Annotated in this window: 50 protein-coding genes, 2 tRNA genes and 1 pseudogene (1 of these 53 only partly in view); 25 read left to right on the top strand and 28 right to left on the bottom strand. The window is 67.3% G+C overall.

Annotated elements, in window-relative coordinates; all coding sequences use genetic code 11:
* The first annotated feature begins 34 nt into the window (after positions 1-34).
* From G154_RS09090 to G154_RS09120, 7 genes and pseudogenes are all read left to right on the top strand, one after another.
* Complete coding sequence (locus G154_RS09090; RefSeq protein ID WP_019512310.1) at positions 35-502, top strand: FHA domain-containing protein; 468 nt, start codon at positions 35-37, stop codon at positions 500-502.
* Positions 499-2,103, top strand: a complete 1,605-nt coding sequence (locus G154_RS09095) for a PP2C family serine/threonine-protein phosphatase (protein WP_023985090.1) — start codon at positions 499-501, stop codon at positions 2,101-2,103. Before G154_RS09090 ends, G154_RS09095 begins: the two co-directional genes overlap by 4 nt.
* Complete coding sequence (locus G154_RS09100; RefSeq protein ID WP_019512312.1) at positions 2,100-3,515, top strand: FtsW/RodA/SpoVE family cell cycle protein; 1,416 nt, start codon at positions 2,100-2,102, stop codon at positions 3,513-3,515. Before G154_RS09095 ends, G154_RS09100 begins: the two co-directional genes overlap by 4 nt.
* Positions 3,512-4,987, top strand: a complete 1,476-nt coding sequence (pbpA, locus tag G154_RS09105; protein WP_019512313.1) for a D,D-transpeptidase PbpA — start codon at positions 3,512-3,514, stop codon at positions 4,985-4,987. Before G154_RS09100 ends, pbpA begins: the two co-directional genes overlap by 4 nt.
* Positions 4,984-6,081 (top strand): annotated as a pseudogene (locus tag G154_RS09110) (protein kinase); the annotation flags it as partial. The gene pbpA and the pseudogene G154_RS09110, both read left to right, overlap by 4 nt.
* Positions 6,082-6,173: 92 nt before the next feature.
* Positions 6,174-8,048, top strand: coding sequence for a Stk1 family PASTA domain-containing Ser/Thr kinase (gene pknB, locus G154_RS09115; RefSeq protein WP_019512792.1), 1,875 nt, complete (start codon positions 6,174-6,176; stop codon positions 8,046-8,048).
* Between the two features lie 25 nt (positions 8,049-8,073).
* Complete coding sequence (locus G154_RS09120) at positions 8,074-9,393, top strand: carboxylesterase family protein (RefSeq protein WP_023985092.1); 1,320 nt, start codon at positions 8,074-8,076, stop codon at positions 9,391-9,393.
* A 34-nt stretch (positions 9,394-9,427) separates the two neighbouring features.
* Here G154_RS09120 and G154_RS09125 read toward each other — a convergent pair whose 3' ends face one another.
* The gene (locus G154_RS09125) at positions 9,428-10,087 is read right to left on the bottom strand and encodes an aminodeoxychorismate/anthranilate synthase component II (RefSeq protein WP_019512794.1); all 660 of its coding nucleotides are present in this window, start codon (positions 10,085-10,087) and stop codon (positions 9,428-9,430) included.
* 31 nt (positions 10,088-10,118) lie between these two features.
* On the bottom strand, positions 10,119-10,901 hold the full coding sequence (locus G154_RS09130; RefSeq protein WP_019512795.1) for a DUF881 domain-containing protein: 783 nt from the start codon (positions 10,899-10,901) through the stop codon (positions 10,119-10,121).
* 18 nt (positions 10,902-10,919) lie between these two features.
* On the opposite strand from G154_RS09130, the gene crgA reads away from it, so the two are divergent.
* Positions 10,920-11,201, top strand: a complete 282-nt coding sequence (gene crgA / locus G154_RS09135) for a cell division protein CrgA (RefSeq protein ID WP_019512796.1) — start codon at positions 10,920-10,922, stop codon at positions 11,199-11,201.
* Between the two features lie 156 nt (positions 11,202-11,357).
* The gene (locus tag G154_RS09140; RefSeq protein ID WP_023985094.1) at positions 11,358-11,771 is read left to right on the top strand and encodes a PH domain-containing protein; all 414 of its coding nucleotides are present in this window, start codon (positions 11,358-11,360) and stop codon (positions 11,769-11,771) included.
* A gap of 117 nt (positions 11,772-11,888) precedes the next feature.
* On the opposite strand, the gene G154_RS09145 is transcribed toward G154_RS09140, so the two are convergent.
* The gene (locus tag G154_RS09145) at positions 11,889-12,425 is read right to left on the bottom strand and encodes a peptidylprolyl isomerase (RefSeq protein ID WP_174241837.1); all 537 of its coding nucleotides are present in this window, start codon (positions 12,423-12,425) and stop codon (positions 11,889-11,891) included.
* 88 nt (positions 12,426-12,513) lie between these two features.
* On the opposite strand from G154_RS09145, the gene cwsA reads away from it, so the two are divergent.
* Entirely contained in the window at positions 12,514-12,834 is a 321-nt protein-coding gene (cwsA, locus tag G154_RS09150) for a cell wall synthesis protein CwsA (protein WP_019512799.1), read from the top strand.
* Between the two features lie 60 nt (positions 12,835-12,894).
* Complete coding sequence (locus tag G154_RS09155) at positions 12,895-15,225, top strand: arylsulfatase (RefSeq protein WP_019512800.1); 2,331 nt, start codon at positions 12,895-12,897, stop codon at positions 15,223-15,225.
* Here G154_RS09155 and G154_RS26370 read toward each other — a convergent pair.
* The 11 genes from G154_RS26370 to dnaA all read right to left on the bottom strand — a co-directional run bounded on the left by G154_RS26370 (position 15,222) and on the right by dnaA (position 27,867).
* Positions 15,222-15,656 (bottom strand): hypothetical protein, encoded by a 435-nt coding sequence (locus tag G154_RS26370; protein ID WP_019512801.1) that lies wholly within the window; start codon positions 15,654-15,656, stop codon positions 15,222-15,224. The two genes, G154_RS09155 and G154_RS26370, sit on opposite strands and share 4 nt — an antisense overlap.
* Positions 15,657-15,732: 76 nt before the next feature.
* A tRNA-Ala gene (locus tag G154_RS09165) sits at positions 15,733-15,805 on the bottom strand.
* Between the two features lie 129 nt (positions 15,806-15,934).
* Positions 15,935-16,008 (bottom strand) — tRNA-Ile (locus tag G154_RS09170).
* A 102-nt stretch (positions 16,009-16,110) separates the two neighbouring features.
* Positions 16,111-17,034: a DUF3566 domain-containing protein gene (locus G154_RS09175; RefSeq protein ID WP_023985095.1), complete on the bottom strand. Its 924-nt coding sequence runs from the start codon at positions 17,032-17,034 to the stop codon at positions 16,111-16,113.
* 41 nt (positions 17,035-17,075) lie between these two features.
* Positions 17,076-19,628, bottom strand: a complete 2,553-nt coding sequence (gene gyrA, locus G154_RS09180; protein WP_019511950.1) for a DNA gyrase subunit A — start codon at positions 19,626-19,628, stop codon at positions 17,076-17,078.
* Positions 19,629-19,656: 28 nt separating this feature from the next.
* Entirely contained in the window at positions 19,657-21,684 is a 2,028-nt protein-coding gene (gene gyrB, locus G154_RS09185) for a DNA topoisomerase (ATP-hydrolyzing) subunit B (protein WP_019511951.1), read from the bottom strand.
* Positions 21,685-21,967: 283 nt separating this feature from the next.
* Positions 21,968-22,528 (bottom strand): DUF721 family protein, encoded by a 561-nt coding sequence (locus tag G154_RS09190; RefSeq protein WP_019511952.1) that lies wholly within the window; start codon positions 22,526-22,528, stop codon positions 21,968-21,970.
* Positions 22,525-23,685: a DNA replication/repair protein RecF gene (gene recF / locus G154_RS09195; protein WP_023985096.1), complete on the bottom strand. Its 1,161-nt coding sequence runs from the start codon at positions 23,683-23,685 to the stop codon at positions 22,525-22,527. The genes G154_RS09190 and recF overlap by 4 nt, the downstream gene beginning before the upstream one ends.
* Before the next feature lie 2 nt (positions 23,686-23,687).
* Positions 23,688-24,611: a phosphogluconate dehydrogenase (NAD(+)-dependent, decarboxylating) gene (gnd, locus tag G154_RS09200; RefSeq protein ID WP_267885089.1), complete on the bottom strand. Its 924-nt coding sequence runs from the start codon at positions 24,609-24,611 to the stop codon at positions 23,688-23,690.
* Positions 24,604-25,803 (bottom strand): DNA polymerase III subunit beta, encoded by a 1,200-nt coding sequence (dnaN, locus tag G154_RS09205; RefSeq protein WP_019511955.1) that lies wholly within the window; start codon positions 25,801-25,803, stop codon positions 24,604-24,606. The genes gnd and dnaN overlap by 8 nt, the downstream gene beginning before the upstream one ends.
* Positions 25,804-26,379: 576 nt before the next feature.
* Positions 26,380-27,867 (bottom strand): chromosomal replication initiator protein DnaA, encoded by a 1,488-nt coding sequence (gene dnaA / locus G154_RS09210; protein WP_023985097.1) that lies wholly within the window; start codon positions 27,865-27,867, stop codon positions 26,380-26,382.
* 594 nt (positions 27,868-28,461) lie between these two features.
* Here dnaA and rpmH point away from each other — a divergent pair.
* The 9 genes from rpmH to G154_RS09245 all read left to right on the top strand — a co-directional run bounded on the left by rpmH (position 28,462) and on the right by G154_RS09245 (position 34,706).
* Positions 28,462-28,605 carry a 50S ribosomal protein L34 gene (gene rpmH, locus G154_RS25915; RefSeq protein WP_073695092.1) on the top strand — a complete coding sequence of 48 codons (144 nt, stop codon included), beginning with the start codon at positions 28,462-28,464 and terminating at the stop codon, positions 28,603-28,605.
* 21 nt (positions 28,606-28,626) lie between these two features.
* Entirely contained in the window at positions 28,627-29,004 is a 378-nt protein-coding gene (rnpA, locus tag G154_RS09215; protein WP_019511957.1) for a ribonuclease P protein component, read from the top strand.
* Positions 29,005-29,054: 50 nt separating this feature from the next.
* Entirely contained in the window at positions 29,055-29,285 is a 231-nt protein-coding gene (gene yidD / locus G154_RS25920) for a membrane protein insertion efficiency factor YidD (protein ID WP_234713155.1), read from the top strand.
* Positions 29,275-30,399: a membrane protein insertase YidC gene (gene yidC / locus G154_RS09220; RefSeq protein WP_023985098.1), complete on the top strand. Its 1,125-nt coding sequence runs from the start codon at positions 29,275-29,277 to the stop codon at positions 30,397-30,399. Before yidD ends, yidC begins: the two co-directional genes overlap by 11 nt.
* 74 nt (positions 30,400-30,473) lie before the next feature.
* The gene (locus tag G154_RS09225; protein WP_019511959.1) at positions 30,474-31,025 is read left to right on the top strand and encodes a R3H domain-containing nucleic acid-binding protein; all 552 of its coding nucleotides are present in this window, start codon (positions 30,474-30,476) and stop codon (positions 31,023-31,025) included.
* Between the two features lie 66 nt (positions 31,026-31,091).
* A complete protein-coding gene (gene rsmG, locus G154_RS09230; protein WP_019511960.1) occupies positions 31,092-31,784 on the top strand; it encodes a 16S rRNA (guanine(527)-N(7))-methyltransferase RsmG in 693 nt (230 codons plus the stop codon).
* Positions 31,781-32,704, top strand: coding sequence for a ParA family protein (locus G154_RS09235; RefSeq protein ID WP_019511961.1), 924 nt, complete (start codon positions 31,781-31,783; stop codon positions 32,702-32,704). Before rsmG ends, G154_RS09235 begins: the two co-directional genes overlap by 4 nt.
* 40 nt (positions 32,705-32,744) lie before the next feature.
* On the top strand, positions 32,745-33,749 hold the full coding sequence (locus G154_RS09240; RefSeq protein WP_019511962.1) for a ParB/RepB/Spo0J family partition protein: 1,005 nt from the start codon (positions 32,745-32,747) through the stop codon (positions 33,747-33,749).
* 213 nt (positions 33,750-33,962) lie between these two features.
* Positions 33,963-34,706, top strand: coding sequence for a hypothetical protein (locus G154_RS09245; RefSeq protein WP_019511963.1), 744 nt, complete (start codon positions 33,963-33,965; stop codon positions 34,704-34,706).
* A 35-nt stretch (positions 34,707-34,741) separates the two neighbouring features.
* On the opposite strand, the gene G154_RS09250 is transcribed toward G154_RS09245, so the two are convergent.
* The 8 genes from G154_RS09250 to G154_RS09285 form a co-directional block, all read right to left on the bottom strand.
* Positions 34,742-35,935, bottom strand: coding sequence for an N-acetylmuramoyl-L-alanine amidase (locus G154_RS09250; RefSeq protein WP_019511964.1), 1,194 nt, complete (start codon positions 35,933-35,935; stop codon positions 34,742-34,744).
* A gap of 124 nt (positions 35,936-36,059) precedes the next feature.
* Positions 36,060-36,401: a thioredoxin gene (gene trxA, locus G154_RS09255; RefSeq protein ID WP_192817331.1), complete on the bottom strand. Its 342-nt coding sequence runs from the start codon at positions 36,399-36,401 to the stop codon at positions 36,060-36,062.
* Between the two features lie 3 nt (positions 36,402-36,404).
* Positions 36,405-37,367 carry a thioredoxin-disulfide reductase gene (trxB, locus tag G154_RS09260; RefSeq protein WP_031601253.1) on the bottom strand — a complete coding sequence of 321 codons (963 nt, stop codon included), beginning with the start codon at positions 37,365-37,367 and terminating at the stop codon, positions 36,405-36,407.
* Positions 37,368-37,415: 48 nt separating this feature from the next.
* Entirely contained in the window at positions 37,416-38,054 is a 639-nt protein-coding gene (locus G154_RS09265) for a hypothetical protein (protein WP_019511967.1), read from the bottom strand.
* 7 nt (positions 38,055-38,061) lie between these two features.
* Positions 38,062-38,622, bottom strand: coding sequence for an RNA polymerase sigma factor SigM (gene sigM / locus G154_RS09270; RefSeq protein ID WP_019511968.1), 561 nt, complete (start codon positions 38,620-38,622; stop codon positions 38,062-38,064).
* Positions 38,623-38,721: 99 nt separating this feature from the next.
* Positions 38,722-42,237, bottom strand: a complete 3,516-nt coding sequence (murJ, locus tag G154_RS09275; protein ID WP_019511969.1) for a murein biosynthesis integral membrane protein MurJ — start codon at positions 42,235-42,237, stop codon at positions 38,722-38,724.
* Positions 42,234-44,609, bottom strand: coding sequence for a hypothetical protein (locus tag G154_RS09280; protein WP_031601254.1), 2,376 nt, complete (start codon positions 44,607-44,609; stop codon positions 42,234-42,236). The genes murJ and G154_RS09280 overlap by 4 nt, the downstream gene beginning before the upstream one ends.
* Positions 44,606-45,388, bottom strand: coding sequence for an NUDIX hydrolase (locus G154_RS09285; RefSeq protein WP_019511971.1), 783 nt, complete (start codon positions 45,386-45,388; stop codon positions 44,606-44,608). The genes G154_RS09280 and G154_RS09285 overlap by 4 nt, the downstream gene beginning before the upstream one ends.
* Before the next feature lie 109 nt (positions 45,389-45,497).
* On the opposite strand from G154_RS09285, the gene G154_RS09290 reads away from it, so the two are divergent.
* Positions 45,498-46,958 (top strand): CCA tRNA nucleotidyltransferase, encoded by a 1,461-nt coding sequence (locus G154_RS09290; protein WP_019511972.1) that lies wholly within the window; start codon positions 45,498-45,500, stop codon positions 46,956-46,958.
* A gap of 15 nt (positions 46,959-46,973) precedes the next feature.
* Positions 46,974-47,477, top strand: a complete 504-nt coding sequence (locus tag G154_RS09295; RefSeq protein ID WP_019511973.1) for a hypothetical protein — start codon at positions 46,974-46,976, stop codon at positions 47,475-47,477.
* On the opposite strand, the gene G154_RS09300 is transcribed toward G154_RS09295, so the two are convergent.
* From G154_RS09300 to G154_RS09310, 3 genes are all read right to left on the bottom strand, one after another.
* Positions 47,461-48,528 carry an ankyrin repeat domain-containing protein gene (locus tag G154_RS09300; protein ID WP_234713156.1) on the bottom strand — a complete coding sequence of 356 codons (1,068 nt, stop codon included), beginning with the start codon at positions 48,526-48,528 and terminating at the stop codon, positions 47,461-47,463. The two genes, G154_RS09295 and G154_RS09300, sit on opposite strands and share 17 nt — an antisense overlap.
* Before the next feature lie 125 nt (positions 48,529-48,653).
* On the bottom strand, positions 48,654-49,430 hold the full coding sequence (locus G154_RS09305; protein WP_019511975.1) for a TIGR03084 family metal-binding protein: 777 nt from the start codon (positions 49,428-49,430) through the stop codon (positions 48,654-48,656).
* A gap of 22 nt (positions 49,431-49,452) precedes the next feature.
* Positions 49,453-50,739 (bottom strand): MFS transporter, encoded by a 1,287-nt coding sequence (locus G154_RS09310; RefSeq protein ID WP_019511976.1) that lies wholly within the window; start codon positions 50,737-50,739, stop codon positions 49,453-49,455.
* Positions 50,740-50,843: 104 nt separating this feature from the next.
* Between G154_RS09310 and G154_RS09315 the strand changes: the two genes are divergently transcribed.
* Positions 50,844-51,449, top strand: a complete 606-nt coding sequence (locus G154_RS09315; protein WP_019511977.1) for a YqgE/AlgH family protein — start codon at positions 50,844-50,846, stop codon at positions 51,447-51,449.
* Between the two features lie 11 nt (positions 51,450-51,460).
* Here G154_RS09315 and G154_RS09320 read toward each other — a convergent pair whose 3' ends face one another.
* Both G154_RS09320 and G154_RS09325 read right to left on the bottom strand, forming a co-directional pair.
* Positions 51,461-51,817 (bottom strand): hypothetical protein, encoded by a 357-nt coding sequence (locus G154_RS09320; RefSeq protein WP_019511978.1) that lies wholly within the window; start codon positions 51,815-51,817, stop codon positions 51,461-51,463.
* Between the two features lie 33 nt (positions 51,818-51,850).
* The gene (locus G154_RS09325) at positions 51,851-52,849 is read right to left on the bottom strand and encodes an LpqN/LpqT family lipoprotein (protein ID WP_019511979.1); all 999 of its coding nucleotides are present in this window, start codon (positions 52,847-52,849) and stop codon (positions 51,851-51,853) included.
* Between the two features lie 191 nt (positions 52,850-53,040).
* Between G154_RS09325 and leuS the strand changes: the two genes are divergently transcribed.
* Both leuS and fdhA read left to right on the top strand, forming a co-directional pair.
* On the top strand, positions 53,041-55,896 hold the full coding sequence (gene leuS, locus G154_RS09330; protein ID WP_237742501.1) for a leucine--tRNA ligase: 2,856 nt from the start codon (positions 53,041-53,043) through the stop codon (positions 55,894-55,896).
* A gap of 183 nt (positions 55,897-56,079) precedes the next feature.
* Positions 56,080-57,294 carry a formaldehyde dehydrogenase, glutathione-independent gene (fdhA, locus tag G154_RS09335; RefSeq protein WP_019511981.1) on the top strand — a complete coding sequence of 405 codons (1,215 nt, stop codon included), beginning with the start codon at positions 56,080-56,082 and terminating at the stop codon, positions 57,292-57,294.
* 55 nt (positions 57,295-57,349) lie between these two features.
* On the opposite strand, the gene G154_RS09340 is transcribed toward fdhA, so the two are convergent.
* On the bottom strand, positions 57,350-57,671 hold the 3' end of the coding sequence (locus G154_RS09340; protein WP_023985104.1) for an SDR family oxidoreductase. It continues 347 nt past the right edge of the window; 322 of the gene's 669 nt are visible here — the last part of the coding sequence; the start codon falls outside the window, past its right edge; it ends in the stop codon at positions 57,350-57,352.

The raw sequence follows: 57,671 nt of genomic DNA on the forward strand, positions 1-57,671 counted from the left end.
CCGCGACAGCGCACCGCGATGGAGAGGACGTCAGATGCAGGGGCTAGTTCTGCAGCTGACCCGCGTCGGATTCCTGCTGCTGCTGTGGCTGTTCATCTGGTCGGTGCTGCGCATCCTGCGCACCGACATCTACGCGCCGACCGGCGCGGTGATGGTGCGTCGCGGCCTGGCCCTGCGCGGGCCGTTGCTGCCCCGCGGCGAACGGCGACACATCGCCAAACACATGGTCGTCACCGAGGGGGCCCTTGCCGGCACCCGCATCACGCTGGGCAGCCAGCCGGTGCTGATCGGTCGCGCCGACGATTCCACGCTGGTACTCACCGACGATTACGCGTCGACACGGCACGCCAGGCTGTCGCCTCGGGGCTCGGAATGGTACGTCGAGGACCTAGGATCGACCAACGGTACATACCTTGACAGGGCGAAGGTGACTACGGCGGTAAGGGTTCCGATGGGAACGCCGGTAAGGATCGGCAAGACGGTAATCGAGCTGCGCCCGTGACACTCGTATTGCGTTATGCAGCGCGTAGTGATCGCGGGTTGGTGCGCGCCAACAACGAGGACTCGGTGTACGCCGGTGCCCGCCTGCTGGCCCTCGCCGACGGGATGGGTGGCCACGCCGCCGGTGAGGTCGCCTCGCAGCTGGTGATCGCCGCGCTGGCCCACCTCGACGATGACGAACCCGGTGGCGACCTGCTGAACAAGCTCAATGTCGCCGTCCACGAGGGCAACTCGGCCATCGCCGCGCATGTCGAGGCCGATCCCGAGCTCGAGGGCATGGGCACCACGTTGACGGCCATCCTGTTCGCCGGCGGCCGCCTCGGCCTGGTGCACATCGGCGACTCGCGCGGCTATCTCATGCGCGACGGTGAGTTGACCCAGATCACCAAGGACGACACCTTCGTCCAGACCCTGGTCGACGAGGGGCGCATCACCGCCGAGGAGGCGCACAGCCATCCCCAGCGCTCGCTGATCATGCGGGCGCTCACCGGCCATGAGGTCGAACCGACCCTGATCATGCGGGAAGCCCGCGTCGGTGATCGTTACCTGCTGTGTTCGGACGGCCTGTCCGACCCGGTCAGCCAGGAGACCATCGCCGAGGCGCTGCAGATACCCGACGTCACCGATGCCGCCGACCGGCTCATCGAACTCGCGCTGCGCGGCGGCGGTCCGGACAACGTGACCGTGGTGGTCGCCGACGTCGTCGACTACGACTACGGCCAGACCCAGCCCATCCTGGCCGGCGCGGTCTCGGGCGAGGACAACGACACCGCACCGCCGAACACCGCGGCGGGCCGGGCGTCGGCGTTCAACCCCAAACGCAATCAGCCGAAGAGGGTTGTCACCCAACCCGAGGAGCAACGCCCGCCCCGCTCCAAGCGCCGGATATGGATCGCCGCCGTGGTGGTCCTGCTGGTAGTGGTGGCGGGGCTGGCCATCGCCCGCGAGATCATTCGCAACAACTATTACGTCAGTGAAGAGGACGGCACCGTCGCGATCATGCGCGGTGTGCAGGGCTCCTTTCTGGGCCTTTCCCTGCAGGAACCGTTCCTGGTCGGGTGTCTGAACTCCCGAAACGAACTGTCCTTGATCAGCTTCGGCCAATCCAAGGACGCCCTGGACTGCCAGTTGCTCGGCGTCGACGACATCCGGGAATCCGAACGCGCCCAGGTGGCCGCGGGTCTGCCGTCAGGCACCCTGGATGACGCGATCCGCCAGATAAACGAACTGTCGCGCACCTCGTTGCTGCCCATCTGCACGGTGCCGACCAAGACGGCCACCCCGTCACCGACCCCCACCCCGCGGCCCACCCCGACGCCCGCGTCCAGGCCGGCTGCCCCGACAGGCACCGCGGCGGCACCCAGCTCCGGCGCGCCGCGACCGGCCACCTCGGCCCCGTCGACCACGACCCGGGCCGGTCAGCCCGCCCCCGCCGACCAGGACGACCCGGACGCCCCGGATCCTGCGATCGCACCTCGCGCCGGCGGATCCACGCCGCCCGCCGCGCCCGCGACCACTCCCCCGCCGGCCCCCTCCCCGACCGTCACGGCTCTGCCGCCCTCACCGCCGGAGCCGGGCACCAATTGCCGGACCGCGTCATGAGCACTGAGCCTCAGTCACCGGTCTCGCTCACCCCTCCCCTGCCGAATCGGCGCAACGCCGAACTGGGCCTGCTGATCTTCGCCGCGGTCATCACGACCGTGGCGCTGCTGATCGTGGAGGCCAACCAGGAGCAGGGCGTCAACTGGGATCTGGCCCAGTACACGCTGGCCTATCTGGCCCTGTTCAGCGGGGCGCATCTGGCCATCCGCCGCTACGCGCCCTATGCCGACCCGCTGCTGCTGCCCGTCGTCGCGCTGCTCAACGGGCTGGGCCTGGTGATGATCCATCGGCTCGACCTGGCCCAACGCGAGCTCGACCAGGACAGCGTCGGCGGCAACGCCGCCCAGCAGATGCTGTGGACGCTGGTCGGGGTGGCGGCCTTCGCCGTTGTGCTCGCGGTATTGCGCGATCACCGCATGCTGGCCCGCTACGGATACACCTGCGGCCTGGTCGGCCTTGTGCTGCTGGTGATTCCGGCGCTGCTGCCGGCCCGTTTCTCCGAGCAGAACGGTGCCAAGATCTGGATCCGGTTCGAAGGCTTCTCCATCCAGCCCGCCGAGTTCTCCAAGATCCTCTTGCTGACCTTCTTCGCCGCCGTCCTGGTCTCCAAGCGTGAATTGTTCACCAACGCAGGCAAACACGTACTGGGTGTCGATCTGCCCCGGCCGCGTGACCTGGCCCCGCTGCTGGTGGCCTGGATTGCCTCGGTCGGCGTCATGGTCTTCGAAAAGGACCTGGGCACTTCGCTTTTGCTCTACGCCTCGTTCCTGGTGCTGCTTTACATCGCCACCGACCGACTGGCCTGGGTGATCATCGGTCTCGGCTTGTTCGCCGTCGGCAGCGTGCTGGCCTACCACCTCTTCGGCCATGTCCGGGTGCGGGTGCAGAACTGGCTGGATCCGTTCGCCGACCCGGACGGGGCCGGCTACCAGATGGTCCAATCGCTGTTCAGCTTCGCCACCGGTGGCATCTTCGGCACCGGGCTGGGCAACGGCCAACCCGGAACCGTCCCGGCCGCCTCCACCGACTTCATCATCGCCGCGGTGGGTGAAGAGCTCGGATTGGTCGGTCTGGCAGGCGTTCTCATGCTCTACACCATCTTGATCACCCGCGGCCTGCGCACCGCGATCGCCGTGCGGGACAGCTTCGGCAAGCTGCTGGCCGCGGGGCTGGCCTCGACGCTGGCGATTCAGCTGTTCATCGTCGTCGGCGGCGTCACCAAGCTGATCCCGCTCACCGGTCTGACCACCCCGTGGATGTCCTATGGCGGTTCGTCATTGCTGGCCAACTACGTGCTGCTGGCCATCCTGGTCCGCATCTCGCACGCCGCGCGCCGACCGATCGGACCCACCACCGGGCCCAATCCGGCCCCCATCGCCGCCGCGTCCACCGAGGTGATCGGGAAAGCATGAACACCTCGCTGCGCCGACTCTCCGTCGTCTTCATGGCACTGGTCGTGCTGTTGCTCGCCAACGCCACCCTGACCCAGGTGTTCACCGCCGACGGGTACCGCGCCGATCCGCGCAACCAACGCGTGCTGCTCGACGAATACTCCCGCCAGCGCGGCCAGATCACCGCAGGCGGCGAACTGCTGGCGTACTCGGTGTCCACCGACGGCCGGTTCCGGTTCCTGCGGACCTACCCGAAACCGCAGACCTACGCCCCGGTCACCGGTTTCTACTCGCTGGGCTACTCCAGCAGCGGTCTGGAACGCGCCGAGGATCCCATCCTCAACGGCTCCGACGAGCGGCTGTTCGGCAAGCGCCTCGCCGACTTCTTCACCGGGCGGGACCCGCGCGGCGGCAATGTCGACACCACGGTCAAACCCGATGTGCAGGAAGCCGCCTGGGAGGCCATGGAGAACGGCTGCGACGGCCCGTGCAAGGGCGCCGTCGTCGCGTTGGAACCGTCGACGGGCAAGATCCTGGCCATGGTGTCGGCACCGTCCTATGACCCCAACCAGCTGGCCAGCCACGATGGTGCGGTGCAGACCAAGGCCTGGGAGCAGTTGCGTGATGACGCCGACGCCCCGCTGCTCAACCGGGCGATCTCGGAGACCTATCCCCCGGGTTCGACGTTCAAGGTGATCACCACCGCCGCCGCGCTGCAGGCCGGCGCCACGCCGGACACCCAGCTCACCGCGGCCCCACGCATCGCGCTGCCCGACACCACCGCCACCCTGGAGAACTACGGCGGCAGCCCATGCGGCGGCGGCCCGACCGCACCGCTGCGCGAGGCCTTCGCCCGGTCCTGCAACACCGCCTTCGTCGAGCTGGGCATCGACAACGGTGCCGACAAACTCAAGGCCACCGCCCGGGCGTTCGGTCTGGACAGCACCCCGGCGGCCATCCCGCTGCAGGTCGCCGAGTCGACAGTCGGCCCGATCAACGATGCCGCCGCGCTGGGGATGTCCAGTATCGGGCAGCGCGATGTCGCGGTCACCCCCCTGCAGAATGCGATGGTGGCCGCGACCATCGCCAACGGCGGCGTCACCATGACTCCTTATCTGGTCGATACCCTCAAGGGACCGGACCTGTCCAACATCGCCACCACCGCTCCGAGCGAACAGCGACGAGCGGTGTCACCCCAGGTCGCAGCTACACTTACCGATTTGATGGTGGGCGCCGAGCAGGTGACGCAGCAGAAGGGAGCCATCGCCGGCGTGCAGATCGCATCCAAGACGGGCACTGCCGAGCACGGCACCGACCCCCGCAACACCCCGCCCCACGCCTGGTACATCGCGTTCGCGCCGGCCCAAGCCCCGAAGGTGGCCGTCGCCGTCCTCGTGGAGAATGGCGGAGACCGATTGTCCGCGACCGGCGGCGCCGTAGCCGCCCCGATCGGGCGCGCCACCATAGCCGCCGCACTCCGGGAGGGATCATGACGGCCCGGGTCGGAGTGACGCTGTCGGGGCGCTACAGGCTGCAGCGCCTGATCGCCACCGGCGGTATGGGCCAGGTGTGGGAGGGACTGGACACCCGCCTCGGCCGCCAGGTCGCGATCAAGGTGCTCAAGGCCGAGTTCTCCGAGGACTCGGAGTTCGTGGATCGCTTCCGTGGCGAGGCCCGCACCGTCGCCATGCTCAACCACCCCGGTATCGCCAGCGTGTACGACTACGGCGAGACCGAGATGGACGCCGGCGAGGGCCGCACCGCCTATCTGGTGATGGAGCTGGTCAACGGTGAACCGCTGAACTCCGTCATCAAGCGCACCGGGCGGCTTTCGCTGCGGCACGCGTTGGACATGCTGGAACAGACCGGCCGCGCCCTGCAGGTCGCACACACCGCCGGCCTGGTGCACCGCGACGTCAAACCCGGCAACATCCTGATCACCCCCACCGGGCAGGTGAAGCTCACCGACTTCGGCATCGCCAAGGCCGTCGACGCCGCCCCGGTCACCCAGACCGGCATGGTGATGGGCACCGCCCAATACATCGCCCCCGAACAGGCCCTCGGCCGCGACGCGACCGCCGCATCCGACGTGTACTCCCTCGGTGTCGTCGGCTACGAGTCGTTGTCGGGCAAGCGCCCCTTCACCGGCGACGGCGCGCTGACGGTCGCGATGAAGCACATCAAGGAGGCCCCGCCGCCGCTTCCCGCCGATCTGCCACCCAACGTGCGCGAGCTCATCGAGATCACGCTGGCCAAGGAGCCCAACCACCGGTACCGCTCGGGTGGGCCGTTCGCCGACGCCGTCGCCGCAGTGCGCGCCGGTCGCCGCCCACCGCGCCCCAACTCGGCGCCGACCATCGGACGCGCCGCACCCGCGGCGATCCCGTCCGGCACCCAGGCCCGCGCCGCCGCGGCGGCCGAATACCGGCCGCCGGTGACCACATCGCGTCCGCGTGCCGGTACCGGCAGTCACCGTCCGCCACCACCGCGGCGCACCTTCTCCCCGGGCCAGCGTGCGCTGCTGTGGGCCGCCGGTGTGCTCGGTGCGCTGGCCATCATCATCGCGGTGCTGATCGTGGTGAATGCCCAGGACAAGCGCGACAATCCGGTGCAGCAGGAGACCTCCACCAGCACCACCGTCATCGGGGTTCCGCCGGCGTCACCACCTGGTGAGACCCCGTGACCACGCCCCGGCACCTCTCGGACCGCTACGAGCTCGGTGAGATCCTCGGGTTCGGCGGCATGTCCGAGGTCCACATCGCCCGCGACACCCGGTTGCACCGGGACGTGGCGGTGAAGGTGTTGCGCGCCGACCTGGCCCGCGACCCGAGTTTCTATCTGCGCTTCCGCCGCGAAGCGCAAAATGCCGCCGCGCTGAACCACCCGGCGATCGTGGCGGTGTACGACACCGGCGAGGCCGAGACCCCCAACGGTCCCCTGCCCTACATCGTCATGGAGTACGTCGACGGAGTGACGCTGCGCGATATCGTGCATACCGAGGGCCCCATCGAGCCCAAGCGCGCCATCGAGATCATCGCCGACGCGTGCCAGGCGCTGAACTTCAGCCACCAGCACGGCATCATCCACCGCGACGTCAAGCCTGCCAACATCATGATCTCCAAGTCCGGCGCCGTGAAGGTGATGGACTTCGGTATCGCCCGCGCGCTCGCCGACGCCAACAACGTCACCCAGACCGCCGCGGTCATCGGCACCGCCCAGTACCTGTCTCCCGAACAGGCCCGCGGTGAGAAGGTCGACGCCCGCTCCGATGTCTACTCACTCGGCTGCGTGCTCTACGAAATCCTCACCGGCGAGCCACCTTTCGTCGGGGATTCACCGGTCGCGGTGGCCTACCAGCATGTCCGCGAGGATCCGGCCGCACCGTCGACGCGGCACGCCGGGGTCACCCCGGAACTCGACGCCGTGGTGCTCAAGGCGTTGTCGAAAAACCCCGAGAACCGGTACCAGAGTGCGGCCGAGATGCGCACCGACCTGATCCGCGTGCACAGCGGCGAGGCCCCCGAGGCCCCGAAGATCTTCACCGACGCCGAGCGCACCAACCTGTTGAGCAATGTCGCGGCCCCGCACGCGCGGGCGCTGCCCACCGAGCACATCCCGACCGCGGGGGGTTATCCCAATCGGTCCAACAACAATTCGGTGGGACGCTGGCTGATCGTCGTCGCGGTCCTGGCGGTGCTGACCGTGGTGGTCACCATCGCCATCAACGCGTTCGGCAGCAGCCCGCGCGATGTACAGGTCCCCGATGTCACGGGCCAGGCCTCCGCGGATGCCATTGCCGCCCTTCAGAATCGCGGTTTCAAGACGCGTACCCAGCAACGCCCGGATTCCACGGTGCGCGTCGAGCATGTCATCACCACAGAGCCGTCGCCGGGCACCGAGGTCAGCGCGGGCGAGGACATCACCATCGTGGTGTCGACCGGACCCGAGCAGCGCGCCGTACCCGAGGTGAAGGGCATGACGCTGGCCCAGGCCACCACCGAGCTGCTGGATGCGGGCTTCGGCCGGGTGCAGCCCTCCGAATCGGAGTCCACCCCCGAGCTCAAGGGCAAGGTGCTCGGCACCAATCCGCCCGCGAACTCGACCTCGGCGATCACCAACGTCATCACCGTCATCGTCGGGTCCGGTCCGGGCAGCGTCGCGGTGCCCGATTGCGTCGGCCAGAGCGTCGAGGTGTGCCAGCAGATCCTCACCGCATCCGGTTTCACCAACGTCCTTCCGGTCGAGGTGGACAACACCGCACCGGCCGGGCAGGTCGTCGGTACCAACCCCGCCGCCGGGCAGCCCGCCGCCAAGGACTCGGTCATCCAGATGCGGGTGTCGCGCGGCAACCAGTTCGTGATGCCGAATCTGACCGGTCAGTTCTGGGTGGACGCCGAACCGAACCTGCGGGCACTGGGCTGGCGCGGCGTGCTGATCAAGGGCGCCAACGTCGACAACAGCGGTCAGCGCACCAACGCCGTGGTCAACCAGAATCCGGCGCCGGGTGCCGGGGTGGGCTACGGGGATTCGATCACGCTGAGCTTCGCGTCCTAGGCCTGGTTTCCGCGGACCCGCATTGATGCCGTCTCTTCTGGTGCAGGCGCCGTGCGGACCGTTGCGGGCCCAGATCGACCGGGGACTGGTGCATGCCCGCGGCATTCGGTACGCGACGGCGCGCCGCTTCTCTGCACCGCAGGAAATCGCGGACCACACCGAGCCGGTGGATGTGAGCGGGCGTGGGCCGGCCTGTCCACAGATCCCGTCCCGATTGGGATTCCTGACCGGACTGGCGGCCGAGAACCTCGACCACAGCGAAGACTGTCTGGTTCTGAGCGTCACCGCACCGGTGAACGCCCACGACGCGCCGGTCATGGTGTGGTTTCACGGCGGCGCGTATCTGAGCGGCGGCGGGGAGGCCGCCAAGTACGATGCTGACGCTCTGGTCGCCGAAGGTGATGTCGTTGTCGTCACCGTCACCTATCGGCTGGGCGTGTTCGGATATCTGGCTCCCGATCAGGCGGCGGACGGCAACGCCGGGTTGCGCGACCAGATCGCTGCGCTGCGCTGGGTGCAGCGCAATGTTCGCGCCTTCGGTGGCAATCCCGCCAACGTCACGGTGTTCGGACAGTCCGCGGGCGGAGACTCGGTGCTGTGTCTGCTGGTTGCCGACGATGTCGAAGGGCTGCTGCACCGCGCAATCATCCAGAGTGCGCCGTTGGGGCTGCGTCTGGGCCGCCGCCCGTGGTCAGGGATAGCGCAGCCGGTCCGCGCCGCATTCGGCGACGCCTTGGGCCAGGCCGACCCGCGAACGGTCGACAGTGCCACCCTGCTGCGTGCTCAGAGCCAGGCCGCGGCCGCCGCCGGACGCGGCTTGGTCGCGGGATTACCGTTCGCACCGCAACCCGGTGTGGCTCCACTGCCGCCGGCGGGGGAGTGGCATCGTCGTCTCGCCGACGCGGCGGCGCGAGTGGACCTCATGGTGACCTACACCCGCCACGACGGCGCCGCCTTCCTGGCGATGCGACCGCACCTGAGCAGGCTCTACAAGATGGGGGCGATCGGGCGCCGCGTCCTGATGGCGATATCGGCCGGGCCCACCACTCGGGTCTTCGGCCGGTCGGCCATCCGGCCGCTGACGACAGCGTGGCGGGCACATCCGGAGCGGATCGTGGTACATCGAATCGACTTCTCACCACCGGACGCCCCGCTGGGCGCCTGCCACTGCATCGAGCTGCCACTTCTTTTCGGAACACCCGCCGATTGGGCGGACGCTCCCATGCTCGGCGCGTCCGTCGGCATCCCCGACACCCAGGAGCGGGCTCGTCGGACGCGACGAGTATGGGCCGAGTTCGCCCATCACGGCCTCAGCCGTCGAGCGCGCCTCGCTCCGCTGCTGTGATGAAAGCTATTGATTCACAGTCACTTATCCGTGATCAGGCGCGGGCGGTCGCTGCGCGCACGGCGTCGGCGACCTCGTTCTCCAGCGTGCGCACCAAACCCTCGTCCGGGGCGGCCCCGCAGTAGCCGAGCCAGTTGGCCAGCATCCGGTGGCCACCCTCGGTGAGGATCGATTCGGGGTGGAACTGCACACCGTGGATCGGTAGCTCCCGGTGGCGCACCGCCATGATGACGCCGCTGTCGGTCTCGCCGGTGGACTCCAACTCGGCGGGCAGTGTCTCGGGCAGGATGGTCAGCGAGTGATAGCGGGTCGCGGTGAACGGATCCGGAAGTCCCTGCAGCACACCGGCATCGCGGTGGTGCACTGTGCTGGTCTTACCGTGCAGCAGCTCGGGAGCGCGGTCCACGGTGCCGCCGAAGGCCACCCCGATGGCCTGGTGGCCGAGGCACACGCCCAGCAGCGGAGTCCGGGTCTGCGCGCTGGCGTGGACCAGCGGGATCGAGGCGCCGGCACGCTCGGGGGTTCCGGGGCCGGGGGAGAGCAGGATGCCGTCGAAATGCCGGGCCACCTCGCCCGGATCGGCCAGCCGCTCGTCGTCGTTGCGCCAGACCTGTGCCGTCACGCCGAGCTGACCCAGGTACTGGACCAGGTTGAACACGAAGCTGTCGTAATTGTCGACGACCAGAACCTGCATGACGATCAGGCTACTGCGCCGGGCCGCGCCGTCAGTAGCCGAGCGGACCAGCCGGTTTGGCGTACCGCATCCGCACCGGCGCCGTGTAGCCCGCCAACTCGACGTCGTCACGGACCTCCTCGGAGTAGCCGAGCTGGAACCGCAGGACGTATTGCTTGTACAGGGTCACCAGGGGAGCGGCCGACAACGCCGCCTGCATGGCCGCCGGATCCCCGACCGCAGTGACGACATACGGCGGACTGTAGGTCCGGTCGTTGAGCAGCAGGGTGTTGCCCACGCACAGCGGTGCCGAGGTGGCGATGATGCGCTGATCTTGCATCTGGACACCCTCCGCGCCGGCGCTCCACAGGGCGTTCAGCACCGCCTGGATGTCCTGCTGGTGGACCACCAGGTCATCCGGTGAGGCGTCGATGGGATAGCGGCCGTCGGCATCGCGCTGGGCGTCGTCGAGGGTGATGACCAGCCCGGGTCCGCGCAGGGGGTCCAGGCCGACCTGTTCGGCCAGCACATCGGAGCGGTGGGTGATGGCGGCCAGGGCGGCCTCGGCGCCGGGGGAGCCGCCGTGGTGGCTTTCCATGCCGGCCACCAGGGCGTCACGCTGTGCGGTCAGGCGGTCGACACCGGCGCTGGTCTCGCGGACCAGGTCGACCAGCCTGGGCGCGTCGCTGCGCCGGATCTCTGCGCCGTCGGCCACACCGTGGGTGGCGGACAGCAGCAGACCGGCGAACAAGCACACAATCGGCACCCCGAAGCGCCACAGCGACCGTTTGGGGGTCGGCGCTGCGTTAGGCTCGGAGTCCACTGCCTCGACCATCGTCTCCAAAGGTTAACCATGCCCAAGTCCAAAGTCCGTAAGAAGAACGACTTCACCATCAACCCGGTGAGTCGGACACCGGTCAAGGTCAAAGCCGGACCGTCGAGTGTGTGGTTCGTCGTCCTTTTCGTCGGTTTGATGCTCTTCGGGCTGTTCTGGTTGCTCGTCTTCCAGTTGGGTGCCACCGGTTTGAACGCGCCGACGTGGCTGGGGTGGATGGCCGATCTGGGTCCGTGGAACTACGCGATCGCGTTTGCCTTCATGATCTCCGGGCTTTTGCTGACGATGCGGTGGCGCTGACGGCAAAACCGTCCGGAATGAGCCGATTTGTGCGCCGCCGTGGTTATCCCGCCCGCAACCTGCTCGTAACCCAATCACACCGTTGTGATTCATCCCCATTGGGGATAGCGTCTGTGGATAACTTCAAAACCCCCGGTAAGAGGGGGTCCTAAGCAAATGCAGCAAACTTCTTGGGCGCCGAAGAGCGCCGCCGTCATCTGGACCGGAGTAGCCGGTCTTGCGATGGCAATTGCGGCTGTGACCGTGGTCACAGAGTTGCCGGGACGTGTTCTCGGCATCGTTGCCGCAGCCGGTTTGGTGTCGTTTGCAACAGTTTCGTGGCGTGCACGTCCAAAACTGGCAATCACCGAGGCCGGCCTCCAGGTACGCGGCTGGGTGAGCACCAGGGTCATCACGCGCGATGAGATCACCCAAATCCGCATCACCGAGTTCCGTCGACTGGCCCGCAAACAGCGGCTGTTGGAGATCGACACCACCGACGACCGGCTCTACATCTTCACCCGATGGGATCTGGGAACCAATCCCGTCGAGGTGCTCGAGGCGCTGCGTTCCGCCGGTTACGTGCGCTGACCTTCCGGTCCTTCCCGGCGAGCGGGCGTGTCTGCCCCCCCCCGACACACCGGTCCACACCCAAACAAAACGCACGCTCACCGGACATCGGTAAGCGTGCGCTTCGGGAACTCAGGGTCAGGAAATGGTGATGCTCTCGATCACGACGGGCTCGGTGGGCCGGTCACTGCGATCGGTCGCGGTCGTGGCGATCGCGTCGACGACCTTCTGCGACTCCGGATCGACGACCTCACCGAAGATGGTGTGCCGGCGGTTCAGGTGCGGGGTCTTGCCGACGGTGATGAAGAACTGCGAGCCGTTGGTACCCGGTCCGGCGTTGGCCATGGCCAGCAGGTAGGGCTTGTCGAACTGCAGTTCCGGGTGGAACTCGTCGGCGAACTGGTAACCGGGGCCGCCACGACCGGTGCCGGTCGGGTCGCCGCCCTGGATCATGAAGCCGTCGATGACGCGATGGAAGACCGCGCCGTCGTAGAACGGTCCCGACGATCCGCCGGTGGCGTTCTCGGTGCTGTAGTCCTTGGTGCCCTGCGCCAGACCGGTGAAGTTGGCGACGGTCTTGGGGGCGTGGTTGCCGAACAGGGCGATCTTGATGTCACCACGGTTGGTGTGCAGCGTCGCGGTCGCTGTCTGAATGGGGCTCGTCACGGATTTCAGTCTGCCACTCGGTCCCGTACCGCTGTCCACGGCCCCGCAGTTAGTGGCACGCTGTGGGGGACTTCCGGACAGCCCAGAGAGGTGGCCCATGAGCACCAGCACCGACACACCGTTGACCCCGGCGCAACGCCTCGGCCGTGGTTTGAGGTACACCGTGGTGGGTCCTGTCGACATCACCCGCGGCACGGTCGGGCTCGGCGCGTCCTCGGCCGCCTCCGGCGTTTCCTGGCTCAACGCCCGGCTTCGTCCTGCACAGCCCGCACCGCCCAAACGCCGGCCGCTGCTGTACGTGGTGATCGGCGCCGGTGTTCTCGCCGTCGGTGCGGTGACGTTCTCGATCGTGCGCCGGTCGATGCGTCCGGAACCGTCGACGCTGCCGCCCAGCGTGGAGATCACCCCCAAACCCTGAGCCGCTCCGGAAAAGTCGGTGTATCACTTATCGGATACACCGTGCGCCGAGAGGACCAGCATGAGCACCGACATCGTGGCCCCGAAGATCCCCGATGGCGGGTCTCTGCCGTTCTCCCCGGTGCCGTCGGCCAGCGTGGCCGGCCGCACGCTCGGCGAATCCAGCTACGCGGCTCGCCCGGTGGCGCGCCGACTGCCTGCCGACACCCCGAACATCGTCATCGTGCTGATCGACGACGCCGGACCAGGATTGCCCACCGCCTTCGGTGGAGAGGTGAACACCGCAACGCTCGACCGGATGTGCGCAGAAGGTGTGTCCTACAACCGGTTTCACACCACCGCGATGTGTTCGCCGACGCGCGCCTCACTGCTGACCGGGCGCAACCACCACGAGATCGGCAACGGCCAGATCGCCGAGCTGGCCAACGACTGGGACGGCTACTCGGGCAAGATCCCTCGCTCGGCGGCGACGGTGGCCGAGGTACTCAAGCAGTACGGGTATGCCACCTCCGCGTTCGGCAAGTGGCACAACACTCCGGCCGAGGAGACCACCGCCGTCGGGCCATTCGAAAATTGGCCCACCGGTTTGGGTTTCGAATACTTCTATGGCTTCCTGGCCGGTGAGGCCTCCCAGTATGAACCGCACCTGGTGCGCAACACCACCGTCGTCGCACCGACCAAGACCGCCGAAGAGGGCTACCACCTGTCCGAGGATCTGGCCGATGACGCCATCGGCTGGCTACGGCGGCACAGGGCCTTCAATGCCGACAAGCCGTTCTTCATGTATTGGGCCAGCGGGTGCCTGCACGGTCCGCACCACATCATGAAGGAGTGGGCCGACAAGTATGCGGGCAAGTTCGACGATGGGTGGGATGACTACCGCGAGCGGGTGTTCGAGCGCGCCAAGGCCAAGGGCTGGATCCCGCAGGACTGCACGCTCACCGAGCGCGACGAGACACTGTCGGCGTGGGATGACATTCCCGAGGACGAGAAGCCCTTCCAGCGCCGCCTGATGGAGGTCGCGGCGGGATACGCCGAGCATGTCGATGTCCAGGTCGGCCGGATCAGCGATGAGCTGGACGCCCTCGGCTACGGCGAGAACACGCTGTTTCTCTACATCTGGGGCGATAACGGGTCATCGGGGGAGGGCCAGAACGGGACCATCGCCGAACTCCTTGCCCAGAACGGCATTCCGACGACGGTGCGTCAACATATCGACGCTCTGGACACCCTCGGTGGCCTCGATGTGCTGGGATCACCGTTGGTGGACAACCAGTATCACGCCGGGTGGGCGTGGGCGGGCAGCACACCGTACAAGGGGATGAAGTTGTTGGCCTCCCACCTCGGGGGCACGCGCAATCCGCTGGTCGCGCGGTGGCCCGCGCGCGTCGCGGCCGATCCCACGCCGCGCGATGTGTTCCTGCACTGCAATGACATCGTTCCCACGATCTACGAGCTGGTGGGTATCGAGCCGCCACGCACCGTCGCCGGGGAGCCCCAGATGCCGCTGGCCGGAGCGAGTTTCGCCCGGACGCTGGTCGACCGCAGTGCCGAGGGCGGGAAGCGAACCCAGTACTTCGAGATCATGGGCAGCCGCGCGATCTACGACGACGGCTGGTTGGCGTGTGCCAGGGGTCCGCGGCTGCCGTGGGTGCCCGGCACGCCGCCCGGGATCGCGACCTGGACCCCCGACCAGGACCGCTGGGAGCTCTACAACCTCGATGACGACTGGTCCCAAGCCCACGATCTGGCCGACGCCGAGCCGCAGAAGCTGGCTCAGCTACGCGAACTGTTCGCCATCGAGGCCGCACGCAACGCGGTGCTGCCGATCGGCGGCGGGTTGTGGGTTCCGGTGTACCACCCGGAGCTGCGGATCACCCCGCCGTATCGGGAGTGGACGTTTGCCGGGGACATGGTCCGGATGCCCGAGTTCTGTGCCCCCGCGCTGGGCAACAAGAACAACGTCGTGACCATTGATGTCGAGGTGCCGGCCGGCGGTAACGGAGTGCTGTACGCGCTGGGTGCCGCGGCGGGCGGGTTGACCTGCTATCTGGACGCCGGCCATCTCTGCTACGAGTACAACCTGTTCATCCTGATGCGGACCAAGGTGCGCTCGGCGCAGCCGATCTCAGCCGGCAGGCACACCATCGTCGTCACGACGAGCTACGCCGAGGAGCGTCCTGGCGGCCCACTGGACGTCACGTTGTCGGCCGACGGTGACGTGGTGGCCTCGGGCCGGGTTCCGGTGTCTGCGCCGCTGCTGTTCACCGCCAACGACTGCCTCGACATCGGGACCTGCCTGGGTTCACCGGTATCGCTGGATTACCGTGAGCGTGCCCCGTTCCCGTTCGAGGGGCACATCAGCCAGGTACACGTGGCCTACTCGACCTAGTAGTAGGCGAAGGTGCATGTCGGCCGCGGTTCGGTGACGAACGAGACCAGGTTGCCATCCATGATGATGGCGCAGATGAGTTCGGTGTCACCGCCGTCGGCGCGCACCGAGGACTGCACCTTGTCATAGACCGGGTACTGCTTTTCCCACGGCAGGGTCACATTCGTCTCGGTCTGCTCGGGCTCGCCGTTGATCTGATAGGTGATCGTCACCGGGGCCGTGCCGCCGCGCACCTGCATGGTCGCGGTGCCGATGGGCGCGCCCTCGGGCGTGGGGGAGGGGCGGGTCGTCATCGTCTCGACGGTGGAGGTCGGCTGCGCGGACGTGCTCGACTCGGGAGCCGAGGCTGCCGTGGGGCGGCCCTCGGTGGAACCACAGCCCACCACGGCGGCCGCGACGAGCAATGCCCCAACCACGCCGGTGAGTCTCATGAGATGAGCCTAAGGCCGCGGGATGGGTGGACGACTCACCAAAAGCGGAGCCAGAACGCTCGGAGCAAGTGAATTGTGGAGCCTAGGAGATTCGAACTCCTGACATCTGCCTTGCAAAGGCAGCGCTCTACCAACTGAGCTAAGGCCCCTTACGGGGTTATGCGGGCCGATCCTCGATGGTGTGCCAGACCTCGACACCGTGGCGGGACCGGTAGACGATCACCGCGACGGCTGTGACAACTGCCACCAACACCAACTTCATGGTGCATACCCTTCCGTGGGCCTAGGAGGACTCGAACCTCCGACCTCTTCGTTATCAGCGAAGCGCTCTAACCGCCTGAGCTATAGGCCCGTACAACCACCCGAAACGCACTGGCTGGCCGAGCGACGAGATTACCGTAAGCACTGCCCATCGCCCAAACCGCGAGGATCTGATGCCCCCGCGGGCGTGCAATCAGTCCCTGTCGGCCAGGGTGACCTCGACGCCGCCGACCAGATCGGTGATCAGGTTGTAGATGAATGCACCGGCGGTCGCCATGGCCGTCAGCAGCACGATGTTGACCAGACCGATCAGCGTCGCACCGCCGAAAATCGTTCCGCTGGAGATCAGTTCACCGCCGCCACCGCTGTCGCTGGTGAGCAGGTCGCCGACATTGCTGTTCAGCTTGGTCCAGACGCCCATCCCGCCGAGCACCAGGTACAGGAACGCCACGGCGATCATCCAGACGAAGAACATCACACCGGAGAGCACCAGCGAGACCTTCAGCGTGCTCCACGGGTCGATACGGCGAATCTGCATGCTCGCGCGCACCGGACCCTGATGCTTGCGCGCGCCGACCTGAACTCGGCCCGCCGGGGCGGCCGGACGGGGGTCACCGGAGGCCGGCGCCGGCGGGCGACCCTGACGGGCCGGTTGCCCGGACAGATCGGGCAATTCGCTGGCGTACTTCTCGGGACGCTGTGCCTCGGTGCGCTGGCCCTCCGGACGGCTTTCCGGACGTTCCGGTGCCCTGGTCGCCACGACCTCGGTGTCCCGTGTGTCGCGGTTCTCCCGGGGTGGGTTCACCGCGGTGCCGGACAGGAACTGTCCGACCCGGGCGTCCGTACCGGGGGGGCGTGTCGGCGGTCGCTGCGGCTCACCGGTGCGGTTGGACTCGGCGGGCCGGGCCTGCTCCGCGGGCCGTACCGGTTCGGTGGGGCGAGCGGGCTCGCCGGGTCGCTGCGGGTTGGCGGCCCGGGCTGCCGGACCGCGCTGCCACGGCGGGACCTCGTTGGAGTCGGCGGCCTGTGACCGTCGGGCAGCGGTGGCGCCCTCGGGTTGTGACGCACCCGGGGTCCCGGACGCTGCCGGGTGTCCGGGCTCGTTCGGTGAGGTCACCTAGTGGCTCCTTGTCTCACGCCCGTGGCGGGCTGGCGGCGTCACGTTGCGTCGGTCTGGTCACCGTCGGAGGCCGACTCGACCGTCTCATCGGCGTCCACTTCGGACTCCGACTCCTCGCCCGCTTCGGCGTTCCGCGCAATCGCAATCAGTGTGTCGCCCTCACCGAGGTTCATCAAGCGGACCCCCTTGGTCTGCCGGCCCGCCTTGCGCACCTGTTGTGCGGCCGTCCGGATGACACCTCCGCCCGAGGTGATGGCGTACAGCTCTGTCTCGTCGTCGACGATCAGCGCTCCCACCAGACTGCCACGCTTGGGGTCGTACTGGATCGTGAGGATGCCCTTGCCGCCGCGGCCCTGCGCGGTGTATTCGTCGATCGCCGTGCGCTTGGCATATCCGCCCGCGGTGGCCACCAACAGGTACTTGTCGGTCTCGACCACGTTGAGCGACAGCAGCCGGTCGTCCTCCTTGAACCGCATGCCCTGCACACCCGAGGTCGCCCGGCCCATGGGTCGCAGCGCCTCGTCGGTCGCCGAGAAGCGGATGGACTGGCCCTTCGCGCTGACCAGCAGCAGGTCGTCCTCGGCCGAGCAGAGCACGGCACCGACCAGTTCGTCACCGTCGCGCAGGTTCACCGCGACGATGCCACCGGAGCGGTTGGAGTCGAAGTCGCTCAGCTTGGACTTCTTGACCAGCCCGTTGCGGGTGGCCAGCACCAGGTACGGCGCGTCCTCGTAGGTCTGCAGCTGGATGACCTGGGCGATGCGCTCCTCGGGCTGGAAGGCCAGCAGGTTGGCCACATGCTGACCGCGTGCGGTGCGCGAGGCCTCCGGCAGCTCGTAGGCCTTGGCCCGGTAGACCCGACCCTGGGTGGTGAAGAACAGGATCCAGTCGTGGGTCGAGCAGACGAAGAAGTGGTTGACGATGTCGTCCTGCTTGAGCCCGGCGCCCTGCACACCCTTACCGCCGCGCTTCTGGCTGCGGTACAGATCGGTCTTGGTGCGCTTGGCGTAGCCGGTCTCGGTGATGGTGACCACCACGTCCTCGCGGGCGATCAGGTCCTCGTCGCTGACCTCGCCGTCGGCGGGCACGATGCGTGAGCGCCGGTCGTCGCCGTACTTGTCGGCGATCTCCTTGAGCTCGTCGCGGACGATGGCCCGCTGCCGTTCCGGCTTGGCCAGGATGTCCTCGAGGTCGGCGATCTCGGCCTCGATCTTGGCCAGATCGTCGACGATGCGTTGCCGCTCGAGCGCGGCCAGGCGGCGCAGCTGCATGTCGAGGATGGCCTGGGCCTGGATCTCGTCGACATCGAGCAGCTCGATGAGGCCCTGGCGGGCGATATCGGCGTTGGCCGAGGCCCGGATCAACGCGATGACCTCGTCGAGGGCATCGAGGGCCTTGACCAGACCGCGCAGGATGTGGGCCCGCTCGTTGGCCTTGCGCAACCGGTAGCGGGTGCGCCGGTTGATGACGTCGAGTTGGTGTTCGACGTAGTAGCGGATCATCTGGTCCAGGCGCAGGGTGCGCGGCACCCCGTCGACGATGGACAGCATGTTCGCACCGAAGCTGGTCTGCAGCTGGGTGTGCTTGTAGAGGTTGTTCAGCACGACCTTGGCGACGGCATCGCGCTTGAGCTCCACCACGATTCGCAGGCCGACGCGATCGCTGGACTGGTCCTCGATATTGGAGATACCGGTCAGCTTGGCGTCACGCACCTGCTCGGCGATCGAGGTGATGAAGTTGTCGTGGTTGACCTGATACGGCAACTCGGTGATGACGATCGAGGTGCGCCCGCGCGAATCCTCTTCGATCTCAACGACACCGCGCATCCGGATCGATCCGCGGCCGGTGGTGTAGGTGTCGTTGATCCCTTGGGACCCGACGATCAGGCCGGAGGTCGGGAAGTCCGGACCCTTGACCCGTTCACAGCACGCGGCCAGCGTCGCCTCTTCGTCGGCCTCGTGATTCTCCAGGCACCAGTAGACGGCCTCGGCGAGCTCGCGCAGGTTGTGCGGCGGGATGTTGGTGGCCATACCGACGGCGATACCGCCCGAACCGTTGGCCAGCAGGTTGGGGAACCGGCTTGGCAACACGGTCGGCTCTTGCACGCGACCGTCGTAGTTCGGGATGAAATCGACTGTCTCCTCGTCGATTTCACGCAGCATCTCCATGGCCAGCGGGGTCAGCCGCGCCTCGGTGTAACGCATGGCGGCCGGCGGATCGTTACCGGGCGAGCCGAAGTTGCCCTGGCCATCGACCAGTGGGTAACGCAGCGACCACGGCTGGGCCATCCGGACCAGGGTGTCGTAGATCGACGAGTCACCGTGCGGGTGATAGTTACCCATCGTCTCGGCCACCGAACGCGCCGACTTCGCGTGCCCGCGGTCGGGCCGGAAGCCAGAGTCGAACATGGCGTAGAGCACGCGGCGGTGCACGGGCTTGAGGCCGTCACGGACCTCGGGCAGCGCGCGGCCCACGATGACGCTCATCGCATAGTCGATATAGCTGCGCTGCATCTCCTGCTGGATATCGACAGGTTCGATGCGGTCGGTGGTTGCGCCGTCGTCGCCAGGCGGCAGGGTGGTGTCAGTCATCTAGGAGTCCTAAACCTGGTATTCCTGGTTAAACGTCAAGGAAGCGAACGTCTTTGGCATTACGGGTGATGAAGCTGCGGCGTGCCTCCACGTCCTCACCCATCAGAATGGAGAACAGCTCATCGGCAGCGGCGGCGTCATCGAGGGTCACCTGCCGCAACACCCGCACGCTGGGATCCATGGTGGTCTCCCACAGTTCCTTGGCGTCCATCTCACCCAGACCCTTGTACCGCTGGATGCCGTCTTCGGGGTTGATGCGCTTACCGGCCGCGCGACCGGCCTCGAGCAGACCATCGCGCTCACGATCGGAGTAGGCGAACTCCGGCTCGCTGCGCTGCCACTTCAGCTTGTACAGCGGCGGCTGCGCCAGGAAGATATGACCATTCTCGACAAGCGGTTTCATGAATCGGAACAACAGGGTCAGCAGCAGCGTCGAGATGTGCTGGCCGTCGACATCGGCGTCGGCCATCAGCACGATCTTGTGATAGCGCAGCTTGGCCAGGTCGAACTCGTCGTGGATGCCGGTGCCCAGCGCGGTGATGATGGCCTGGACTTCGGTGTTCTTCAACACCCGGTCGATGCGCGCCTTCTCGACGTTGATGATCTTGCCGCGCAGCGGCAGGATCGCCTGGAACATCGAATCGCGACCGCTCTTGGCCGAGCCACCGGCCGAGTCACCCTCCACCACATACAGTTCGGACTTGCTGGGATCGGTGGAGCGGCAGTCGGCGAGCTTGCCGGGCAGTCCGCCGATATCGGTCGCGCTCTTGCGCCGGACCAGTTCACGCGCCTTGCGGGCGGCGATACGCGCCTGTGCCGACGAGACCGCCTTGTTCACAACGGTTTTGGCCTCGGCCGGGTTGGCGTCGAACCAGTGCTGCAGCTCTTCGTTGCAGATCTTCTGGACGAAGGATTTCACCTCGGTGTTGCCGAGCTTGGTCTTGGTCTGACCTTCGAACTGCGGCTGGGAGACCTTCACCGAGATGACCGCGGCCAGACCCTCACGGATATCGTCGCCGGTGAGGTTCGGGTCCTTCTCCTTGAGCAGCTTCTTGTCCTTGGCGTACTTGTTGACCACCGTGGTCAGCGCCGCCCGGAAACCCTCTTCGTGGGTGCCGCCTTCGTGGGTGTTGATGGTGTTGGCGAAGGTGTGCACCGATTCGGAGTAACCGGCGTTCCACTGCATCGCGATCTCGACCTCGTGCCCGGGGCCCTTGCCCTCGAAGTCGATGACGCTGGGTTGGATCGCGGTCTTGGTGCGGTTGATGTGCTTGACGAAATCGACCAGGCCGCCGGGGTAGTGGAACACCCGGTGCTTAACCTTCTGCGGTGCGGAGTGCTCCGCGGCCTTCTCTTCGGCGGATTTCGGCGCTTCGGCGTGGTCGCTGACCACCTCGTCGACGACCTCTTCGGGGGCGACGCGCTCGTCGGTGAGTTCGATGGTCAGGCCCTTGTTGAGGAAGGCCATTTCCTGGAGCCGCCGCGCGATGGTCTCGAAGTCATAGGTGGTGGTCTCGAAGATGTCCGGGTCGGCCCAGAATCGGATCGTCGTACCGGTCTTCTTGGAGGGCCCGCCCTGGCGCAGAGTGCCCGGCACCGAGCGGTCATAGGTCTGGTGCCATTCGAAGCCATCCTTGTGGATATCGGCCTCGAGCCTGGTCGACAGCGCGTTCACCACGGACACGCCGACGCCGTGCAGACCGCCGGATACCTGGTATGCGCCTTCTTCGAACTTGCCGCCGGCGTGCAGCACGGTCATCACGACGTCGACGGTGGGGATGCCCGTGGAGTGCATCGCGACGGGGATACCGCGACCGTCATCGGTGACCTGAACGCCGCCGTCCTCGAGGATGCGGACGTCGACCTTGGTCGCGAATCCCGCCATCGCCTCATCGACGGCGTTGTCGACGACCTCCCAGATCAAGTGGTGCAGACCGCGCTCGCCGGTGGAGCCGATATACATACCCGGCCGCTTGCGGACTGCTTCCAGGCCTTCGAGTACCTTGATCGAGTCGGCGCCGTATTCGGCCGGGGCATTCTTGTCTTGGGCAGCCACGTTGGACGCGTCTCCTTGGGGTTGCGCGCAGGTGGTTCTGTCACCGCCTGCAAAAGCTCCCCACAGTCTACCGCGACGTAACGTCAGGACTGACTCTGCGGCGGTGTTTCCAGCCAGCTATCTGCGCCGTGCGCGGAATTTCCGGCCCATCGGAAAGTCAGGACGCTCCAGACCCTTGATTTCTGGCGTCTCGACGTTCTCAGTCGACGGTGTCGAGCGTGCGTGAACTCGGCGGGAAGCCCGCGCGCCGCGCCGCAGACACGCACGCTCGCCGGGTAGGGAACTAGCCGTAGGTGTCGCGGGGGCCGCGGCCGGGCACGTTGAGCTTGCCTTTTCGCCAGGACGGCGCCGTCGGGCCCTGGATCTTCAGCGATGTCACGATCCCGTCGCCGACCGCCGCGGCGATCTTGGCCAACAACTGCGCCTGCACCATGCGCAGCTGCGTCGCCCAGGCCGTCGACTCGGCAGACACCGTCAGCACACCGTCGCGTAGACCGGTCGGGATCGCGTGGTCGGCGATCTGATCGCCGACCACCGTCGTCCACTGGCCGAGCACCGCGCCCTCGGCGACCTGCCTGGTCCAGCCCCTCGAGCGGGCCAGATCACGAGTGGCAGCACTGAAGGTCTGGGGGTCGCGGGCATCGGGGCCCGGTCCCGACCAGCGGCGCCGGCCCGTCCCGGCGGGTTTTCGGGCGGCCGGCGCGGTACGCCCGCGGCCGACATCCTTGCCCTGACTGCGTGCGGCGCCGCGGGCCTCCTCGAGCGCCCGGCGCACCATATCCATGCCTGGCAGGCCCTCGAGGTGCTCCTGCGGTCCGTCCGACCGATCGTCTTGGTCGTTCACGTGATCACCTCCGACACCCTGCCTCCGTCGGCATCTCGCATCGTCACTTCAACCCGGCGGACATCCCAATCTGCCGGTAGATCCTCCGGAACTGCAGCGGTGACCAACACCTGCTCGGCCGAGCCGGCCACCTTGGCCAGGGCCTGCCTGCGCGCACTGTCCAGTTCGGCGAAGACGTCGTCGAGCAACAGCACCGGGTCGGTGCCCTCGGATCGCAACAACTCGTATGACGCCAGCCGCAAACCCAATGCCATGGACCAGGATTCACCGTGGCTGGCAAATCCCTTGGCCGGCTGATCTCCGAGTCGCAGCTCGAGGTCGTCGCGGTGCGGTCCTACCAGGCAGACACCACGTTCAAGTTCCGCGCTGCGCTTACGCCCGCATTCCTCGAGCAGCGCGGCCTCGTAGACCATCGGGTCGACCGTGCCGTTTCCCGCCTCGGTCTCCACGACCTGCACGCTACTGCGGTAGCCGATTGCCGCCGGTCGCGAGGCGGGTGCCAGCAACTGATAGGCCTTCTCCACTTCGGGTCCGAGCTTGTTGACCAGATCGACGCGAGCCGAGATCAGCTGCGCGCCATGCGAAGCCAGGTGACCATCCCAGATCTCGAGGGTGTCCAGGACGCCGGTGTCGCCGCGGTGGCGAGCAGGGCCTGCGGTTTTGAGCAGGGCGGTGCGTTGACGCAACACCTTGTCGTAATCGGCACGCACCCCCGCGATCCGCGGCCGCAGCGACGTCGCCACCTCGTCGAGAAAGCGACGCCGCTCCGATGGGTCTCCCCGGACCAATGCCAGATCTTCCGGTGCGAACAACACCGCGCGCAACACCCCGAGGATCTCCCTGGGGCTGCGCACCGGCGATCTGTTCAGCCGAGCCTTGTTGGCACGGCCGGTGGTCACCTCAAGATCGACAGCCAGCTCGCGACCATCATTGACCACGACCGTCGACACCACAGCACGATCGGCGCCCGCACGAATCAGCGGCGCATCGGTCGATACGCGATGTGAGCCCAGGGTCGCCGAATACCACAGGGCTTCAAGGAGATTGGTCTTACCGAAGCCGTTGGGTGCGACGAACACCGTGTGGCCGGGCTGCAGGTCGATCTCGGCCCGTGGCCACGACCTGAAGTCCGTCAATCCCAGATGACGTACGTACAAAGCTATCCGGATTCCGAGATGCGCTTGACCGCATGTCCACCGAACTGGTTGCGCAGTGCGGCAACCGCTTTCATGGTGGGGGAGTCGTCCTGGCGGGACAGGAACCGAGCGAACAGCGACGCGGCGATACTGGGTACCGGCACCCGGAGACGAATCGCCTCTTCCACCGTCCAGCGTCCCTCACCCGAGTCATCGGTGTAGCCGCTGATATTGGCCAGCTCGGGATCTTCCTTGAGCGCCTTGGCCAGAAGTTGCTGCAGCCATGACCGGACGACGGTGCCGTTGGTCCAGGCCTGGTACACCGCTTGGGGATCACGCACCAAACCCTCGGCGGCCAGCATTTCGTAACCCTCGGCGTAGGCCGTCATCAACGCGTACTCGACGCCGTTGTGCACCATCTTGGTGAAATGGCCTGCTCCGACGGGGCCGGCATGGACGAATCCGTCGGCGATATCGCCGGCCGGGCGCAGGGTGTCGAAGATCGGCATGGCCCGCGCGATGTCCTCGTCACTGCCACCGACCATCAACCCGTAGCCTTCGGTCAAGCCCCAGATGCCACCCGAGACACCCGCATCGATGAAGGAAATTCCCTTCTGGCCCAACAGGTCTGCGTGCGGTCGATCCTCGGTGTACCGGGAGTTTCCGCCGTCGATCACCAGGTCACCGGGGGAGAGCACATCGGCGAGCTCGGCGATCGTCTGCCGGGTAACCTCACCGGAGGGGACCATCACCCACACGGTGCGCGGCGCAGCCAACGACTCGGCCAATGCGGCCAATGTCGGGACATCGGTGACCTCGGGGCGCGGATCGAACCCGATGACCTCGTGGCCTCCGGCACGCAGGCGCTCCCGCATGTTGAAACCCATCTTGCCAAGACCGATCAAGCCCAGCTGCATCGCACGTACCTCCTTGGGCCGGTCAGCCAGGGAGCCGCACCGGCATCAACAAATAGACGTAGTCGGTCTGTGCCGCCGGGAACGGCCCGGTGGCGTCGACATCGTTTCCAGTGTCCCCCGCCGGACGCAAAACCGCGGGACGGCTCGGTGTCGTGAAGCCGAACGTCACCCGCTCCGAATGCAACGATCCCAGACCATCGGTCAGGTAAGTCGGGTTGAAAGCGATGGTCAGCGGCTCACCGGCGAACTCGACCTGCAGATCTTCTTCGGCACGGCCGACATCGTCGGCACCGGCGGACAGTCGCAACCCATCGACGCTGAATTCCATCCGGACCTGGGCACCGCGGTCGGCGACCAGGGCCACACGCTTGATCGCTTCGGTCAGTTCGGCCACCCCGACGGTCGCGATGGCGGTGTGCTCGGAGGGCAGCAGCTGACGGAACTTCGGGAACTCGGCGTCCAGGAGTCGCGTCGTGGTGCGCTTACCGTTGCTGCGGATACCGAGCAGCCCCTCCTTACCGACCGCCGCGCCGGCACCCAGCGCAAGATGCACCTCGGTGCCGTCGGTGCCGGTCTTGGCGGCTTCGGACAGCGTCTTCGCCGGCACCAGCACCGCAGCTTCGACCCCGGCCGAATCCGTCGACCAGGTCAGCTCGCGGACGGCCAGCCGGAACCGGTCGGTGGCCGCCAAAACGACCTTGTCGCCGGAAATCTCGACGCGGATACCGGTCAGCATCGGCAGCGTGTCGTCACGGCCGGCGGCGACCGCGACCTGGCTGATCGCCTGGCCGAACAGGTCGGCCGAGACCACACCGGTCTCGTCGGGCAGCGCGGGCAGCGACGGGTAGTCCTCGACGGCCATGGTGGGCAGCGAGAACCGCGCGCTCCCGCAGGTCAGCGCGACTCGAGTGCCCTCGACGGTGACGTCGACGGGTTTGGCCGGCAATGACCGGGTGATGTCGGAAAGCAGCCGTCCGGAAACCAAAACGCTTCCCGGAGAAGCGATTTCGGCGGCGACGCGCACCTCTGCGGAGGTCTCGTAGTCATAACCGGAGATGGTCAGGCCGTCATCGGAGCCGGTCAGCAGGACTCCGGCCAGTACCGGCACGGTCGGCCGGCTGGGCAGACTGCGGGCAACCCATGCCACGGCGTCGGCGAAATCCTCGCGTACCAGACGGAACTTCAAATCGGTGAGACCAACATTCGTCGTCACCACGTCCATAACGTCCCTTCGATCTACCGCGTCAAACGAGCATCAACCAGCGGATTCCCCGTGTACCCACCGAGCGTAGTCGCGATCTGACCCGCGACCGCAGGAGGGCGTATCGAATCACCACCGTAGAGCGTCGGCGGCGAACTTGAAAGCGATTCGCTCGGCCCCGACGCGACGGTGCCGAACCGCACGGAGGTGGGTGTTGATGCTCTGTCCCCACCGGCCTGTTTTCAGAAGATGAATCTCTAGAGATAAAAGCAACAGTATTAGGGGCTGTGCATTCTGTGGATGAACCCTGACAGTCGCTGGTCACCGGCCTCGAGGGCATGTGGGCAGATTGTGGAGCACCGGGCGGGTCGGCAGTGGACGAATGTGGAGAACATCTCGGGTGTGTAGTGGACGGCGGGTTGCCACGAGGTTTCTCCCAAGTTGTCCACAGCTGCGTACACATCGCTCGGTTGTGATTCGGCGGGCAGATGTGACAAAAGTTTTTCAGATCTCGGCGACCCATTACGGCGTTTCGTGCGCGTGTCGGGGTACGACAAAGATCGCCGGTGACCCGGCAAAGGGTGTGCAAGGGCGGAATCAGCGCTTGGAGCGCTGCCGGATCCGGGTGGTGAGTTCCTTGACGTGATCGAAGATTTCGCGTCGTTCGGCCATGCCGTCACGAATCTTGCGCTCGGCATACATCACAGTGGTGTGGTCACGACCGAATGCTTCGCCGATGCGCGGCAGGGAGAGGTCGGTGAGTTCACGGCACAGATACATGGCGATCTGGCGGGCCTGTGCCAAGGCACGGGTCTTACCCGGCCCGCGCAGCTCCTCGACCGATGTCTCGAAGTACTCGGCCGTGGCCGCCATGATCGTCGCGGTGCTGATCTGCATGGTGCCGGCATCGGCGATCAGATCACGCAGGACGATCTCGGCCAGCGATTTATCGATCGTGGTCTTGCTCAGCGAGGCGAATGCCGTCACCCGGATCAGGGCGCCCTCGAGCTCGCGGATATTGCGCTCGATGCGGCTGGCGATGAGCTCCAGGACGTCATCGGGGACATCGAGGCGGTCCATTTGCGCCTTCTTGCGCAGGATCGCGATCCGGGTCTCCAGCTCGGGGGGCTGGACGTCGGTGATCAAACCCCATTCGAAACGTGTTCGGAGGCGGTCCTCGAGCGTCGCGAGCTGCTTGGGCGATCGATCCGAGGAGATCACGATCTGCTTGTTCGCGTTGTGCAGCGTGTTGAAGGTATGGAAGAACTCTTCCTGGATGCCGTCTTTACCCTCGATGAACTGGATGTCGTCGACCAGCAGGATGTCGACATCGCGATAGCTGCGCTTGAACGATGCCTTGCGGTCGTCGCGCAGCGAGTTGATGAAGTCGTTGGTGAATTCCTCGGTGGAGACGTACTTCACCCGCATGCCGGGGAAGAGACGTTGGGCATAGTTGCCCGCGGCGTGCAGCAGATGTGTCTTGCCCAACCCGGATTCACCCCAGATGAACAGCGGGTTGTAGGCACGTGCCGGTGCTTCGGAAATGGCGAGCGTCGCAGCGTGGGCGAACCGGTTGGACGAGCCGATCACGAACGTCTCGAAGGTGTAGCGGCGATTCAGCGTGACAGAGTTCGCGGCCTCCGGCGCCGGAGTCTGCGATCGGTTGAAGAACGTCGGCCAGCTGGCCTCGGCGCTTTCGATGGCGGCCAGATCGTCGTCGACCTCTTCGGTGTCCGCGGAATCCTGCGGAGGCTCGGTGTCGGTGTCGTCATCGGGCGGGGGAGTGGCGATGCGGACACCGAGTTCGACTCGCTGTCCGAGCTGCCGACTGAGCGCCTCGATGATCGGCTCGCGAAGTCCGCGTTCGATCTCGTTCTGCACGAACGCCGTCGGCACCGAGAGCAGCGCGAAACCCTCGGTGATGACCAGCGGTCGGACCAGCTTCAGCCAGGCACGTTGCTGGGCGGTGAGGGTGGATTCGCGGGGCCCGCCGTTGACGGTCTCACCGAAGGGGGTCTCGCCGTTGAGCTCGGCGACGACGTTGTTCCACACCGTGACAAAGGAGGAGTCTGGGTCCGCGGTCAACGACGCCTACCCCCTTTTTTCGGCTTCCTCGGGACTTCCCGGGGGCGACAGTAACAAACCATCCACATAGTTATCCACAGCCTGTGGAAAGCGCGCATGAGCTGCTGTCGCATTAAGTTGCGGCGCGGATGCCTGGTGTCGGAGCTCGGCACATCCCGTTCGATCGGTCTGTGGGCTCGCGGCCGGTGGTCGTCCCCGCTCTATGTCCGGCGCCGCCTCAGGTACGAAACGGCCTTGGCAGAAGCTAACAGTTTTCTCTCGGAGTGCCAACCGTTCGGCAACATTGCCGGCGTGATCTGTTGCGGCCCTGGATCGTCAGGGGCAGATGTGACTTCTGGGTTCGATGATGCGCAGTTCGGGGGCGGTGGTGGTGGGTCCGACCAGGTTTGACCCAGACAATTCTCGTCAGTACCCTCGAACAGTCGCCCACACGTGGCGATACGGCCGGGCTCATGCCCTCGAAGCAATTCGGGGCAGTGCCTTGGCTAAGTACGCAAGATCGATGAGCTTACCAACGGTGCTCGCATCTTCGGCTGTCATGACATGCATGGTGGTCGAGGGTGTCGGCACCAGACCGAACGAGGAGAGACAGCCGTGGCCAAGGGCAAGCGGACTTTTCAGCCGAACAACCGCCGCCGGGCCCGTGTGCACGGATTCCGGTTGCGGATGCGGACGCGCGCGGGTCGCGCGATCGTCTCGGCACGCCGCGGCAAGGGTCGTCGCTCTCTCACTGCGTGATTCGACGCAGGGTCTGCGGCGGTGCTTCCGGCCCAGTACCGAATGACACGGTCCACGGATTTCAGTGTCACGGTGCGGCAAGGTGTCCGGGCGGCGCAGCCTGATCTGGTTGTGCACGCCTGGCGCGACGCGGTCGGCGACGAGAATGTCGTCGGCCCGAAGATAGGTCTGGTCGTGTCCAAATCGGTGGGGACAGCGGTGCAACGGCACCGTGTCGCGCGCCGATTGCGGCACGCCGCCTATCGCATTCTCTGCGACGGTCAGTCCGCCCTCGACGCTGCCGACCGCGTGGTCATCCGGGCGCTACCGGGTAGCCGCGACGCGCTTTCGGCGCGACTCGAGACCGAGCTGCGCTCGGCGTTGACACGCACCCATATGTTGCAGCAGGCCCGATCGTGACGGGACTGCCGGCCAGGTGCGTAATTTTCGTGATTCAGCTGTACCGAACGATGATTTCGCCGCTGCGGCTGCCATCGTGCCGGTTCACTCCCACCTGTAGCGAGTACGCGGTGGATGCCTTGACCGAGTGGGGTCTGATCCGCGGAAGCTGGCTTGCTCTTGTCCGGCTTGCAAAGTGTGGTCCATGGCATCGCGGAGGATGGGACCCGATACCCGAGCGCGGCGAGAAGGCCGGCGATAAGACTTCGGGAGAAGTCGTCAGGAGCGATTCTGTTGTTTAACTGGTTCAGCCTCGACATCATCTATTACCCGGTGTCGGCGATCATGTGGGTCTGGTACAAAGCATTCGCTTTCCTGCTGGGGCCGTCGAACTTCTTCGCATGGGCGCTGTCGGTGATGTTCCTGGTCTTCACCTTGCGAGCGATCTTGTACAAGCCGTTCGTCAAGCAGATCCGCACCACGCGGCAGATGCAGGAATTGCAGCCCCAGATCAAGGCTCTGCAGAAGAAGTACGGCAAGGATCGGCAGCGCATGGCGCTGGAGATGCAGAAGCTACAGAAGGAACACGGATTCAATCCGATCCTGGGCTGTCTGCCCATGCTGGCTCAGGTTCCGGTGTTCATCGGACTGTTCCACGTGCTTCGTTCGTTCAACCGGACCCAGGGTGGCTTCGGTCAGATCCAGCTGTCGGTGGAGCAGAACCGGGCGACCGGCAACTATGTGTTCAGCCCGACCGACGTAGCGCACTTCCTCGATGCCAATCTGTTCGGCGCTCCGCTGGGCGCGACCATGATCCAGAAGACCGGTCTGGACGCGTTCACCGAATTCAGCCGGGTGGCTGTCATCGGTGTGGGTGTGCCCATCATGATCCTCGCCGGTATCGCCACCTACTTCAACAGCCGCGCATCCATTGCACGACAGAGCCCGGAGGCGGCAGCCAATCCGCAGACCGCGCTGATGAACAAGCTGGCGCTGTATGTGTTCCCACTTGGCGTCGTCGTCGGCGGTCCATTCCTGCCCCTGGCGGTGATCCTGTACTGGTTCGCCAACAACATCTGGACCTTCGGTCAGCAGCATGTCGTGTTCGGCAAGATCGAGAAGGAAGAGGAAGCCAAGAAGGCCCTCGAGCTCGAACGCCGAGCTGCCAACGCCCCCGCACCCGGCGCGAAGCCGAGTAAGGGTCGTAAGCAACCGAAAGACGCCGCCGGCGGCGAGGACTCCGCGGCGGCCAAGGCGCCGGGCGACGCGGACGCCGACAACGAGACCGGTTCCGGTGCTGCCGACTCCAAGAGCCCCAAGAACGCCAAGAATCAGAACGTTGCGAAGAATCCCGCGCCCCGGGCGGCGGGGAACACCCCGCGGCCGGGCAGCCGACCGAATAAGCGCAAGCGCTAGAAGCCAAGCCGAGAGAGCCGATGAACCCGGAAACAGACTCCGGTGGCGGCCACGGCGAAGTAAGGAGAACCGATATGACTGACGCAGAAACGGCCGATCGCACCGACGAGGTGTCCGACGAGTCCGTGACCGAGAACGCTCCCGCGCCCGCCGAGGACGATCTGGAAGATCGGCTCGTCGCCGAGGGTGAGATTGCCGGCGATTATCTGGAAGAGCTCTTGGATCTGTTGGACTTCGACGGTGATATCGATCTGGACGTCGAGGGCGACCGTGCCGTCGTGAGCATCGACGGTGGCAGTGATCTGAACAAGTTGGTGGGACGTAAGGGAGAGGTCCTCGACGCCCTCCAGGAGCTGACCCGGCTCGCCGTGCACCAGAAGACCGGTGAGCGAAGCCGGTTGATGCTGGACATCGCACGGTGGCGTCGTCGTCGTCGTGACGAGCTGGCCGCGCTGGGAGACAAGATCGCCCGTCGGGTGGTGGAGTCGGGTCAGCGCGAAGAGCTGTCGCCGATGACGCCCTTCGAGCGCAAGATCGTTCACGACGCGGTGGCGGCCGTCGAGGGCGTGCGCAGCGAGAGCGAGGGCGCCGAGCCGTCGCGCCGCGTGGTCGTGCTCCCGGCCTAGGCCGAGTTACACGGATGTAGTTCTAACGAGAAGTTCAGGGCCGTCGGCCTGGGGCACTACCGGAGGATGTTTCACGTGAAACATGGTGAATTGAGTCCGGCGCCCCAGGCGGCGGCTCTTTGCTTTGGCGACCGGGTCGGTGTCGCCGAACATTACGGTCGGATCCTGGCCGGCGCCGGGATCGAGCGAGGACTCATCGGTCCGGCCGAGGTCGACCGTCTGTGGGAGCGGCACATCCTCAACAGTGCCGCCATGGCCGAGCTTCTCGATGAGGGGGAGCGGGTGGCCGATATCGGAAGCGGGGCGGGACTGCCCGGCATCCCACTCGCGATCGCCCGGCCCGATCTTCGCGTGACGTTGGTCGAGCCGCTGCTGCGTCGCAGTGAATTTCTGCGGGAGGCGATCGACGAGTTGAGGCTCGACGTCGAGGTCGTTCGGGGTCGGGCTGAAGACAAGGCGATTCGTGCGGAGGCAGGAGAGATGGACGCGGTCGTGTCCCGAGCGGTGGCTCCGTTGGACAAGCTGTCCCGGTGGAGCATCCCGCTGCTGCGAGTCGGCGGCCGGATGCTGGCATTGAAGGGGGAGCGGGCCGTCGACGAGGTGGAGCAGCACCGGCGGACGTTGAGTTCGCTTGGTGCTTCGGAGGTAAGGGTGGTGAGATGTGGCGTGGACTTTTTGAATCCACCCGCCACCGTGGTCGAAGCACGACGCGGAGCGGTGGACAGTCGGACGGGGCGACCCGGCAGGAGGAAACGATGACGGGCCAGCGTGATGTTTCACGTGAAACATGGACGGCTGAACCCGAGGCGTGGCCGACCATCGACACTCCCATAGCGGCCGAGGCCGAGCGAGCCAGCCGACTGCTGCACAATCGCGAGCGAGGTCTGCCGCGTCCCGCCCGTCAGCGCATCTTCACCATCGCCAACCAGAAGGGCGGTGTCGGCAAGACGACGACTGCGGTGAATGTGGCCGCGGCACTCGCACGCCAGGGGTTGCAGGTGTTGGTCATCGATCTCGATCCGCAGGGCAATGCCAGCACGGCTCTGGGCATCGAGCACCGCCAGGGCACGCCGTCGTCCTATGAGGTGCTGATCGGTGAGATACCACTTGCCGACGCACTCCAGCGCAGTCCCCACAACGACAAGCTGTACTGCGTGCCGGCCACCATCGATCTGGCTGGTGCCGAGATCGAGTTGGTCAGCATGGTTGCGCGGGAAGGCCGGCTGCGCTCGGCGCTGGGCGCCTTGCGTGATCACAGCTTCGACTACGTCTTCATCGACTGCCCGCCGTCGCTGGGTCTGCTGACCATCAATGCCCTCGTCGCCGCGCCCGAGGTGCTGATCCCGATTCAGTGCGAGTACTACGCACTGGAAGGTGTGGGGCAGCTGCTCCGCAATATCGAGATGGTCAAGTCACACCTCAATCCCGAACTGAACGTCACGACGGTGGTCCTGACCATGTACGACGGCCGTACCCGGTTGGCCGACCAGGTGGCCGAAGATGTGCGTGCACACTTTGGCGACAAGGTGCTGCGAACGGTCATCCCGCGCAGCGTGAAGGTGTCGGAAGCGCCCGGGTATGGGATGACGATCCTCGATTATGACCCGGGCTCACGAGGAGCGATGAGCTATCTCGACGCCAGCCGCGAGATTGCCGAGCGCGGGCGATCGGTCAAGTGATCCAGGTAGTTCCCGAGCAGAAGATCAGCAGGAGAGGTCGATGAACCAGGCGAAGAAGCGCAGCGGATTGGGACGCGGACTGGCGTCGTTGATCCCGACCGGCCCGGGTGAGGGGGAGGCGCTGGGCGCTCCGCGGATCGGCGACAGTGCTGCCGATGTCTTGATGGGGGGCGCGCCGAAGCCCGCCGCACCGGCACCGACGGCTGCCGAGGAAGCGGCCGTCGCGGAGTTCGGCGCGGTGTACCGCGAGATCGATCCGACGCTCATCGATCCGAACCCGCGCCAGCCCCGGCAGGTTTTCGATGAAGAGGCGCTCTCCGAGTTGATCCACTCCATCAAGGAGTTCGGCGTCATGCAGCCGATCGTGGTGCGGGCGATGCCGGCCGTCGACGGCGCTACGCGCTATCAGCTGGTGATGGGGGAGCGGCGCTGGCGGGCATCGCAGGAAGCCGGACTGACTGCCATCCCGGCCATCGTCCGAGAGACCGCGGACGACAGCATGCTGCGCGACGCCCTGCTGGAGAACATCCACCGCGCTCAGCTGAATCCGTTGGAAGAGGCCGCGGCCTACCAACAGCTTCTCGAAGAATTCGGGGTAACCCACGACGAGTTGGCGTCCCGGATCGGTCGATCGCGTCCGCTGATCTCGAACATGATCCGACTTCTGCGCCTGCCCATCGCCGTTCAGCGACGGGTCGCGGCAGGTGTGCTTTCCGCCGGACATGCCAGGGCGCTGCTGGCCCTGGAGGGCGGTCCCGAGCGCCAGGAAGAACTCGCGGCGCGGATCGTGGCCGAGGGTCTGTCGGTACGGGCGACCGAAGAGGCCGTCACGCTGGCGAACCGGAACGGTCCGGCGGACCCCCCGGCACCGCGACGCAAGCCGATCCAGATGCCCGGTCTGCAGGATGTCGCCGAACAGCTGTCGACGGCGTTCGATACGCGGGTCACCGTGAGTCTGGGTAAGCGTAAGGGCAAGATCGTGGTCGAGTTCGGCTCCGTCGATGATCTGCAACGCATCGTCGAACTGATGAACTCCGCCAAGTAATGAGGGGGCTGTTTTCGCGCTGTTTTTCCACGACCGGGGACAAGGGCGAATTACGTCACTGTGACACTGGCCGCTCCCGAACTCGACGCGCGACGACCCCATCACGGAGATCACATGTGTGACAACGTATTTGGTCCAGAGCATCGAATCGGCCGCATTTCTCCTATCCTGGAGGTCCGTGCGCTCTCCAGAATCGAAGGGTGAGGACTCGAAGTGTCAGCGCGAATCAGCTCGCTTCGGCTCGAGGCGTTCGATCAGTTGCCCAAGCACGCGCGACGCTGTGTGTTCTGGGAAGTGGACCCCTCGACGGTGCAGGGTGAGGATCACCTGGCCGACCCGGAGTTCGAGAAGGAAGCATGGCTGTCGATGGTCATGTTGGAATGGGGCTCGTGCGCGCAGGTGGCACTGGTGGGACCGGATGCTCCCGGCGAGCAAGACTTCTCTGAGCTGACCATCGATGCCCCGTGCTCGGGATACGCCTTCTACGCACCGCCCGGTGCGGTGCCGCGCGCCTCCCGCTTCCCGACCGGACCGGTGAGTGCCGACGCGGTCTTGCTGACCTCGCTGGGTGTCGACTCGGCTGAAGACGGGGACGATCTGTCCCGGGCATTGGTAGCGGCCGTCGCCGCCGATCTTATTCGGCGCGGGGTGCGCGCCCTCGAGGCATTCGGGCGGACGGCTTTGGCCGACGATCTGTGCGCGGACGGTGCGACTGCGGAGCTGGCATCCGTGATCGAGGCGCTCGGCGACTGTTCGGCCGGGCAGTGCATCGTATCGGCGGAGTTCCTCAGCGCGGCAGGATTCGAGGTTGTCGCGCCCCATCCGTACTTCCCCCGGCTGCGACTGGAGCTCGAGCAGGGACTGGGCTGGAAGGCCGATGTCGAGGCTGCCCTGGAACGGCTGTTGGAAAGTGCCCGCCTGCAGGTACCCGTCGGTGCCGCAGCCGCAGTCAGTTGAGCGGCGCCGCTCGAGGGGGGTTGAAACCGGAGAGGTCAGCTGGGGGCGACGCGGCCGGCTTCGACAGACAGCTCGTGGGCCAGTAGTTCGGCGAAGGTGAACGTACCTGTCGGGCGATCGTCCTTGCCGAGCAGGTACAGTCGCTTCACCGCGGCCAGCATCCCCTCTGCGATGGCATCGCGAGATGCAGCTGACGCCAACAGCGTTCGATCATGTGTATTGGTCACATAGCCGAGATCGACCTGCACCGTGGGCATCCGGGTCAGCCGCAGCAGGTCCCAGGTCCGGCCATGCACGCGACAATCACGGGATCCGGTGCGCGCCACGAGTTCTCGTTGAATGAAATCGGCAAGATTGCGGCCGATGGTGGACACCGAGCCGTGCGAATTGCCGAAGTGGAACGAGGCGACGCCGCTGGCGGTGGCACTGCTGTGCGTGGTGCAGCGCAGGCTGATCATCAGATCGGCGCCCACCGTGTTGGCGGTGGCGGCCCGTTCGGCATCCGAGGGGCTGCTGGCGGCCGAGCGGGACAGGAAGGTGTCCATGCCGATGGCAGTCATCCTGCCTTCGAGTCGGCTCGCCAGATCCCACAGGATGTCGGCCTCGCTGATCGGGCCCTCGGGACCCTGGATGATCGCCCCCAGATCGCTGCCGCCACGGCCCGGATCGATGATGACCCGCTTACCGGACAGCCGCGGCCCCGAGCGGCGCACCAACTCCTCCTCGCGGATGGCGTGGGGTGAGCCGCCGGTGACCCGGGAGCCCAGAAAGTAGAGCGACCGCAGTGTTTCCGGGCCACAGATACCGTCCGGGAACAGGCCGTACTCGCGCTGGAAGAACATCAGTGCGTTGTGCGTCTGCAGCCCGAAATGCCCGTCGACCAGGCCGGTGTAGAACCCGAGATCCTGCAGTCTGGCCTGCAGGGTGGCCACATCGTCGCCGTACATCGGTGCGCCGAACTGGTGCGACAACGTGCGCGCACCCAGTTGATAGGAGGCTTCGCGCAAGGCGCGGGCGGTGGCCTCACCGACCAGGCCGTCGACGAGCAGGCCTCGGTGCTGCTGGAACGCACGCACGGCATGGTCGAGTTCGGCATCGAACAGATCGGCGACGATGTGCTTGCCGGTGGTCGGTTCGGCGTCCGGGTGCTCGAGCATGCCCAAGCCGGCCAGTGCCGCTCTGATCTCGACGACCGCACTTCCGCGGTCGCCGCGACGCAGTATCGACATTCTTGGCCTTTCCGACATTGAGCACCCCCCCGAACCGACGGCAATGGCACTCCGGACAGACAGTATTGTCTCAGATACCGCTTAAAATCCGGAAAACCTCGGCGTGTGATGCGCCGAACCGTCCTCAGGCGAGATCGTCGGCGATCTCGCGCAGCAGCGCCGCCTTGCCCTTCGCGCCGACGATCCGCTTGACCGGCTGACCGTCCTTGAACAAGATCATCGTCGGGATCGAGACAACCTGGAAGTCACGCGCGGTCTCGGGGTTCGCGTCGACGTCGAGCTTGGCCACGGTGAGCTCACCGGACTTCTCCGCGGCGATCTCCTCGAGCACGGGGGCGACCATCTTGCACGGGCCGCACCAGGTTGCCCAGAAGTCGACCAGCACCGGGGTTGAACTGGACAGCACATCCTGCTTGAACGAATCGTCGGTGACCGTGACGGTCGCAGAGTTCTCAGCCATGAATATCTCCTAATCTTCGGTGGGAGCCGGGAATTCGGTGAGCCAGCGCTCGGTGTCGAGGGCTGCCGAACAGCCGGAGCCGGCGGCGGTGATGGCCTGGCGGTAGGTGTGGTCCACCAGATCGCCTGCAGCGAACACGCCTTCGACCGACGTCGCGGTGCTGCGCCCGATCACCTTGACGTAACCGTCGTCATCGAGGTCGACCTGGCCCTTGACCAGATCCGAGCGCGGGATGTGCCCGATCGCGACGAACACACCGGACACGGCGAGCTTGGACTCTTCACCGGTTACCGTGTTGCGCAACCGAATTCCGGTGACCTTCGGGTCACCCTCGATCTCGTCTACAGCGGTGTTGGTCAGGATGGTGATCTTCTCGTTGGCCTGCGCGCGCTCGAGCATGATCTTGGACGCCCGGAACTCGTCACGGCGGTGGATCAGCGTGACGCTGCGGGCGAACTTGGTCAAGAAGATCGCCTCTTCCATCGCCGAGTCGCCGCCGCCGATCACGGCGATGTCCTGCTCGCGGAAGAAGAACCCGTCACAGGTGGCGCACGTGCTGACACCCAGACCGATGCGCTCCTGCTCGCCGGGGATCCCGAGCTGGCGGGCGGCGGCGCCCATGGCCAAGATCACGGACTTCGCGCGGAAGGTCTCGTCACCGACGGTCACCGTCTTGACCGGACCGCTCAGGTCCACCGAATCGACGTCTTCCATGCGCAGGTCGGCATCGAAACGCAGCGCCTGCTCGCGCATCTCCTCCATCAGATTCGGTCCGGTGATGCCTTCCCGGAAGCCGGGGTAGTTCTCGACCTCGGTGGTCGTCATCAGCGCACCGCCGAAGGAAATGCCCTCGAACACCAACGGCTTCAGTTGCGCGCGGGCGGTGTACACCGCCGCGGTGTACCCGGCCGGGCCGGATCCGATGATGATCACGTCGTGGATGGGGGACGTGTCCTCAGAAGTGGTGGACATCGTGGATATCCCAGCCTTTCTGCCGCATAAGCGGCGTGAGTTCAAACATCAGCGTAGGCCGCGGTGTTCCCGAGCGGCATGTGAGGGGCGCGGCAACACCGAACTGGTCAGCAACCTCGGGTTTGTGGCGGGGCAGCCAGCCGCCACCACGACCGCGACCATCTCATCCGGCGTGGATCCGGGCAGCACCAGCAGCACGCCATCGGGCACCGGTTGGGCGCCGAGGATGGGCGTGTCGGCCGGGCGGCCGATCCCGGTCAGGCAGGCCGGAGGGTCCGTCAGCGGTCCCAGCACCGGGGGACGAATGAGCAGGGCCTCGATGGCTTCGGCTGGCAACGGCAGTCCCGGCGGTATGGACTGTTCGGTGACGTGTCTGGCCGTCGTGTAATCCGCCCGCGTTCCGGTGGCCGGGCGGGTCTCGGTGTCGATGAGCGCCAGGCTGCCCAGCACGATCGAAACGCCGACCGCGAGCAGACCGCCGAACTGCCAGGTGCGCCGGTGGACCGACGGACGGTCGGCGTGCCGCAGCGGGGCCCCACCACCGGGTACCACCCGGTGATTCCCGCGCAGTGCCGCGACGACGGCGGCGGTCACCTCCGGGGGCGGAGCGGGTGCCGGTGCCTCGGCGAGGTCGGCGAGCTCACGGCGGACCCTGGCGGTGGTCGCGTCGTCGGGCTCGGTGGGCACTGCTCCATCATCGCGCCACCGATGCGCTCAGGTGGGCCAGGGTCGCCGCGAGTTTGGACCGGCCGCGCGCGCACCGACTCTTCACGGTGCCCTCTGGCACACCGAGCAGGGCGGCCGTCTCGGCCACCGAGAACCCCTGCATATCGACGGCAACGATCGCCGCGCGCTGGTCGATCGGAAGCCGCATCAACGCCTTCTCCACCACGATCGCGGTGTCCAATGCCGTGGTGGGGTCCGGGGCATGGCCGGCGAGTTCCGGATCCAGCGGCGCGGTGGGTCGCGCCCTGTGCCGTCGCAGCCGGTCCAGGCAGGCGTTCACCACGATGCGGCGCAGCCAGCTCTTCACCGTGCAGTCATGACGGAACTGACCGGCCGCGCAGTGTGCCGAGAGCATCGCTTCCTGCAAGGCATCGCGGGCGTCGTCGGGACAGCGGGTGGTGATCCGTGCCAGCCGGTACAGCTGCGGCTCGTAGCGGCGGAACAGCTCCTCGAAAGCGAACCGATCCCCGGCGAGATGCGCGGTCAGCAATTGTTCGTCAGTGCGGTCGTCCGCCGTGATATCCCCCACAGCCGAACCCTAGGTTCCGCTGCGGCCGCGGCCGGGCACCTCTTTGCCGCAACCCGCTGAACTGCGCGATTGCCGAGTCCAGCCTGGGGATAATTCCGCTCAGGAGCGGGCGGTGACCGTCACCTCGGAGATATCGGTGCGGCTTTTGCCGTCGACGGTGCCCAGCGTCGAGATCCACACCAGGACGTACGAGGTCGGTGCGGCCTCGGGCACGTCGATGGTGTTGGAACCCTTCTTCAGTGGCGTCGGCGGGGTCAGTTCGGTGGTATCGGACAGCGAGGCCGGATTGGCCGTGTCGGCCGAACGGATCTGGACCGAAGTGCCCACGCTGGACACGGTGACCGTGATCGACCCGATATCGGTGGGCTTGGGCAACTGCAGCATCAGGCCGACACCGTTCTTGAAGCCGGGGAAGGGCACCGGGTCGGAGTAGGTGTCGGTGGGCCACGCGGTCGCGGGGTTCCCGTCGATCGCCAGACCGGCCTCGTTGGGAGCGTCGGCGCCACCCTCGGGGGAGAAGACGGTGGCCCGGACCGGCTTGACCGTTCCACTGTCGGACTCGGCCGTGGTGCTGCTGCTGGGGTTGTTCAGGCCGAGCTCGTCGCGGTTGATCCCGCCACCCACGTCACCGAAGATCCGGCTGAGCACGGTGACCAGCAGGACGAAGACCAGCACGACGACCACGCCGCCGACGGCGAGTCCGATGATCAGGCCCTTGCGGCGCCGCGCGACGGCGTCCGGGTCGGCATCGGCGGCACCCGAACGCGCAGGCTGGTCGGCCGAGGACGCGTCCAGCGGGGCGATGTATTCGGTGCGGTCGGCCACCGCGGTGGCCTGCTGCAGCAGGTTCAGCAGCGTCGGTGCGCTGCGGATACCACCGTTTTCCTGCACCGCGCGGGCGGCTGCGGCGGAGATCTGGAAGGGAATATCCGCATTGACCGTCTGTGGCTCGACGGGCTGGCCGACCGCGTCGAGGTCGGCGGGCTCCAGACCGCTGGTGGTACCGGTCTGTGGTAGCGGCCAACGGTTGATCAGCAGGGCGTACAACGCCGCACCGACGCCGCGGATATCGCTCTCGGGGTTGGCATCGGGCAGCGTCGCCGGGAAAGCGAGCGCGACATCGCCCTCGATGCTGACCCGGATGCGGCCCGGATCGTCGACCGACAACGCGACACCCGAACGGTGTGCGATATCGGCAGCGGCGGCCAGAGACTGGATGGCGCGCGCCCCGCCGATCGGGGAGGGGGAGGTCTCGGCGACCTCGGTCAGCGAACCACCACGGATCCACTCCGAGATCACCAGGCCGCCGGACCCGGAGCGGGTGACGTCCAAGATCCGCGCCAGCCCGGGGCTGTCGATCGCCGACAGCCGTTGCGTCCTGGCCAGGATGTCCTGCAGTTCGGACTCGGGCAGGGTGCCATCGGGGTCGACGAAGGTCAGCGCGACCTGCCGGTCGAGTGCGGTGTCCAGGGCATGCCAGAACCGCAGCGTGTCGGTCCCGCCGTGGGACACGAGCAACCGGTAGCGCCCGCCGATGATGGTCGCGCCAGGGATCAGGTGCAGTTCCTCACCGAGCGCGGCCTCGGCGGGACCCTCACGCGGCGGGTCGAAGGCCAGCGGCTCGCGACTGGGATCGCCGCCGTAGTCGGCCGGTGGCCGTGCGGTGAAACCACCGGTATCGGGTGCAAACGCATCAGCTTTGCCCTGCAACGGAATCCGGGTGGTGGCGCCGGTTTCGGAATCGGCTCCGGCGTCTGGCGCAGACCCGCTGCCGGGCGTATCGCTCACCGATGGTCCTTTCCGAGTGTGGCTCGTGGCAATCTGTGCCTGCGGTGCATACCGGCGGGCTGCCGGGGGGCGGCCGGGCCGCATCGGATGCGAATTGCTCCGATCAGGATACGGGACCGCCCGGCGGTCATGACCAGCATCGGTCCCGGTCGTGCGCCCGGGGGCCGACGGCGTGCGGCCCCGGAGTCGGGCCTGCACCGCGGCGACCGCCGACACCGCGTCGGGCACCTTGGCCCACCACAGCACCGCGCCGATGATCGGACCCATGATCAGCCCGATCACCACCAGTCGCAGCAGCGATCCCGCGCCACCGCCGTGTTCGGTCAGGGCCTGCAGACCGAGAAGCTTGTCGACGACATGGGCGAGAAGACCGGCGAGCATGGATGCCGCGATCGTGACCAGGATGGTGCGCACCACCTCGATGCTGATCATCCGGCCGCCGCTTCCGGCGGGGATCAGGTTGGCGCGCAGGACCGCATATCCGACGGTGGCGCCGGCCAGGAATCCGAGGCCATTGGCCAGCCCCAGATATCCGGCGACCATGCCCGGGTCGGTGACCAGATGCGGTACCGCCACCGAGGTGACGATCTTCACGGCGGTGATCACCAGGATCAGCACGATCGGCGTCCACGGCTGTTGACGCGCGTAAAAAACCCGAAGCTGCAGCAGCACCAGCGAATAGGGGATCAGGGTGAAGGCCGACAGCGTGATCGCCATACCGAGGTAGCCGGCGTCGGTATCGCCGAAGTTGCCGTAGGCGAACAGCGCGCTGCCGATGGCCGGCCCACCGACGGTCATCACCGCGACCACCGGGATCATCGTCAGCATGGTCAGCCGGGTGGCCAGATTCAGATCGGCCAGCACGGCCGGCCCGTCCTCGGATGCGGCGTTGCGCGACAATCGCGGCATCACCACGGTGAGCACGGTCACGCCGATGATGCCGAACGGCAGCTGCAGCACCAGCCAGGTGTAGTTGTAGATGGCCGGCCCGGATGCCGATGCGGCGCTGGCGATCTGGTTGCCGACGATCAGACCGATCTGACTGATCAGGACGTAGAGGACCATCGCCAACGCCATCATCCCGAAGGTCTTGATCCGGTCGTCGATGCCCCAGAGCGGTTTCATGCTGATCCGCTCGGCCCGTAGCGCGACGAAGACGACCGCGGCCTGGGCCACCACGCCCAGGGTGGTTCCGATACCCAGCACCAGCAGCTTGGCGTTGCCCATCTCCACCGGGTTCACCGAGAGCTCGCCGGGGACAAGGAGATAGAGGCCGATGGTGGCGATGGCGACCACGTTGTTGACCACCGGCGCCCAGGCCGGCGGACCGAAGATGTTGCGGGTGTTCAGGATTGCCATGAACACCGAGGACAGCCCGTAGAAGATGATCTGGGGTAGGAGAAGGTAGGCGAACGCGGTGGTCAGCGGACGGTTCACCAAGGGTTCGGAACCAAGCATGAGGTCGGTCAGCAGCGGGGCGGCCAGCGTGGAGGAGATGGTCGCCAACAGCAGCACCAGCGTGGCCAAGGTGAGCAGCTTGCGGATGAACGCCGTTCCGCCGTCGGGATCCTCGCGTTCGGCGCGGGCCAGCACCGGGACGAAGATCGCGGTGAAGGTCGCCTCGAGGACCAGCGCGGCGATCAGGTTCGGCAGCTGGTTGGCCACCGAGAAGGCGCTCAGCAACGGCCCGCCGAGGATGATCGCCAGCAGCACCATCCTGGCGAACCCGGTGAGCCTGCTGATCAGCGTCGCCAGCGCCATCGCCCACGACCTGGAGACGACGGCCGAGTCCGACAACTCCTTGCGGGTGCCCTGCGCGGCGCTCATCGGGTCCGCTCCGGGCGCGCGGTGTCCTCGGCGGTGTGAGCCAGCGCGGTGTCCAACGGGTCGGGCCTGCGCGGCTCCCGGGTCGGCGGCACCAGGTCCGCCCGGTCCGGCTCGCCGCGGAAACGGTGCCACAGGCGGCGACCGACCAGCAACGCCAAGATCAGCCCTCCGGTCAGGGTGATGAAGAACAGCACCTTGCCGTAGGCGTTGGAATGCACCGACAACCGCACCGGGTCACCGAGGGCCATGCCGTCGCCGGTGGTCAGGGCGACATCGACGGCGAAGCGCTGGGTGAAGTGCACCTCGATGGGCACCCGCACCGGCAGGAAACCCGGCGGCAGCTCGATCTCCCCGGGGTCGGTGACCGTCATCCCCGGCGGCGCGTCGATCCGTAGTCGGACCCGGATCGGCACGGGCAGGTCGTTGCGCAGCGCCAGCGGCAGGGGGCTGCGCTCGGTGGCCAGCGTGTACGAGCCGCCGGGGTTCACGACGGTGACCGCGCCGAACAGATCGGCGACGGTGCGGCTGACCGTCGAAAGGCGTTGCTGGGCGGCACCATTGCGCGACCGCGCCGGAATCGACTGGCTCACGGCGCGCAACATGTCCTCACGTAGGGGGGCGGTGTACTGGTTACCGGTCAGGCCGGTGCGTTCGTCGACGGTCAACGCCGCGGTCAGCCCCCACAGCCGGCCGGTGATCGCGCCGATCCCGGAGGTCACCCCGTTGTCGAAGGTGCCCGCGGCGTCACCGGACCACGACGGGACGGCGCTGGAATCGAACGGTGCCAGCGCGGGTGTCTGTTGCAGAACCACCGGCAGTGGCCGCGGCACGGCCAGCCCGGCCCTGATCGCGGTCGCCACCGCGGTCAGCACGCTTTGGGCCTCATCGGGGTTGAGGTCCCAGGTCAGCGGGGGGACGACGAGCTGGGTGCGTCCCTGCGCCTCGGGTCGCAGGCCACGCCACTGCAGGGCGCCGAGCGCATCCTGCAGGCGGGCCACCCGCGAATCATGGTCCAGCGGGATGTCCAGTCCGGTGTCCAGATACGTCGGTGTGCGGGGGGTGGCACCGACTCCGGCCAGTGCGGCGCCGAGGGCGGGATCGAACGGTGCGACCACCACCTGCTGGGCGTAGCGCTGCGGTGAGGTGTCGGCCGGGCCGCTGTCTGCCGGGGTCAGTGCGGCGGCCGAGACCGCGACGGTCGGGTTCTGTCCGGCCAGCAGCGCCACCGCGCCGTCGGTCAGCGGGCCATCGCCGATCAGGGTCGCTCCCCGCACCGAACGCACCCCCAGGATCTGGTCGACGATATCGGCGGCGGCGCCGGTCGCGACGGTGCTCAGCCCGCGATCGCCGACGCGGTGCAGCGCATCCAGATCGGCCTGCGCGTACACCGTCGGTGTGACGCACAGTCGCTGGGCCAGCGCCTTGAGCCGGTTGAGCCATCCGACGGCCGCATCCTGGCCGGTGCCCGGATGCGTCGGGGCGTTGAGGCCACCCGCCGGATCGTCGCTGACGACGTAACCGGCAGTCATCGCATTGACGGTGATCAGCAGGTCGGGATCGACGGCCAGGCACACCGCGGCGCGGACCGCGCCGTCGGCGTCGACCGGGGCGCTGGTGGCGAAATCGGCCGCCGACAGCAGGGTGTCCAGTCGGCCGCCCGGCGCCAGGGAGGCCGCCAGATCGTCGTCGAGCAGCCGCACCGGGGTGGTGCCGCCGGGGATGCCTGCCGCCAGCCGGGGGCGGTCGGCCAGTGGCCACAGCACCGTGGTGGCCACCGGACGCGAGGTATCCGGGGGGACCACCGCCGACAGTCCCTGGTTTCCCGGGTCGTCGCCGCTGACGGGGTCGGGCGGTACGCCGAGCACCGGGAGCAGCAGACGTGCATCGTCGAGGCGGGCCGGGGCGCCGTAGTCGGGGGTGCCGTTGACGTTGACCAGGAGGGGATAGACGCCGGGCTGCTCGATCTGCAAGGTCGGTTCCCCGGCGCCGCGGACCGGATAGGACAGCGTGAACGGCACCTGCTGTCCGCGCTGCAACTCACCGGACACCGTGATGAACGGCCCGACCGGGGTGTACTGATCGAGATTGCCGGTCAGGTTCGTCCGCAGTTCTGCTGATCCGGTGACCGCGGGGGCGTGCTCGAGGCGGACGACGACATCGCGGACCGGCCGATCCCCGGTATTGCGGATCGTCCCGGTGACGGTGACCACCGAGCCGCTGGTGGTCGTGACGGTGTCAGGACTGACGCGGTCGATGTGCAACTGCAGGAACGTCGTCTCGCCGGGTTGGGCGGCCGCCGGAACCGGGCCGGCGAACAGCAGGACGAGCAGTGCGGCGATGAGGACGCGAAGGAGCACCCTCGCCTGTCTCATTGGCCGGGTCCGCAGCCGTTCGCCCGCCGCGGGGGCGACTCCTCCGGGCGACGGTTGCGCGTGTGCGAATGGGTCTGTGGGCGGCGCCGAGGAGCGCTGGGCGGCAGCGGCGGAAGGGCGTCCTCACCGTCGCTGTGCAATTTGTCGATGAGCTCACCGGCGACCACCGCGAGACGTCGTTCGTCGGCGTAGGCCAGCCTGGCGGGCAGATCACGCAGCGGGACCCAGGCGACCTCGGTGACCTCCATGTCCTCGTCGGAGAGGTCGCCGCCGAGGAAACGCATCAGGTAATGGTGCACGGTCTTGTGGACGCGGCGGCCCTCGGTCACGAACCAGTAGTCGATGCTGCCCAGGGCGGCCAGCACGCTGCCCTGGATTCCGGTCTCCTCGGCGACCTCGCGGATCGCGGTCTGCTCGGCGGTCTCACCGACCTCGATATGACCCTTGGGCAGTGACCACAACATCCGGCCGCGCCGGTCGATCCGCCCGATCAGCGCCGCGACCTGAGTCTCCTTGGGGCCGTCGATACCGTCGATGACGAGTCCGCCCGCCGAGGTCTCGTGCACGGTGCGCAGCCGGTCGGGGGCTCTGCGGTCGGGCCGCGGCCTGCGATTCTGGCCGGGTTTGGCCTGTTTGGGCTCCCCATTGGCGGCCGGTGCCGCCGCGCCGTTGCTCGACGTCGAGTCGGCTTGGGCGTCGGCGGCGGGCGGACCGGCAGCCCGGCGGCCGCGGCGACGCCCTCGGCGCCGTCGCGGTTTGGCCTGCTCGCCGTCCGACACCCAAGCGATGATAGTTGCCGTCGGTTCACCTGCTCGCCACACGCGCCCGTCGTGGCCGGGCTGTCGCCGGGTCGTTACCACCCCGGTGGCGTCACTAGACTCCCCGAACGTGCCCGACCACCAGACCCCAGACGCCGTCGATGCCGAACTGTTGGCGGGCGCGTTTGTGGCGCTGAGCGAGTACGGATCGGTGCTCACGGAACTGGGCGCGCGGTTCGCCGAGGCAGGCCACCAGCTGTATCTGGTCGGCGGGAGTGTGCGCGATGCGTTGCTGGGCCGGCTGGGCAACGATCTGGATTTCACCACCGACGCGCGGCCGAAGCAGATGCAGAAGCTGCTGCGCGGGTGGGCCGACGCGCTCTGGGAAACCGGGATCGAATTCGGGACGCTCGGCGTGGGTAAGGCCGGATACCGGATGGAGATCACCACATTCCGGGCCGACAGCTACGACCAGGTCTCGCGCAATCCCGAGGTGCGCTTCGGTGACCGCCTGGAAGACGACCTGGTCCGTCGCGATTTCACGGTGAACGCGATGGCGGTGCGGATCCACCCCGATGCCCCTGGCGGGCTCGCCGAGTTCTGCGATCCGCTCGGCGGGATCACGGCACTGCGCGAGCGGATACTCGACACACCCGCCGAACCGCAGGTGTCCTTCGGTGATGATCCGCTGCGGATGCTGCGCGCCGCGCGTTTCGTCTCCCAGCTTCGCTTTGCGGTGGCGCCGCGGGTGCTGGAGGCGCTGATCGAGATGGCGCCGCAGTTGGGCCGGATCACCGCCGAACGGGTCGCCGCCGAACTGGACAAGCTGATCACCGGCGCCGATCCGGTGGCCGGAATCGACCTGATGGTCCAGACGGGTCTTGGCGATGTGGTGCTGCCCGAGGTCGGTGAGATGCGGATGGCCATCGACGAACATCACCAGCACAAGGACGTCTACTGGCACTCGCTGACGGTGCTGCAGCAGGCCATCGATCTGGAAGCCGACGGTCCCGATCTGGTGTTGCGGTGGGCTGCGCTGCTGCATGACATCGGTAAGCCGGCGACCCGTCGGCACGAGTCCGATGGTGGGGTGAGCTTCCATCACCACGAGGTGGTCGGGGCCAAGATGACGCGCAAGCGGATGCGGGCGCTGAAGTACTCCAAGCAGATGGTCGACGACGTCTCGCAGTTGGTGTATCTGCATCTGCGTTTCCACGGCTACGGCGACGGCAAGTGGACCGACTCCGCGGTGCGTCGCTATGTCACCGATGCCGGGCCCCTGCTGGACCGGTTGCACAAGCTGGTCCGCGCGGATTGCACCACCCGCAACAAGCGGCGTGCGGCGCGATTGCGCGCCAACTACGACGATCTCGAGGCCAGGATCGCCGAGATCGCGGCCAAGGAGGATCTGGGGCGGGTGCGGCCCGATCTGGACGGCAACGAGATCATGGCCATCCTGGACATCCCGGCCGGACCGCTCGTCGGCAAGGCCTGGAAGTACCTGAAGGACCTGCGTCTGGAACGTGGTCCGCTGGAGCATGACGAGGCGATCGCCGAGCTCAGAAAATGGTGGAACGCCCGGCAGTCCTGATGCGTCTGAGGAGGTATGGACTATTGCCTCTCCGATAGCGCTGGTGGTGCGGACATCTGGTCGGCCGATCCCACGGTCGATCTCGACGGTGACGGGGTCCTCGACGCCATCGGCCTGGATCTCGACGGGGACGGCCACGCCGATGACGCACTGGCCGATCTGGACGGTCCGCCGGGCGACGGGCTGGCCGATCACGCCGTGCACAATCGCGACGGGCCGGCGCCGGCATATTTCACCGACGACGGCTCGGGCACCTGGGCGGTCGCGGTGGACCGGGCGGGACAGTTGCGCTGGTTGGGTCTCGACGGCGCGGAGGCCTTCGGCGGACCCGTCGTGGATTTCGACGGGGACGGTTCGCCGGGGGAGCGGTTGGTCGATGTCGATGCCGATGGGCTCGCCGACCGGGTGCTCGGTCCCGGGTTCGCCTACGCCGACCGCGACGGTGACGGTCGCTGGGATCTGCGGCTCACCGATGCCGACGGGGACGGGACGGCCGATGCGGTCAGCGACCTGCCGTGAGCCGTAGTAGTTCGGCGGCCTCGGACTCATAGGCGTGTTCGGCCCATTCACCGGGCGTGGCGTCGAACCGGGTGTCACGCAACGCGGGGTCCGCGCCGGCGTCGAGGAGACGCCGGATCAACGTCAGGTCTCCGGACCAGGCGGCGTGGTGCAGGGCGGTCGCGCCGTCGGCGTCACGTTGATTCGGGTCGTCGGGCAGTTCGCGGGTCGCCGGTTGCGCCCCGCCGGTGTCGATACCGTGCCGAGCCAGCAGTGCCAGCCGGTCGGCGAAACCGTTGTCTGCGGCCCAGGAGATCTGCCGTTGCCACATCTGCTCGCGCGTCTCCATGGCCTCACCGAGGCGGCGCTCCCACGGACTCGGACCGGCGTCGGCAAGCCCGTGCTCGAACAGCAGGTGCAGGTGTGCATCGTCGGGCCGGAACATCCGGTTGTAGAGCGTCTGTTGGTCCACCGGATGCGCGCCGCGACCCAGCAGCAGGGTGGCAAGGTCGTCGGCGGCCGGGTGCCGTGGCTGGCGCCGCGGCCCCTGCTCACCCTCGCCGAATACGCCGGTCAGCACCGTGAAGGGCGTCGACATCCCACGCCACAGATACCCGGCGTCGGGATCGGCACCGGCATCGAGCAGCAGGTGGGCGGCGGCGATGCTGTCCCCACCGGGCACCCGGGCGTAGGCCAAGTACATCAGCGGCGGCCACCCGAAGGGTCCGCCCGGGGTCGATGCCACGCCGGGGTCGTCACGCAGCTGGGCGGACAGTGCGCGGACATCGTGTGCAGCGGCGGCTGCCCAGGGGTGGTCGTCGACCAGGCCAGGTCGGGTACGCAGCAGCTCGGCCGCCGCCTCGCGGCGCGGGGGCGCATCGGTTCCGTCGTAGCGCAGGCAGGCCAGCGCACAGAACCGGTCGCCGACATCGGCGGTGGACTCGTCGAAACGGGACGGGTCGGTGCCCAGCTCGGTGACCGCTTCGAGATAGCGCACCAGCGCGGGCCACCCACTGAACCCGTACTGCCGGGCGGTGGAGTCCTTGCCGCCTTCGCCGGCCTCCGCGAGCAGTGCGTCGAGCGACGGATTGTCAGGTAGTGAGCTGGCGATATCGCATCCCTTTCCCGTTGACTCTGCGGTGTGGGCGGTGCCTCCTCGCACTTTTGCGCCGTGAGTGCAGAGTCGGCGCCTGCCGGTTATCCGCGGCCCTTGCCCGGTGGCCCGGCGAAGGCCTGGGCGATGGTCAGCCACTTCTGGGCGTCGGGGCCGGTCGCCACGATATCGAGATCACTCGGCGCTCGGCGTTGGGTGACCAGCATGCAGAAGTCCTCGGCGCTGCCGGCCACGGTCTGGGCGGCGTCCTCGGGTCCCCAAGCCCACAACTGCCCGTCCGGAGCGCGTAGTTCCACGTGAAACATTTCCGCCGGCGGGGTGAGGCCGTGCACAGAGAAAGCGAAATCCCTTGTGCGATAACCGATATGGGCAATCGATCGGAGGCGTTCGGTGCCTGGCTTGCGGATCCCCAGCGCATCGGCGACATCGAGGCCGTGGGCCCAGGTCTCCATCAGGCGCGCGGTGGCCATCGATGTCGGGCTCATCGGTGGGCCGAACCAGGGCAGCTTTCGGCCGTCGGGGACCCCCAGCAGCGCATCGTGCAACCGCGCACGGTCGGCCCGCCAATTGGCCAGCAACTCGGCCGAGGGAGTGGCCGCCAGTTGCTCGGCGCCGGCGTCGACGAACCCCAGCGGGTTCTTACCGGCCTCGGCTAGCACGGCGCCGAAGGCGCCCTCGTCGGTCGCCGACGCCCAAGCCACCCGGTCGGTCCACCACAGGTGGGCGATCTGGTGGGCGATGGTCCACCCCGGGGCGGGGGTGGCGGTGCGCCATTGCTGGTCGGACAACTCGGCAACCATGCTGTCGAGCTCGGCGCTCTCTGCGCGCAGATCGGCCACCACCGGCCCGGCATCAGCCATGGCTGAACTCTAGACCGGCACTCTAGACCGGCCGGGGCCGCCTGCCGAGGCGGGCGTGCGCGGCCAAACCCACCAGGTAGAGCGCGGACCCGAGGAGAACCAGGGGAACCGACCGGCCGTCGGTCGGGATGAGCGCCGCCGCCAACGCGATCGCCGCGACGAAGGTCACCCAGAACAGCGCGTCCTGCACCGTGAAGACATGCCCGCGCAACGCGTCGTCGACGTCGATCTGCATCGCGCTGTCCGCGCACAGCTTCACCACCTGCCCGGCCGCGCCGAGGACGAAGCCGCAGGCGATCATCACCGGCATGTACAGCCACGCGGCCAGCAGCTGGATCAGCGCCGCCAAGACCAGGGCGCCGTTGGCCGTGCGGTAACGACCCCACCGCAGGACAGCGGCAGGAGTGAGCACGGTGGACAGAAACGATCCGGTACCGGTCGCGGCGACGAACAGCACCGCGGTGCCCAAGCCCAGCCCGGCGACCTCCTGATCGCCGCTGTGGCGCACCATCACCAACACCAGCAGGGTGTTGATCCCGAACACCATCCGGTGGGCGGCCAACCCGCTGAGGGTCGCCGCGACGGTGGGCACCGCGGCGACCGTCCTGGCGCCGTGCACCCACCCGGTGGACACCGCATAAGCCACCGAACCGTGCACGGCGCGGGCGCTGTCGTCGGGACCGAGGGCGCGAGGGGCGAACCGCACCGACAGCACCAGGGCCAATGTCACCGGGATCGCCGCCAAGAAGATCACCACCGAGGCGCCCCCGTCATCGGCACCGAGCAACCACCGCGGCAGCAGCATGAAGTTCGCGCCGAGGAAGGTCGCCAGCGCGCCCGTCGCGGTGGCCACCGAGTTCATCGTCAGCACGTGATCGCGGGGCACCACATGCGGTAGTGCCGCCGAGAGCCCGGACGAGACGAAGCGGGTGAACCCGTTGACGATCAGCGCGCCGGCCAGCAGCGTCAGATCCCCCGAGCTGACCGCCAGGGCCGCGCCGACGGCGAGCATCAGCACCAGGCGCCCGGCGTTGGCGCCGATCAGCACCGTCCTGCGGTCCCAGCGGTCCAACAGCGCCCCGGCGAACGGCCCGAGTGCGGAGTAGGGCAGGAACAGCACAGCGAACGCCCCAGCGATGGCCCACGGATGTGCGGCGCGCTCCGGATTGAACAGCAATGCACCGGCTAAACCGGCCTGGAACAACCCATCCCCGAATTGGCTGACCGCCCGCAACTCGAGCAGCCGCCGGAATTCGGGCAACCCGCGCACCGTGTGCCACGTGCCCCCGGGAGTGCCGGTGTCAGTCATCAGATCGGGTCCTGTCCGGGCCGGCGAGTTATGACCCCGATCCACCCTACAAATATCTCGGCGAGCCGGTGAGCACGGCGCCGTGCTGGTGACATGATTGACCGATGGCGCATCCCGACGAACCGGAGGATTACCCGACGCCGACGGCACCGCGGGTGCGGGCGGGGACGCTGCTGTTGGCCGAAACCGACCTGCTGGAACCGACATTCCGGCGCACCGTCATCTACATCGTCGAACACAACGAGGGCGGCACGCTCGGCGTGGTGCTCAACCGGCCGAGCGAGACCGCGGTCTACAACGTCCTGCCGCAGTGGGCCGGGCTCGCGATCAAGCCCAAGACGATGTTCGTCGGTGGTCCGGTGAAGCGTGATTCGGCGTTGTGCCTGGCCACCGTCCGGGTCGGCGTCGACATCACCGGCGTGCCCGGCTTGCGTCACGTCCAGGGTCGGGTCTGCATGGTCGATCTGGACTCCGATCCGGAGAACATCGCGCCGGTGGTCGAGGGTGTGCGGATCTTCGCGGGATATTCGGGCTGGACCGTCGGGCAGCTCGAGGGTGAGATCGAGCGCGACGACTGGATCGTGCTCTCGGCGTTGCCCTCGGATGTCCTTGCCGAACCGCGGGTCGACCTGTGGTCCCGAGTGCTGCGACGTCAACCGTTACCGCTGGCGATGCTCGCGACGCATCCGATCGACCTGAGCCGAAACTGACCTGACGCCACTCAGCACGAGAGCGTGCAAGAGGCGCACGAGCCGGCGCAACCCCCACCGGCGTCGCGGGCAGCGGCCTGGGCGGCTTCCTTGCGGGCCACCACCTTGGCGCTCTGCCAGCATCCCGCGGCGACCGTCCCGATCGCGCCGATGACGCACACCGGCAGCAACAGCGTGGCCATCGTCGGCGCGGCGAGGGCCACCGCACTGCCGGCACCCAGCATCGCTGCGGCGGCGAACTGCGTCGGCGCCACGGCGCGCAACACCTGACGCACAGGATCGTCGGCGAAGGGTTGCTTCAAGGACCACACAGCCGCGCCGGCGGTGGCGACGGCCACGACCAGGCACAGGACCGCGGCAACAAGCATGGCTTCAGGATACGAGGCGGACGGGCTTCGGTGTTAGTTGGGGACGACGGGCCCGGTACCGAGGCTGACCGGGATGGCGGACGGTGCTGCCGCGGCGGGCGCGGGGACGACCGGTGCCGCTGCGGCGGGTGCGGCGGCAGCGCCTGGAGCCGGTGCGGCGGGTGCGGGTGCCGATACCCGGAAGCCGTTGATGATCGCGTCGGTGGCGTCCGCGGCGGCCACGGATTGCGATTCGGAGGTGGTGACCGACAGCGACACCAGGAAGCGGTCGGCGCCGGAGGTCGCGATGATGTGGCGTCGTGAGGTGTTCAGGGTCATGTTGTTCTCGCGGTAGGTGCCCTCGATGATCGACGTCGGCACACCGGCCACCTCGGCGATCGACCCTCCGGTCGCCCGCCATGCCGTCAGCTGCTGGCTGTCGACGAATCCGTGCCGGATCGCTTCGCGCTGGTCGAAGTTCCCGACCAGCTTGTAGACGACCACCTGGGCGTTGTTGCTGTACAGCCCGTCGCCACCGACGCGGTCGGCGATGACGGCGAAGGCGTCGGGGACATTGGGGTCGGGCACCTGGGTCCAGCCGGTGGGCCGGGGCAGCACGATGTTCAGCGCGGTGAACCCGGCCGGGGTCTGAGGCTCCAACGTCACATTCTGACTGGTCAGGTAGTCACGGATGGTGCCGGACGGATTCGGTGACAGCGGCACCGTCACCGGTCGCGGGGTGGCTGCGGTGCTGGTCGCCGAGCCGAGCAGCGGCGCAGCACCCGGAGCGACAGGCACAGCGGGGATGGCGGCCGGGGCGGCCGGGCTGCCCGCTGCGATCGGCTGGGCGGGTGCGGCAGCGGCCGGGATCAGCGGTGCGGCCGCCTGTGGCGCGACGGTGACGGTCTGGGTGACGGTGACCGGGGCGGGCGGCACGGGATGAGGGGGCAGCGGTTCGGCGTTCGCGGGGGTGGCGGCCAGGCTGACCACACCGGCCAGGCCGGCGGCGGTCCCGGCGATGACAATCCGCCAGCGGCGCGCGTGCTCGTTCATCCTGACGTCGGTCCTTCCGGGGTGGTGCGGTGTGTCGCGGGAATTCGATTCCGGCGGGTCAGGGGCCGACTGTAACCATGCCGGCGGGGCATCCGACAGCGTCGGGACCGAGCTGCAACCGGGTTCTGACCACCCTGCAACGCAACCTTTATCAACCCGTGGCCGAAAGGCGCGCGAGCGGCGCTTATACCCTGTTCGACGTGACAGATCCCTCGGTCGACCCCGCCGACGCACCGCAGCACCGCTACTCCGCCGCGCTGGCCGGTGATATCGAGCTGGCCTGGCAACAGCGCTGGCAGCGTCTGGGCACCTTCCATGTGCCCGACCCGGTGGGGTCGCTCGCACCCACCGACGGGTCAGCCGTCCCGGCGGACAAGATGTTCGTCCAGGACATGTTCCCCTACCCGTCCGGGGACGGCCTGCACGTCGGACATCCCCTGGGCTATATCGCCACCGATGTCTACGCCCGCTACTTCCGGATGACCGGACGGAATGTCCTGCACGCCTTGGGTTTCGATGCGTTCGGGCTTCCCGCCGAGCAGTATGCCGTGCAGACGGGCACCCACCCGCGCACGCGCACCGAGGCCAATATCGTCAACTTCCGCAGGCAGTTGGGGCGCCTGGGCCTGGGCCACGACTCGCGGCGCAGCTTCTCCACCACCGATGTCGACTTCTACAAGTGGACGCAGTGGATCTTCCTGCAGATCTACAACGCCTGGTTCGACCCCGAGCTCAAGCGTGCCCGCCGCATCGAGGAACTGATCGAGGAGTTCGCCGAGGGCACCCGGGCCCTGCCCGACGGCCGCACCTGGGCGGAACTGACCAAGGCCGAGCGCGCCGATGTCATCGATGGCCATCGGCTGGTGTACCGCGCCGACTCGGTGGTCAACTGGTGCCCGGGGCTGGGCACCGTGCTGGCCAACGAGGAGGTCACCTCGGATGGCCGCAGTGACCGCGGCAACTTCCCGGTGTTCCGGAAGCGGTTGCGGCAGTGGATGATGCGCATCACCGCGTACTCCGATCGACTGCTCGACGACCTGGACGTGCTGGACTGGCCCGACAAGGTCAAGGCCATGCAGCGCAACTGGATCGGCCGCTCCGTCGGCGCACAGGTCCGGTTCGGCACAGCCGCCGGTGCCATCGAGGTGTTCACCACCCGGCCCGACACCCTCTACGGCGCGACCTACCTGGTGCTGGCCCCCGAGCATGAGCTGGTCGACGCGCTGACCGCGGCCGACTGGCCCGAAGGCACCGACGACCGGTGGACCTACGGCGGCGCAACCCCGGCCGAGGCCATCGCGGCCTACCGGTCCGATATCGCGGCCAAGTCCGACCTGGAGCGCCAGGAGAACAAATCCAAGACCGGCGTATTCACCGGTGCCTATGCCACCAATCCGGTGAACGGGACGGATGTGCCCATCTTCATCGCCGATTACGTGCTGGCCGGCTACGGCACCGGTGCGATCATGGCGGTGCCCGCCGGCGACCAGCGCGACTGGGAGTTCGCGAACGCGTTCGGGTTGCCCATCGTCGAGGTCGTATCGGGCGGGGATGTCACCGAAGCGGCCTACAGCGGCGACGGTGTGATGGTGAACTCCGGTGAGCTGGACGGCTTGACGGTCGCCGCGGCCAAGGAGGCGATCATCGTCCGGCTGGAGGCCGACGGTACCGGGCGGGCCCGGGTCGAGTACAAGTTGCGGGACTGGCTGTTCGCGCGGCAGCGGTACTGGGGTGAGCCGTTCCCCATCGTCTACGACGCCGACGGCAGAGCCCACCCGTTACCGGAATCGGCTCTGCCGGTGGAACTCCCGGATATCCAGGACTACGCGCCGGTGATGTTCGACCCCGATGACGCCGACAGTGAACCCTCGCCGCCGCTGGGCAAGGCAACCGAATGGGTGCAGGTCGACCTCGACCTCGGTGACGGGTTGCAGGCCTACACCCGGGACACCAATGTGATGCCGCAGTGGGCGGGCAGCTCGTGGTACGAGCTGCGCTATGCCGACCCACACAACTCGGAAGCGTTCTGCGCCAAGGAGAACGAGGCCTACTGGATGGGGCCGCGGCCGGAGATCCACGGTCCGCAGGATCCCGGGGGAGTCGATCTGTACGTCGGCGGTGTCGAGCATGCGGTGCTGCACCTGCTGTACTCCCGGTTCTGGCACAAGGTGTTGTTCGATCTCGGCCACGTCAGTTCGTCCGAGCCGTACCGCCGATTGGTCAACCAGGGCTACATCCAGGCGTTCGCCTACACCGATGCCCGCGGTTCCTACGTTCCCGCCGCCGAGGTCGTCGAACGCGACGGCAAGTTCTTCTACCCGGCACCGGAGGGGGAGATCGAGGTCAACCAGGAGTTCGGCAAGATCGGCAAATCGCTGAAGAACTCGGTGTCCCCGGACGAGATCTGCGACGAGTACGGCGCCGACACCCTGCGTGTCTACGAGATGTCGATGGGACCGCTGGAGGCCTCGCGTCCGTGGGCGACCAAGGACGTCGTCGGCGCGCACCGATTCCTGCAGCGGGTGTGGCGGGCCGTCATCGACGAGACCACCGGTGCGGTGCGGGTCACCGACGAGCAGGTCGGCGACGAGACCCTGCGCGCGCTGAACAAGACCATCGCCGGGGTGGCCGAAGATTATGCGGCGCTGCGCAACAACACGGCGGCGGCCAAGCTGATCGAGTACACCAACCACATCACCAAGGCGGCGGTGACGGCGCGGGCGGCCATCGAGCCGCTGGTGCTGATGGTGGCCCCGTTGGCCCCGCACCTGGCCGAGGAACTGTGGCGCCGGTTGGGTCACGACGCATCGCTGGCCCACGGACCCTTCCCCGAAGCCGACGAGCGCTATCTGGTCGACGACACCGTCGAGTTGCCGGTCCAGGTCAACGGCAAGGTGCGCGGCAAGATCACGGTCGCCGCCGATGCGGACAGGGCGGCCTTGGAGGCGGCCGCGCGTGCCGACGAGAAGGTGCTGGCCTTCCTCGACGGGGCCACGCCCAAGAAGGTCATCGTGGTTCCCGGCAAGCTGGTCAACCTCGTCGTCTGAGCGACCCCGACCAACGGTGGGGTTCTCTCCCCACCGTTGGTCTAGTTTCCTGATGCGGTCCCGACGTATGGCGCTTCGTGCATACCGGAGTGCGGATACTGGATGTCAGGGCCGCAGCGTGGCGGCGGAGATCCCGTCTGTGAGAACGCTTTACCGAAATGGCGGCCCGGTTTGGAGCACGCAATGTCGGATAATCGGATCGTCGTCTACAAGGGTCCCGGCCAGGTGGCCGTGGAGACGCTGCCCTATCCCAAGCTCGAGGTGCCCGCCGAGGTCGCGAGCGCGATGGGAATGAGCCGCAAGGCCGACCACGCGGTCATCCTCAAGTGTGTGTCGACCAACATCTGCGGTTCCGATCAGCACATGGTCCGCGGCCGGACCACCGCGCCCGTCGGCCAGACACTCGGCCACGAGATCACCGGCGAGATCGTCGAAAAAGGTTCCGACGTACAGTTTCTCGACGTCGGGGACATCTGCTCGGTGCCGTTCAACATCGCCTGCGGCCGCTGCCGGAACTGCCGCGAGGGGCAGACCGGCATCTGTTTGAACGTCAACCCGGCCCGGGCTGGCTCGGCCTACGGTTATGTCGACATGGGCGGCTGGCTCGGCGGCCAGGCCGATTACGTGATGGTGCCCTTCGCCGACTTCAACCTGCTGAAGTTCCCGGATCGGGACGCCGCACTTGCCAAGATCCGTGACCTCACCATGCTCTCGGACATCTTCCCGACCGGCTATCACGGGGCCAAGACCGCCGGTGTCACCACCGGGTCGACGGTCTACGTCGCCGGCGCGGGCCCGGTCGGGCTGGCCGCCGCGTACTCGGCGCACCTGCTGGGGGCGGCGGTGGTGATCGTCGGTGACCTCAATGCGGACCGACTGGCGCAGGCCCGGTCGTTCGGGTGCGAGACCGTCGACATCAGTGCCGACGCGACCCTCGAGGAGCAGATCGCCGAGATCTTGCACACCGATGAGGTGGACTGCGCGGTGGATGCGGTGGGCTTCGAGGCCAGCGGTCACGGGCATGATGCCGGTGAGCAGCCCGCCGCGGTGCTGAACTCGATCATGAACGTGACCAGAGCCGGCGGAGCGCTGGGCATTCCCGGTCTGTATGTCACCGGCGACCCCGGCGGCACCGATGACGACGCCAAGCACGGCACGCTGAAGGTCCGGCTGGGCCTCGGCTGGGCCAAGAGCCACAGCTTCTACACCGGACAGTGCCCGGTGCTCAAGTACAACCGCGGCCTGATGATGAGCATCCTCCACGACAAGGCGCATATCGCCGATGCGGTGAACGCGACGGTGATCGGCCTGGAGGACGCGCCCGACGGGTATGCCGCGTTCGACTCGGGGGTGGCGCAGAAGTTCGTGCTCGATCCGCACGGGATGGTGCCTGCCTAGCGGGTGTTGATTTCGGCGCGTTCACGCTCGCTCACCGAGCGCGAGCGCGCCGAAATCACGGGTTCGGGCGGACCGTGAGCTCGTGGATGTGACCGTCCCTCGGCGCGTTGACCGCCTGGGCGACCAGCAGTCCCACCGTGGCGGGACGCAGGAAGCGGTCCGGGTCGTAGGTCTTGCCCTCGTAGGCCACCAGGTCGCGCTGCATCTCCGAATCGGTGCGCCCGGGGAAGACCGAGGTGACCCGCAGGGTCGGTTCGTCGGTCCGCAACGAGTCGGCGAACGCGCGGAGCGCGAACTTGCTCGCCGAATACGATGCCATGTTGGCCGAGACCTTCTGGCCGGCACCGGAGTTGATGAACACCACGTGCCCGTCCGCG

It is taken from the genome of Mycobacterium sp. VKM Ac-1816D (genome assembly GCF_000416385.1).
Taxonomy (GTDB): Bacteria; Actinomycetota; Actinomycetes; order Mycobacteriales; family Mycobacteriaceae; genus Mycobacterium; species Mycobacterium neoaurum_A.

Coding starts and splice junctions, on each gene's coding strand:
- G154_RS09090 (WP_019512310.1), top strand. CDS start 35: ATGCAGGGGCTAGTTCTGCAGCTGACCCGCGTCGGATTCCTGCTGCTG.
- G154_RS09100 (WP_019512312.1), top strand. CDS start 2,100: ATGAGCACTGAGCCTCAGTCACCGGTCTCGCTCACCCCTCCCCTGCCG.
- pbpA (WP_019512313.1), top strand. CDS start 3,512: ATGAACACCTCGCTGCGCCGACTCTCCGTCGTCTTCATGGCACTGGTC.
- G154_RS09120 (WP_023985092.1), top strand. CDS start 8,074: ATGCCGTCTCTTCTGGTGCAGGCGCCGTGCGGACCGTTGCGGGCCCAG.
- G154_RS09125 (WP_019512794.1), bottom strand. CDS start 10,087: ATGCAGGTTCTGGTCGTCGACAATTACGACAGCTTCGTGTTCAACCTG.
- G154_RS09130 (WP_019512795.1), bottom strand. CDS start 10,901: ATGGTCGAGGCAGTGGACTCCGAGCCTAACGCAGCGCCGACCCCCAAA.
- crgA (WP_019512796.1), top strand. CDS start 10,920: ATGCCCAAGTCCAAAGTCCGTAAGAAGAACGACTTCACCATCAACCCG.
- G154_RS09140 (WP_023985094.1), top strand. CDS start 11,358: ATGCAGCAAACTTCTTGGGCGCCGAAGAGCGCCGCCGTCATCTGGACC.
- cwsA (WP_019512799.1), top strand. CDS start 12,514: ATGAGCACCAGCACCGACACACCGTTGACCCCGGCGCAACGCCTCGGC.
- G154_RS09155 (WP_019512800.1), top strand. CDS start 12,895: ATGAGCACCGACATCGTGGCCCCGAAGATCCCCGATGGCGGGTCTCTG.
- G154_RS26370 (WP_019512801.1), bottom strand. CDS start 15,656: ATGAGACTCACCGGCGTGGTTGGGGCATTGCTCGTCGCGGCCGCCGTG.
- gyrA (WP_019511950.1), bottom strand. CDS start 19,628: ATGACTGACACCACCCTGCCGCCTGGCGACGACGGCGCAACCACCGAC.
- dnaN (WP_019511955.1), bottom strand. CDS start 25,803: ATGGACGTGGTGACGACGAATGTTGGTCTCACCGATTTGAAGTTCCGT.
- yidD (WP_234713155.1), top strand. CDS start 29,055: ATGATTTCGCCGCTGCGGCTGCCATCGTGCCGGTTCACTCCCACCTGT.
- G154_RS09225 (WP_019511959.1), top strand. CDS start 30,474: ATGACTGACGCAGAAACGGCCGATCGCACCGACGAGGTGTCCGACGAG.
- rsmG (WP_019511960.1), top strand. CDS start 31,092: ATGTTTCACGTGAAACATGGTGAATTGAGTCCGGCGCCCCAGGCGGCG.
- G154_RS09235 (WP_019511961.1), top strand. CDS start 31,781: ATGACGGGCCAGCGTGATGTTTCACGTGAAACATGGACGGCTGAACCC.
- G154_RS09240 (WP_019511962.1), top strand. CDS start 32,745: ATGAACCAGGCGAAGAAGCGCAGCGGATTGGGACGCGGACTGGCGTCG.
- G154_RS09250 (WP_019511964.1), bottom strand. CDS start 35,935: ATGTCGATACTGCGTCGCGGCGACCGCGGAAGTGCGGTCGTCGAGATC.
- trxB (WP_031601253.1), bottom strand. CDS start 37,367: ATGTCCACCACTTCTGAGGACACGTCCCCCATCCACGACGTGATCATC.
- murJ (WP_019511969.1), bottom strand. CDS start 42,237: ATGAGCGCCGCGCAGGGCACCCGCAAGGAGTTGTCGGACTCGGCCGTC.
- G154_RS09280 (WP_031601254.1), bottom strand. CDS start 44,609: ATGAGACAGGCGAGGGTGCTCCTTCGCGTCCTCATCGCCGCACTGCTC.
- G154_RS09295 (WP_019511973.1), top strand. CDS start 46,974: ATGGACTATTGCCTCTCCGATAGCGCTGGTGGTGCGGACATCTGGTCG.
- G154_RS09305 (WP_019511975.1), bottom strand. CDS start 49,430: ATGGCTGATGCCGGGCCGGTGGTGGCCGATCTGCGCGCAGAGAGCGCC.
- G154_RS09310 (WP_019511976.1), bottom strand. CDS start 50,739: ATGACTGACACCGGCACTCCCGGGGGCACGTGGCACACGGTGCGCGGG.
- G154_RS09315 (WP_019511977.1), top strand. CDS start 50,844: ATGGCGCATCCCGACGAACCGGAGGATTACCCGACGCCGACGGCACCG.
- G154_RS09320 (WP_019511978.1), bottom strand. CDS start 51,817: ATGCTTGTTGCCGCGGTCCTGTGCCTGGTCGTGGCCGTCGCCACCGCC.
- G154_RS09325 (WP_019511979.1), bottom strand. CDS start 52,849: ATGAACGAGCACGCGCGCCGCTGGCGGATTGTCATCGCCGGGACCGCC.
- fdhA (WP_019511981.1), top strand. CDS start 56,080: ATGTCGGATAATCGGATCGTCGTCTACAAGGGTCCCGGCCAGGTGGCC.